Annotated in this window: 58 protein-coding genes, 11 tRNA genes and 1 pseudogene (1 of these 70 cut by a window edge); 52 read left to right on the top strand and 18 right to left on the bottom strand. The window is 42.0% G+C overall.

Annotated elements, in window-relative coordinates; all coding sequences use genetic code 11:
- From ruvB to N482_RS14645, 19 genes are all read left to right on the top strand, one after another.
- On the top strand, positions 1-326 hold the 3' portion of the coding sequence (gene ruvB, locus N482_RS14735; protein ID WP_063377750.1) for a Holliday junction branch migration DNA helicase RuvB. It extends 679 nt beyond the left edge of the window; only the last 326 of its 1,005 coding nucleotides appear in the window; its start codon lies off the left edge, out of view; the stop codon is at positions 324-326.
- Positions 327-1,162: 836 nt separating this feature from the next.
- Positions 1,163-1,867, top strand: a complete 705-nt coding sequence (gene tolQ / locus N482_RS14730; RefSeq protein WP_063372973.1) for a protein TolQ — start codon at positions 1,163-1,165, stop codon at positions 1,865-1,867.
- Complete coding sequence (tolR, locus tag N482_RS14725; RefSeq protein WP_063377749.1) at positions 1,854-2,282, top strand: protein TolR; 429 nt, start codon at positions 1,854-1,856, stop codon at positions 2,280-2,282. Before tolQ ends, tolR begins: the two co-directional genes overlap by 14 nt.
- Positions 2,282-3,223: a cell envelope integrity protein TolA gene (gene tolA / locus N482_RS14720; RefSeq protein ID WP_063377748.1), complete on the top strand. Its 942-nt coding sequence runs from the start codon at positions 2,282-2,284 to the stop codon at positions 3,221-3,223. Before tolR ends, tolA begins: the two co-directional genes overlap by 1 nt.
- Positions 3,224-3,232: 9 nt before the next feature.
- Entirely contained in the window at positions 3,233-4,591 is a 1,359-nt protein-coding gene (gene tolB / locus N482_RS14715; protein WP_063377747.1) for a Tol-Pal system beta propeller repeat protein TolB, read from the top strand.
- A 41-nt stretch (positions 4,592-4,632) separates the two neighbouring features.
- Positions 4,633-5,166: a peptidoglycan-associated lipoprotein Pal gene (pal, locus tag N482_RS14710; RefSeq protein WP_063377746.1), complete on the top strand. Its 534-nt coding sequence runs from the start codon at positions 4,633-4,635 to the stop codon at positions 5,164-5,166.
- A 17-nt stretch (positions 5,167-5,183) separates the two neighbouring features.
- Positions 5,184-5,939, top strand: coding sequence for a tol-pal system protein YbgF (gene ybgF / locus N482_RS14705; protein ID WP_063377745.1), 756 nt, complete (start codon positions 5,184-5,186; stop codon positions 5,937-5,939).
- A gap of 151 nt (positions 5,940-6,090) precedes the next feature.
- Positions 6,091-6,166, top strand: a tRNA-Lys gene (locus N482_RS14700).
- 24 nt (positions 6,167-6,190) lie between these two features.
- A tRNA-Lys gene (locus N482_RS14695) sits at positions 6,191-6,266 on the top strand.
- A 21-nt stretch (positions 6,267-6,287) separates the two neighbouring features.
- A tRNA-Lys gene (locus N482_RS14690) sits at positions 6,288-6,363 on the top strand.
- 27 nt (positions 6,364-6,390) lie between these two features.
- Positions 6,391-6,466, top strand: a tRNA-Lys gene (locus N482_RS14685).
- A gap of 23 nt (positions 6,467-6,489) precedes the next feature.
- Positions 6,490-6,565, top strand: a tRNA-Lys gene (locus tag N482_RS14680).
- 25 nt (positions 6,566-6,590) lie between these two features.
- Positions 6,591-6,666 (top strand) — tRNA-Lys (locus N482_RS14675).
- A 22-nt stretch (positions 6,667-6,688) separates the two neighbouring features.
- Positions 6,689-6,764, top strand: a tRNA-Lys gene (locus N482_RS14670).
- 26 nt (positions 6,765-6,790) lie between these two features.
- Positions 6,791-6,866, top strand: a tRNA-Lys gene (locus N482_RS14665).
- A gap of 24 nt (positions 6,867-6,890) precedes the next feature.
- Positions 6,891-6,966 (top strand) — tRNA-Lys (locus N482_RS14660).
- Positions 6,967-6,989: 23 nt separating this feature from the next.
- A tRNA-Lys gene (locus tag N482_RS14655) sits at positions 6,990-7,065 on the top strand.
- 122 nt (positions 7,066-7,187) lie between these two features.
- Entirely contained in the window at positions 7,188-8,231 is a 1,044-nt protein-coding gene (gene nadA / locus N482_RS14650; protein WP_063377744.1) for a quinolinate synthase NadA, read from the top strand.
- A 98-nt stretch (positions 8,232-8,329) separates the two neighbouring features.
- Positions 8,330-8,420: transfer RNA gene (locus N482_RS14645), tRNA-Ser, on the top strand.
- Positions 8,421-8,452: 32 nt separating this feature from the next.
- Here the strand turns inward: N482_RS14645 and N482_RS14640 are convergent.
- Both N482_RS14640 and N482_RS14635 read right to left on the bottom strand, forming a co-directional pair.
- Positions 8,453-9,712, bottom strand: coding sequence for a site-specific integrase (locus N482_RS14640; RefSeq protein WP_063377743.1), 1,260 nt, complete (start codon positions 9,710-9,712; stop codon positions 8,453-8,455).
- Positions 9,712-9,906: a hypothetical protein gene (locus N482_RS14635; protein WP_063377742.1), complete on the bottom strand. Its 195-nt coding sequence runs from the start codon at positions 9,904-9,906 to the stop codon at positions 9,712-9,714. The genes N482_RS14640 and N482_RS14635 overlap by 1 nt, the downstream gene beginning before the upstream one ends.
- 160 nt (positions 9,907-10,066) lie before the next feature.
- Between N482_RS14635 and N482_RS14630 the strand changes: the two genes are divergently transcribed.
- A complete protein-coding gene (locus N482_RS14630) occupies positions 10,067-10,252 on the top strand; it encodes a hypothetical protein (protein ID WP_155730599.1) in 186 nt (61 codons plus the stop codon).
- Between the two features lie 39 nt (positions 10,253-10,291).
- A complete protein-coding gene (locus N482_RS14625; RefSeq protein WP_063377740.1) occupies positions 10,292-10,795 on the top strand; it encodes a hypothetical protein in 504 nt (167 codons plus the stop codon).
- Between the two features lie 289 nt (positions 10,796-11,084).
- Here N482_RS14625 and N482_RS14615 read toward each other — a convergent pair whose 3' ends face one another.
- Entirely contained in the window at positions 11,085-11,516 is a 432-nt protein-coding gene (locus tag N482_RS14615) for a helix-turn-helix domain-containing protein (RefSeq protein ID WP_063377738.1), read from the bottom strand.
- A 239-nt stretch (positions 11,517-11,755) separates the two neighbouring features.
- Between N482_RS14615 and N482_RS14610 the strand changes: the two genes are divergently transcribed.
- The 19 genes from N482_RS14610 (at position 11,756) to N482_RS14525 (ending at position 24,806) form a co-directional block, all read left to right on the top strand.
- The gene (locus tag N482_RS14610; protein WP_063377737.1) at positions 11,756-11,971 is read left to right on the top strand and encodes a hypothetical protein; all 216 of its coding nucleotides are present in this window, start codon (positions 11,756-11,758) and stop codon (positions 11,969-11,971) included.
- The gene (locus N482_RS14605; protein WP_063377736.1) at positions 11,959-12,162 is read left to right on the top strand and encodes a hypothetical protein; all 204 of its coding nucleotides are present in this window, start codon (positions 11,959-11,961) and stop codon (positions 12,160-12,162) included. Before N482_RS14610 ends, N482_RS14605 begins: the two co-directional genes overlap by 13 nt.
- On the top strand, positions 12,159-12,392 hold the full coding sequence (locus N482_RS14600; RefSeq protein ID WP_063377735.1) for a hypothetical protein: 234 nt from the start codon (positions 12,159-12,161) through the stop codon (positions 12,390-12,392). The genes N482_RS14605 and N482_RS14600 overlap by 4 nt, the downstream gene beginning before the upstream one ends.
- Complete coding sequence (locus tag N482_RS14595) at positions 12,389-14,428, top strand: replication endonuclease (protein WP_063377734.1); 2,040 nt, start codon at positions 12,389-12,391, stop codon at positions 14,426-14,428. The genes N482_RS14600 and N482_RS14595 overlap by 4 nt, the downstream gene beginning before the upstream one ends.
- Positions 14,421-14,735: a hypothetical protein gene (locus tag N482_RS14590; RefSeq protein ID WP_063377733.1), complete on the top strand. Its 315-nt coding sequence runs from the start codon at positions 14,421-14,423 to the stop codon at positions 14,733-14,735. Before N482_RS14595 ends, N482_RS14590 begins: the two co-directional genes overlap by 8 nt.
- A complete protein-coding gene (locus N482_RS14585) occupies positions 14,735-14,935 on the top strand; it encodes a hypothetical protein (protein WP_063377732.1) in 201 nt (66 codons plus the stop codon). The genes N482_RS14590 and N482_RS14585 overlap by 1 nt, the downstream gene beginning before the upstream one ends.
- Positions 14,919-15,392, top strand: coding sequence for a hypothetical protein (locus tag N482_RS25275; RefSeq protein ID WP_063377731.1), 474 nt, complete (start codon positions 14,919-14,921; stop codon positions 15,390-15,392). Before N482_RS14585 ends, N482_RS25275 begins: the two co-directional genes overlap by 17 nt.
- Positions 15,289-15,777: a hypothetical protein gene (locus N482_RS24890; RefSeq protein ID WP_196765342.1), complete on the top strand. Its 489-nt coding sequence runs from the start codon at positions 15,289-15,291 to the stop codon at positions 15,775-15,777. The genes N482_RS25275 and N482_RS24890 overlap by 104 nt, the downstream gene beginning before the upstream one ends.
- Positions 15,767-16,555 carry a hypothetical protein gene (locus N482_RS14570; protein WP_063377729.1) on the top strand — a complete coding sequence of 263 codons (789 nt, stop codon included), beginning with the start codon at positions 15,767-15,769 and terminating at the stop codon, positions 16,553-16,555. The genes N482_RS24890 and N482_RS14570 overlap by 11 nt, the downstream gene beginning before the upstream one ends.
- Before the next feature lie 245 nt (positions 16,556-16,800).
- Positions 16,801-17,646 carry a major capsid protein P2 gene (locus N482_RS14565; RefSeq protein ID WP_063377728.1) on the top strand — a complete coding sequence of 282 codons (846 nt, stop codon included), beginning with the start codon at positions 16,801-16,803 and terminating at the stop codon, positions 17,644-17,646.
- Between the two features lie 9 nt (positions 17,647-17,655).
- Entirely contained in the window at positions 17,656-17,997 is a 342-nt protein-coding gene (locus N482_RS14560) for a hypothetical protein (RefSeq protein ID WP_063377727.1), read from the top strand.
- Positions 17,998-18,133: 136 nt separating this feature from the next.
- Positions 18,134-18,349: a hypothetical protein gene (locus N482_RS14555; protein ID WP_063377771.1), complete on the top strand. Its 216-nt coding sequence runs from the start codon at positions 18,134-18,136 to the stop codon at positions 18,347-18,349.
- Positions 18,346-18,714, top strand: a complete 369-nt coding sequence (locus tag N482_RS14550) for a hypothetical protein (RefSeq protein WP_063377726.1) — start codon at positions 18,346-18,348, stop codon at positions 18,712-18,714. The genes N482_RS14555 and N482_RS14550 overlap by 4 nt, the downstream gene beginning before the upstream one ends.
- Positions 18,704-19,729 (top strand): hypothetical protein, encoded by a 1,026-nt coding sequence (locus tag N482_RS14545; RefSeq protein WP_063377725.1) that lies wholly within the window; start codon positions 18,704-18,706, stop codon positions 19,727-19,729. The genes N482_RS14550 and N482_RS14545 overlap by 11 nt, the downstream gene beginning before the upstream one ends.
- Positions 19,730-19,731: 2 nt before the next feature.
- Entirely contained in the window at positions 19,732-20,748 is a 1,017-nt protein-coding gene (locus N482_RS14540; RefSeq protein ID WP_063377724.1) for a hypothetical protein, read from the top strand.
- Between the two features lie 59 nt (positions 20,749-20,807).
- Positions 20,808-21,209: a virion protein gene (locus N482_RS14535; RefSeq protein WP_231100871.1), complete on the top strand. Its 402-nt coding sequence runs from the start codon at positions 20,808-20,810 to the stop codon at positions 21,207-21,209.
- The gene (locus tag N482_RS14530; RefSeq protein WP_063377722.1) at positions 21,202-21,594 is read left to right on the top strand and encodes a hypothetical protein; all 393 of its coding nucleotides are present in this window, start codon (positions 21,202-21,204) and stop codon (positions 21,592-21,594) included. The genes N482_RS14535 and N482_RS14530 overlap by 8 nt, the downstream gene beginning before the upstream one ends.
- Positions 21,595-21,596: 2 nt before the next feature.
- Entirely contained in the window at positions 21,597-21,731 is a 135-nt protein-coding gene (locus N482_RS25940; protein WP_269202114.1) for a hypothetical protein, read from the top strand.
- Between the two features lie 501 nt (positions 21,732-22,232).
- A complete protein-coding gene (locus N482_RS14525; RefSeq protein ID WP_063377721.1) occupies positions 22,233-24,806 on the top strand; it encodes a serine/threonine-protein kinase in 2,574 nt (857 codons plus the stop codon).
- 40 nt (positions 24,807-24,846) lie between these two features.
- Here N482_RS14525 and N482_RS14520 read toward each other — a convergent pair whose 3' ends face one another.
- Positions 24,847-25,332 (bottom strand): hypothetical protein, encoded by a 486-nt coding sequence (locus tag N482_RS14520; RefSeq protein ID WP_063377720.1) that lies wholly within the window; start codon positions 25,330-25,332, stop codon positions 24,847-24,849.
- Between the two features lie 165 nt (positions 25,333-25,497).
- On the opposite strand from N482_RS14520, the gene N482_RS14515 reads away from it, so the two are divergent.
- From N482_RS14515 to N482_RS14485, 7 genes are all read left to right on the top strand, one after another.
- Positions 25,498-26,580 (top strand): 5-methyltetrahydropteroyltriglutamate--homocysteine methyltransferase, encoded by a 1,083-nt coding sequence (locus N482_RS14515; RefSeq protein WP_063377770.1) that lies wholly within the window; start codon positions 25,498-25,500, stop codon positions 26,578-26,580.
- Positions 26,581-26,677: 97 nt separating this feature from the next.
- Positions 26,678-27,658, top strand: coding sequence for a sensor domain-containing diguanylate cyclase (locus tag N482_RS14510; protein WP_063377719.1), 981 nt, complete (start codon positions 26,678-26,680; stop codon positions 27,656-27,658).
- Positions 27,659-27,886: 228 nt separating this feature from the next.
- On the top strand, positions 27,887-28,915 hold the full coding sequence (locus N482_RS14505) for a GGDEF domain-containing protein (RefSeq protein ID WP_063377718.1): 1,029 nt from the start codon (positions 27,887-27,889) through the stop codon (positions 28,913-28,915).
- Positions 28,916-29,022: 107 nt separating this feature from the next.
- On the top strand, positions 29,023-32,319 hold the full coding sequence (gene recC, locus N482_RS14500) for an exodeoxyribonuclease V subunit gamma (protein WP_063377717.1): 3,297 nt from the start codon (positions 29,023-29,025) through the stop codon (positions 32,317-32,319).
- A complete protein-coding gene (recB, locus tag N482_RS14495; protein WP_063377716.1) occupies positions 32,306-35,839 on the top strand; it encodes an exodeoxyribonuclease V subunit beta in 3,534 nt (1,177 codons plus the stop codon). Before recC ends, recB begins: the two co-directional genes overlap by 14 nt.
- Positions 35,839-37,722 carry an exodeoxyribonuclease V subunit alpha gene (gene recD / locus N482_RS14490; protein WP_063377715.1) on the top strand — a complete coding sequence of 628 codons (1,884 nt, stop codon included), beginning with the start codon at positions 35,839-35,841 and terminating at the stop codon, positions 37,720-37,722. The genes recB and recD overlap by 1 nt, the downstream gene beginning before the upstream one ends.
- Before the next feature lie 288 nt (positions 37,723-38,010).
- Positions 38,011-38,532, top strand: coding sequence for a DUF962 domain-containing protein (locus N482_RS14485; protein ID WP_063377714.1), 522 nt, complete (start codon positions 38,011-38,013; stop codon positions 38,530-38,532).
- 26 nt (positions 38,533-38,558) lie between these two features.
- On the opposite strand, the gene N482_RS14480 is transcribed toward N482_RS14485, so the two are convergent.
- Entirely contained in the window at positions 38,559-39,515 is a 957-nt protein-coding gene (locus N482_RS14480) for an FHA domain-containing protein (protein ID WP_063377713.1), read from the bottom strand.
- Positions 39,516-39,985: 470 nt separating this feature from the next.
- On the opposite strand from N482_RS14480, the gene N482_RS14475 reads away from it, so the two are divergent.
- Positions 39,986-40,576, top strand: a complete 591-nt coding sequence (locus N482_RS14475; protein WP_063377712.1) for a CBS domain-containing protein — start codon at positions 39,986-39,988, stop codon at positions 40,574-40,576.
- Positions 40,577-40,598: 22 nt separating this feature from the next.
- Here the strand turns inward: N482_RS14475 and N482_RS14470 are convergent, their stop codons facing one another.
- The 3 genes from N482_RS14470 to N482_RS14460 form a co-directional block, all read right to left on the bottom strand.
- Entirely contained in the window at positions 40,599-41,513 is a 915-nt protein-coding gene (locus N482_RS14470; RefSeq protein ID WP_063377711.1) for a M14 family metallopeptidase, read from the bottom strand.
- Between the two features lie 67 nt (positions 41,514-41,580).
- Entirely contained in the window at positions 41,581-41,991 is a 411-nt protein-coding gene (locus tag N482_RS14465; RefSeq protein ID WP_063377710.1) for a hypothetical protein, read from the bottom strand.
- 108 nt (positions 41,992-42,099) lie between these two features.
- Positions 42,100-42,963 carry a hypothetical protein gene (locus N482_RS14460; RefSeq protein ID WP_081227963.1) on the bottom strand — a complete coding sequence of 288 codons (864 nt, stop codon included), beginning with the start codon at positions 42,961-42,963 and terminating at the stop codon, positions 42,100-42,102.
- 144 nt (positions 42,964-43,107) lie between these two features.
- Between N482_RS14460 and N482_RS14455 the strand changes: the two genes are divergently transcribed.
- Positions 43,108-43,470, top strand: a complete 363-nt coding sequence (locus tag N482_RS14455; protein ID WP_063377709.1) for a hypothetical protein — start codon at positions 43,108-43,110, stop codon at positions 43,468-43,470.
- A gap of 45 nt (positions 43,471-43,515) precedes the next feature.
- Here the strand turns inward: N482_RS14455 and N482_RS14450 are convergent, their stop codons facing one another.
- The 6 genes from N482_RS14450 to N482_RS14425 form a co-directional block, all read right to left on the bottom strand.
- Positions 43,516-44,988, bottom strand: a complete 1,473-nt coding sequence (locus N482_RS14450) for a carboxypeptidase M32 (protein ID WP_063377708.1) — start codon at positions 44,986-44,988, stop codon at positions 43,516-43,518.
- Positions 44,989-44,993: 5 nt separating this feature from the next.
- Positions 44,994-45,932 carry a LysR family transcriptional regulator gene (locus tag N482_RS14445; protein ID WP_063377707.1) on the bottom strand — a complete coding sequence of 313 codons (939 nt, stop codon included), beginning with the start codon at positions 45,930-45,932 and terminating at the stop codon, positions 44,994-44,996.
- Positions 45,929-47,662 (bottom strand): bifunctional isocitrate dehydrogenase kinase/phosphatase, encoded by a 1,734-nt coding sequence (gene aceK, locus N482_RS14440; RefSeq protein WP_063377706.1) that lies wholly within the window; start codon positions 47,660-47,662, stop codon positions 45,929-45,931. Before aceK ends, N482_RS14445 begins: the two co-directional genes overlap by 4 nt.
- Positions 47,663-47,887: 225 nt before the next feature.
- A complete protein-coding gene (locus N482_RS14435) occupies positions 47,888-48,361 on the bottom strand; it encodes a hypothetical protein (RefSeq protein WP_063377705.1) in 474 nt (157 codons plus the stop codon).
- A gap of 135 nt (positions 48,362-48,496) precedes the next feature.
- On the bottom strand, positions 48,497-49,993 hold the full coding sequence (locus N482_RS14430; RefSeq protein WP_063377704.1) for a DUF3413 domain-containing protein: 1,497 nt from the start codon (positions 49,991-49,993) through the stop codon (positions 48,497-48,499).
- 4 nt (positions 49,994-49,997) lie between these two features.
- Complete coding sequence (locus N482_RS14425; RefSeq protein ID WP_063371978.1) at positions 49,998-50,210, bottom strand: DUF1414 domain-containing protein; 213 nt, start codon at positions 50,208-50,210, stop codon at positions 49,998-50,000.
- A 66-nt stretch (positions 50,211-50,276) separates the two neighbouring features.
- Between N482_RS14425 and yejK the strand changes: the two genes are divergently transcribed.
- On the top strand, positions 50,277-51,287 hold the full coding sequence (gene yejK, locus N482_RS14420; RefSeq protein WP_063377703.1) for a nucleoid-associated protein YejK: 1,011 nt from the start codon (positions 50,277-50,279) through the stop codon (positions 51,285-51,287).
- A gap of 27 nt (positions 51,288-51,314) precedes the next feature.
- On the opposite strand, the gene N482_RS14415 is transcribed toward yejK, so the two are convergent.
- From N482_RS14415 to N482_RS14405, 3 genes are read right to left on the bottom strand one after another with little or no spacing between them, the layout of a single operon-like run.
- A complete protein-coding gene (locus N482_RS14415; RefSeq protein WP_063377702.1) occupies positions 51,315-52,310 on the bottom strand; it encodes an LPP20 family lipoprotein in 996 nt (331 codons plus the stop codon).
- A complete protein-coding gene (locus N482_RS14410; protein ID WP_063377701.1) occupies positions 52,300-52,914 on the bottom strand; it encodes a penicillin-binding protein activator LpoB in 615 nt (204 codons plus the stop codon). Before N482_RS14410 ends, N482_RS14415 begins: the two co-directional genes overlap by 11 nt.
- Positions 52,915-52,926: 12 nt before the next feature.
- Positions 52,927-54,636, bottom strand: a complete 1,710-nt coding sequence (locus N482_RS14405) for a hypothetical protein (protein ID WP_231100870.1) — start codon at positions 54,634-54,636, stop codon at positions 52,927-52,929.
- A 205-nt stretch (positions 54,637-54,841) separates the two neighbouring features.
- Here N482_RS14405 and N482_RS14400 point away from each other — a divergent pair, with 205 nt between their 5' ends.
- Positions 54,842-55,420 (top strand): LPP20 family lipoprotein, encoded by a 579-nt coding sequence (locus tag N482_RS14400; RefSeq protein WP_063358336.1) that lies wholly within the window; start codon positions 54,842-54,844, stop codon positions 55,418-55,420.
- 45 nt (positions 55,421-55,465) lie between these two features.
- Positions 55,466-56,794 (top strand): murein transglycosylase domain-containing protein, encoded by a 1,329-nt coding sequence (locus N482_RS14395; protein WP_063377699.1) that lies wholly within the window; start codon positions 55,466-55,468, stop codon positions 56,792-56,794.
- A 319-nt stretch (positions 56,795-57,113) separates the two neighbouring features.
- Here the strand turns inward: N482_RS14395 and N482_RS25270 are convergent.
- Positions 57,114-57,487: pseudogene (locus tag N482_RS25270) on the bottom strand (ribonuclease E); the annotation flags it as partial.

Raw genomic sequence — 57,487 nt, 5'->3', positions numbered from 1 at the left:
TACGTCGTGTAAGAGATTTTACCGATGTAAAAGGTGATGGCAGTGTAGATGCAAATATTGCATGCCAAGCGCTGGATATGATCGATGTCGATAAATGTGGTTTTGATTATATGGATAGAAAGTATTTATTGGCCATTATTGAAAAGTTCACTGGTGGCCCTGTAGGCCTTGATAACCTCGCCGCCGCCATCGGTGAGGAAAAAGAAACTATTGAAGACGTCATCGAGCCTTTCCTAATCCAGCAAGGGTTTATTCAACGTACTCCAAGGGGACGTATTGTCTCTGATCGAGCCTATATGCACTTTAACCTAAGCAAAGAAGATTAACCCCTCATTGCCATAGCAATCACTGCTGTGGCTTTTCTATTCCTTTTTTCCCTTCTCCTTTAACTTTCCTAGTGTCTCTAAGTGTTGTGTGGCTGCTGAATTACAGGCAAAAAAAAGCCCGCACATATGTGCGGGCGAAAACAACAAGTTGAAGGAAGTAATCCAGGGAACTGATGAGTCTGTTAAGGTTTTATCCAAAAGTTTCTCATCAAAGTAATAGAACAATCAGACATCTATTACTTAGGTAACTGGCTTTTGCATTACGTTAAGCAGTGCGCTCAGTACAGGGTGCATATTAAAGACATTCGTGAGTTTTATCAAACTAGAAAAATTACATCTATCGGATAAGAAAAAATAATGTCAAAATTTATTGGTTATTTTTTAATGGTTAATTAATGACTCTATTTATGTTTCTATATTACTGTTTTTATTAGGTTTGTATCAATTATGCGCAAATTGTAAATATTAGATAAATTGTTGTTAATTGGTATTACCAATGGGTTTTTGAGCATTTATTCGTGCAAAGTGAATAAATTCGGTCTTTTATGCATGTTGAGTAAATATTTAGGCTGCAACTGAAGTTGTGGAATAAAAATGTTAATTGCATAGGAACACTATAAATAAAATGATTCAATTATTGATATATCCTTAAAGGTCAATAAATAAAGTGCATACTGGTGATTGTGTCATTTATCGACATTTAAGCTAATTTTATAGCTTTGACGTTGTAAGCCACTATTTGTGTGGTTAAACTACCTGAACCTTTTGTCGTGCTTGAAGTCTATCAGTTGAAAGGCGCCATGCCGGGTACACAATATTATTAGGAGTGTTAAAACGTGGAATCGGGTCTAAATTTCATTGATCTAATCTTAGAAGCCAGTGTGCTTGTTCAACTTGTTATGTTGACTTTAGTCGGCATGTCAATCGCATCTTGGGCGATCATTTTCCAGCGTCGCGCAGTAATAGCTGAAGCACAAAGCGATGCAAGAAAGTTTGAACAGCAATTTTGGTCAGGAATGGATCTTGGAAAGTTATATAACGAAATCACTGCGCGTTCAGGCAGCTCAAAAGGTCTAGAAGCTTTATTTGTGGCTGGCTTTAAAGAATTCGCCAGACATAAAAAGAACAATACCGGCTCTGCAAACATGATTTTAGATGGTACGCACCGTTCAATGCGTGTTGCGCTATCACGTGAAGTAGAAAAATTAGAGTCGAGCCTCTCATTTTTAGCAACGGTTGGCTCAATTAGTCCATACATTGGTCTATTTGGTACGGTTTGGGGGATCATGACGGCATTTATTGCGCTTGGAAATGTTAAGCAAGCAACACTACAAATGGTAGCGCCTGGTATCGCTGAAGCATTGATTGCAACAGCAATGGGTCTTTTTGCTGCTATCCCTGCTGTTATGGCATATAACCGATTTGCCAAGCATGTTGAAAAGCTGGAAGTGAACTATGCCAATTTTATGGAAGAGTTCGCCAATATTTTACATCGTCAAGCTGCCACGTTAGTAGAGGCGAAGAATAATGTATCAGCCTAAGAAAAGACGTCCCGTTGCCGAGATTAACGTTGTGCCATACATTGATGTAATGTTGGTGCTATTGATCATCTTTATGGCAACCGCACCGTTAATTACTCATGGAGTGAAAGTTGACCTGCCTCAGATGCAAGAGTCTGATTTGGTAGAGACGAAAGATGCACCACCTATTATTGCAAGTATAGATGCTGAAGGTCGTTACTTTGTCTCTGTGGGTACGAACCCTGAAGCGCCCATGGATGCCATTGAAGTAGCTGCGATCATAAAGCTCAAGTTGCAACAGAACCCGGACACCCCCGTTTTAATTAAGGGGTCAGGTCGCGTGTCATATCAAGAAGTGTTGCTCCTAATGGATTTCTTGAAAAACGCAGGCGTTCCATCTGTTGGATTGATGACTAAATCGTTTGAGGATAACTAATGGATGCGTTAACAAGCGGAATTATCAAGTCGTTTCTGCTTCATTTCGCGTTAGCTGGTATGTTGTTTGCCTCTGCTAATTTGCAGATGTCAAAGCCAACCGTGATGCAAGTGCAGCTCAATCCAATCAGTGAATCCGTCGAAGAAGAAAAAGTGGTCTCTGCTATTTCTGTTGATCAACAGGCGGTTGAGCGCAAAGTGGGAGAGTTAAAAAGGCAAGAAGATGCTAAAAAGCGTGCGGAGGAAAAGCGCATTCGCGATTTGGAACGCAGAGCACTTCAAGCGCGCAAAGATCGAGAAGCAGAAGCAAGGCGCATTAAAAAGCTAGAACAGCAGCGACAAGCAAAACTGGCAGAGAAGCGTAAAGCCGAAGCGCAAGCCAAGAAGGCCCGTGAAGTTGAGAAAAAACAACGAGCGGACGCTGAAAAAGCACGAAAAGAAAAGTTACAAGCTGAGCGAGCTGCAAAAGCAGCAGCTGATAAGCGTAAATCTGAAGAAGAACGCTTAAAACAAGCAGAAGCCAAGCGTAAGCGTCAAGAAGAAGAGGCTAAGCGTAAAGCAGAAGCAGCTGAGCAAGCGCGTCAAAAGGCTTTGCAAGAACAACTGTTACAAGAGCAGCTCGCGCAAGAGCACGCAGCACGAGCCAAAGTTCGTCAGCAACAAGTGTTGGGTGAAGTAGACAAATACAGAGCGCTTATTATGCAACGCATTCAATCTAACTTATTAATCGATGAAAAGATGAAAGGTAAACAATGTCGTGTAAATATTCGTCTAGGATTCAATGGTCTAGTGACGCAAGCTAAGTCTCTAGGCGGTGATAAGTTGGTATGTGAAGCCGCGTTAAGAGCCGTGCGTATGGCTGATACATTACCTGTCTCAAAAGATAAAGATGTCTTTGAGCAGCTTAAAAATATTAATTTAACGATTAAACCAAATCTTTAAAGGAAAACCATGTTAAAGCATTTTAAAAACATATTGTTGGTTTTTGCTTTCGGTATGACTACGCTTGCCAACGCGGCGCTTGAAATTGTTATTACCGAAGGGGTAGACAGCGCAAGGCCAATTGGGGTTGTGCCATTTAAATACATTGGTAATGGAGAAGTGCCTTCAGAAATTAACTCTGTGATTGCAGCTGATTTGATGAGAAGCGGTAAATTTAAACCTGTTTCAGAAGAACAAATGCCGCAATTGCCTACAACCGACGAAGAAGTTGATTATGACGCTTGGGTGAGCCTCGGCGTAGAAGCCATTGTCATCGGTACTGTGACACAGCAGCCTGCCAATCGCTATTTAGTAAAATATGAACTTATTGATGTGCTGCGCGCGCAGATCACTGGCGGTGAAACACGTATGATGACTAATGGCCAGCTGATGAAGAGCCAGGATCACATTTTGGAAAGTCGTCAGAGTGTGATTGACAGTGACTCATTCCGTTACTATTCACATCAAATAAGTGATGTTGTATACGAGGCACTTACGGGCGAGCGTGGCGCGTTTAGAACCAAGATTGCTTACGTGATTGTTCGTGAAGAGCAAGATAAGCCATATCAGCTAGTGGTCGCTGACTATGATGGATTTAATGAGCAGGTGCTTCTGCGCTCTAAAGAGCCTTTGATGTCGCCAGCATGGTCTCCAGATGGTAACAAATTAGCATATGTGACTTTTGAGAATCGTCAATCACAGATCTATGTACAAGACATCTACACAGGCAAAAGAGAAAAGATCACCAGCTATAAAGGCATCAACGGTGCACCGCAGTTTTCGCCTGATGGCACTCAAATGTTAGTGGTATTGTCAAAAGACAAAGGCGGGGCGACAGAAGTGTACGTTATTGACTTGGAAACACGCACCGAAAAGCGCTTAACTAAGCATAGAAGTATCGATACTGAGCCAAGTTGGCACCCAAATGGCAGAGAAATTGTTTATACGTCTGAAAGGGGTGGTAATGCCCAGATATATAAGTTAAATTTAGATACTGGTAGATCTAGACGTGTGACTTTTGATGGCGATATGAACTTAGCGGGTTCAATTACGCCTGATGGTAAGCAATTAGTAATGGTAAATCGCACGTTAGGTCAGTACCATATTGCGAAGAAAGAATTTGATTCAGGGCTGTTTCAGGTGCTAACTCGTACAAGACTCGATGAATCCCCGAGTATTGCGCCGAACGGCTCTATGATTATTTACAGTACCCTGCATAATAATAAGCAGGTTTTGGCCCTGGTGTCGATGGACGGTCGCTTTAAAGCGAGATTGCCAGTACTTGACGGGCAAGTGAAGGCACCGGCCTGGTCGCCGTTTTTACAGTAATTTTTACTGGTTAGACTTATAAAGATATAGGAATATACTCGATGCAACTTAACAAAACTTTAAAGGCTTTATTGGTAGCGTTGCCTGTAATGACTTTAGCTGCATGTAGCTCATCATCTGGTGATGTTGATGGTGGTGATAGCCAGCAAACAAATGCTTCTTCTAACAGCAATGATAAGGTTGATGTAGGTACAGTAAAGCCTCAAATGACTGCAGAAGAGAAGTTACAGAAGAAATATGCAGATTTGCGTCAAGAGCAGATCGTATACTTCGATTTTGACCGCTCTACTGTTCGTAGCGAGTACGTTGAGTTACTACAAGCACACGCTGACTTCCTAGTTAAAAACCCAAGCGTTAAAGTACTAATCGAAGGTCACGCAGATGAGCGCGGTACACCTGAGTACAACATCGCACTTGGTGAAAGCCGTGGTAAATCAGTTGCTAAGTACCTTGAGAGCCTAGGTGTTTCTGATAGCCAAATCTCTGTAGTGAGCTACGGTGAAGAAAAGCCAATGGTTAAGTCGCGCACTGAAGAGGCTTTTGCTAAGAACCGTCGCGCGGTATTGGTATACTAATTTAGACAAGAGATGTTATGAAGCCGAAAACTATTTTGGCAGCCATCATCTTTCTTAGCGGGAGCTCCCAAGTTTGGGCAGCTCCCGCTACTGTTTATGATGCTGCAAACTCACAAAAAACGCTTGAACAGCGTGTTGCTGAACTTGAAAAGATGATGAACAATCGAAATCGTGTTCAGGCAGACTTACAATTACAATTGCAGCAATTGCAAGACGAAGTGAGCCAAGTTCGTGGTTTTACCGACGAACAAAGCTATAAGCTTGAAAAGGTCTTACAGCGTCAACGTGAGTTATATCAAGAGATTGAAAATCGCGTTACACAAGTTTATGAGCAAACCAAGTCAGATATTGCCGCGACGACTATCCCAAGTGTGGGAGAACAAGCAGTAAGTAGTAACTTATCTGAAAATGAGGCATATGACCGTGCTGTGGCGCTTATCATGAAAGATAAGCGATATGATGCGGCTATCCCAGAGTTTCAAAACTTTTTGCAGCAGTTCCCTGAATCTGTATATATTCCGAATGCGCATTATTGGTTAGGCCAGCTACAATCAATTAAAAGTCAGCCAGCAGAGGCAATAAAGCATTTCTCAGTGGTTGTTGATCAATTCCCAGATTCTAACAAGCGTCCAGATGCCATGCTCAAGTTGGGTACATTGGCTGCAAATGCAGGTGACAAAGAAAAAGCGAAGCAGTTGTTTAACGACTTGATTAAAGAGTATCCAAGTACGACTGCTGCAAAATTGGCAACAGAGCGCTTATCTAAGCTGTAGTTAGCTGCTTTGTGTACACTGTGGTCTAAAAATAGGCGCTTAGACATAAAATTTAAAAAAAACAGCGTAATTCAGTTGCACTAGAATTTTAAATAAGTATTATAAGCGCCCGCAGCAGGCGATACGGTATAGACCTCTTGCTGCAATGAGTGGGTCATTAGCTCAGTTGGTAGAGCAGTGGACTTTTAATCCATTGGTCGATGGTTCGAGTCCATCATGACCCACCACTTTTGCTTAATTTTGATATGAGCGGGTCATTAGCTCAGTTGGTAGAGCAGTGGACTTTTAATCCATTGGTCGATGGTTCGAGTCCATCATGACCCACCATTAAACTTAAAATTCCCGAGCGGGTCATTAGCTCAGTTGGTAGAGCAGTGGACTTTTAATCCATTGGTCGATGGTTCGAGTCCATCATGACCCACCATTTTAAGTTGCTTTCATATCCTCGAGCGGGTCATTAGCTCAGTTGGTAGAGCAGTGGACTTTTAATCCATTGGTCGATGGTTCGAGTCCATCATGACCCACCATTAAGCATTTCAATATCCAGAGCGGGTCATTAGCTCAGTTGGTAGAGCAGTGGACTTTTAATCCATTGGTCGATGGTTCGAGTCCATCATGACCCACCATTAGCTTAAATCTGGATATCCGAGCGGGTCATTAGCTCAGTTGGTAGAGCAGTGGACTTTTAATCCATTGGTCGATGGTTCGAGCCCATCATGACCCACCATTAAGCTTAAAAATTCCCGAGCGGGTCATTAGCTCAGTTGGTAGAGCAGTGGACTTTTAATCCATTGGTCGATGGTTCGAGTCCATCATGACCCACCATTTAAGCTTTAAAAAATTCCTTGAGCGGGTCATTAGCTCAGTTGGTAGAGCAGTGGACTTTTAATCCATTGGTCGATGGTTCGAATCCATCATGACCCACCATTCAAGCGTAAAACATTCCCGAGCGGGTCATTAGCTCAGTTGGTAGAGCAGTGGACTTTTAATCCATTGGTCGATGGTTCGAGTCCATCATGACCCACCATTAAGCTTAAAACATTCCCGAGCGGGTCATTAGCTCAGTTGGTAGAGCAGTGGACTTTTAATCCATTGGTCGATGGTTCGAGTCCATCATGACCCACCATTTCTCAGCCTATTCTTTTATTCTTAAATATTCTTTCCTAATCTTGTCATTTACTAGGATTATCTCTGTATTTTTCGTATAATTCGCCTCAATTATGCAATGTGGACTATGTGGTCGAGAGAATGAGTCTAGCAGAACAAATCATGCCCGAGGATTATATATTTCCTCCAAAACCAGCACCGTTAAACGATGAAGAAAAAGCGCAGTATAAAGTGCGCATTAAATCATTGTTAAAAGAGAAAAATGCGGTATTGGTTGCCCATTACTACACGGATCCAGAGATCCAAGCGCTAGCCGAAGAGACTGGTGGTTGTGTTGCGGATTCACTTGAAATGGCGCGTTTTGGTGCCAAACAAGAAAACACGGATATTATCATTGTTGCTGGTGTACGCTTCATGGGCGAAACAGCTAAGATCTTAACACCAGAAAAAACAGTTGTAATGCCTACGCTGGCAGCGACTTGCTCACTGGATGTTGGTTGCCCAATCGATGAGTTTTCTAAATTCTGTGATCAGCACCCTGAAAGAAAAGTGGTTGTATACGCAAATACGTCTACCGCAGTTAAAGCCCGCGCAGATTGGATTGTTACGTCTTCATGTGCACTTGAAATCGTTGAGCACTTAGACTCTGAAGGCGAAACGATTATTTGGGGTCCAGACAAACACCTAGGGTCATACATCCAGAAGAAGACTGGTGCGGATATGATCATGTGGAATGGCGCGTGTATCGTTCATGACGAATTCAAGACGAAAGCGTTGAAAGACATGAAAACGTTGCATCCAGATGCTGCGGTACTGGTTCACCCAGAGTCGCCAGCTGAGATTGTTGACCTTGCAGATGCTGTGGGTTCTACGAGTCAGCTGATCAAAGCTGCACAAGAGATGGACAATCAAAAATTCATCGTGGCAACTGATCGTGGTATTTTCTACAAAATGCAACAGCTTTGTCCTGAAAAAGAATTCTTTGAGGCGCCGACGGCAGGTGAAGGGGCAACCTGTCGCAGCTGTGCACATTGTCCTTGGATGGCTATGAATGGCTTGCAAGCGATTGAAGAAGCGCTTATCAGCCCAGAAGGTAAAGAAGTCTTTGTCGATATGGAGTTACGTGAAGGCGCTCTGCGTTCACTAAATCGCATGTTGGACTTTTCAGCAAGTTTAAAAGGTTAATTCTAGATTGACTACATTCTAGTCAGTTAAACTAGATTACAAAAAAAGTACTTGCTAAAAGGCGGGGGTTTTCATAGTATTAGCCCCGCATTCAGTGCGGAGAGATGGCTGAGTGGCTTAAGGCGCACGACTGGAACTCGTGTATACGTTTATAGCGTATCGAGGGTTCGACTCCCTCTCTCTCCGCCATTTCTTCCCCTTTAAAATCAATCATTTATAAATCACTTGCTCAATTTTGGGACCATTTTGGGACTATTCTGACTAAATCCAAGTTGTTCACTTACGCGTTTTGACATGTCTGGCACTTCGTTGTGCATCCATTTTCCATAATGTTGTTCAAGCATTTTTGTAGATGTGTGGCCTAACTGATTTGCTATCCATCGCTCGTTGACACCTGCCGTTAAAAGTTGGCTTGCGAATGTATGCCTTGCTTGGCTTGGGCCTCTATATCTGATTTTGCACTTTTTAAGATGCGTTTTGAAAAATCGATCTCGGTACGGCGCTTCACCCTTTAGCTCTTCATTTGATAGCGAATTAACGAACACAAAGCGCAGAGATTCAGTTTTAACGGTTTTATTGTCTTGTTGCATCACATTGATAGTATGAGGCTTTAACATCGCGCTCAGTGCCATTTGTGACCGCAATATTTCAATTGCTGGTTCAAGCAGGTGAACTGTGCGAATGCTTCCTGCAGTTTTTGGGACTTTGTATTGCTTGAGGACAATTGCTCGTTGCACTTTGATGGTGCCGCTATTTAGGTCAACGTCCTCCCAAGCTAGTGCAAGCAATTCAGACAATCGTAAGCCTGTCCAACAACAGAAGATAAATGCGTTCACTTCTTGGGGGCGTTTGGTTGGTGTGGTTGCAAAAATGGCTAACTCTTCGCGCGTGAAGGGGTCGGGTTCATCCCTGACAATTTTTAGATTGTCGATATATTCTAGCGGGCTGTAGTCAATAATTCGGTCTGCGCGCGCGTCATCAAAAATACCTCTGAACGGAATGAGCACTTCGTTAATCGTTTTATTGCTTAACGATGACAGGTCGACACTAATCCACTTTTTGATGTGGCTCTGTCGCACCTCATTTAATTTGAAATGACCCCATACAGGTAATACATGATTTTCAACTTTGCTTTTGTATGACCGAATTGTACTAAATGCTACCTGAGTCTCTTTGATGCTAAGCCAAATATCCATTGCTTGTGCGACGGTTGGAATCTCTTCGCGTTTAGGTTTTGCGCTCCACAAAAGAGCGCGTTCAGAGTTGGGGAAGTGTTCTGCGTAATCAAATGTGCCTGTGGCAATCTCATGTAAAATAACTGCTCGTTTGTTACTGGCAAACTTAATGTTCGACTTTGTGAGTGATAAACCTTTGAGTGCTTCACGACAGCGCACAGTCTTAAAGTAAAAATCAATCCTGATACTCTTGCCGTGAATGTTTACGCCTTCAAACTGGTTGCAATACTCCTTTAAATCACTCATTACTGGCCGTTCTCTACAAAGTTATCCCAATTCTCAAAGTGGTAGTAAATACGGTTGTCGCCAGCCTTTTTCCACAGCACCCCCTCTTCAAGTTGTCCCTTCTTCCTGCGGTTATCAAGCTTATCTTTGTCGAGCCCTTTTAGTTGCTCCATTATGATAGGTAATACCCACCCCAATTTGATATATGCATTCATGTTCAAATCTCCTTCTATTTGATAATATCGAACTTACGCCGCTTCTTTTATTTTACTTTATAATTAACTTTACGGATTTGTAAAGTTTATATGTGGTTTTATTTGTAATGAAGTGGTTATGGTGGTAATTTGGATTCATCAAAAGATTAAAGAGGATTTTATGAAAGATGTAATATGTGAAGTTAAGAACAACAAACTCGGCCGTGCAATTGAAGATGTTAGAGTGTTAAAGTTTGTCTCTGGCGGAACGAGCGGAAATGGTTTGGACCCAAAAGCGGCGAAGAGTTCCCGAGCACATACTGGGGGGAGTGGGTTAGACCCAGTTGCAGAAATGTTCGGGGGATAAATCACTTAACCCTTTACAGTACAAATCTAAGGTAAGGAAATGTTAGAACAACAATTAAACTCGCTAGGTGACCACATAATTTTAGTTTATGTCGCTATGTGGTTGATATATTTGTTTGTTTACAGGAGGTTAGACAGTAATAGCATTGCGCTTACTTGTCTTGTGCTATTTTCTTTGTTGATGAACTACTTAACACCATATGTTTATTCATTTGCAGTGAATAATGAAGGTGTTCTTCCTAAGGCGATTTTTCATTTATCGTTCTGCGCTATTCAGTTGGTTGCAATGTACGTTATTAGGGTAACTCACTCTTATTTTAAGTTGAGAATGAGTAAAGAATCTCTAGCAATCGTATACCTCTATGCGCTTCAGGTTGTAGTGCACTTGGTGAGGTTGACCGAGAAGGCTGTATTTGGAACTGCATATTTGTCTTCATTTTATATGCACGCCATCCCCATTGTTAATATATTGTTGTCTTTTGTGTGTGTATTGTGTATCGTTCGCTCAAAGGCATACAAAAATGCTGAAAATGAATATTTGTAATAATGGTGAGTTAGATGGAACTTCTATGCAGCTTAATTGTAATTTGCGCAGTGGCACTGACATTTCGCATTGTATATAAAGAGCTTTTTTGCTCCCATATGCAATACAGGGCCTCTAAGTCTAAGGAGAGCTATAGAAATGTTATTGATATTAACTACTTAGCAGAGTGTAGGGCGTTAGAAATATCCCCTAAAGTACATGGTGTAAACAGTCTTGCAAGTCAGACCATTTTGTTAAGGCGGCGGGATAGGCTGCTTGATAAAGCTGGCGACAAATAAAAAAAGGCCTCTTATGGGGCCTTTTTTAATGTATGTATCGTAGTTGATAGCTGCTCTTGTTTACTTTTATTTATTTTGTATAAAACGTCGTAAACTTCGGCAATTCTATCCGGCCCCATCTTTTCGTAAACATTAAAAAAACTAGTTATTTCACCATCGCTCAATTCGTCAAGTCTGGCGAGAGTTTGAAAAGCTTCAGTTAAAGAGTTGGTGTCTAACTGGTGCTCATCTTTAGGTTCATCTTGAAAGAAAGTGCTTTTGCTGATCCCTAAGAAGTCTGCAAATTCAGTCATTTGCTTGTCTGATAATTTGTTTCTGCCGCTGAAGTAGTGGCTGACCGCTCCTTGACTATTCACATTAAAGACGCTCATTAGGTCGCGTTGTTTAACACCTTTCTTCTTCATAACAGCTTGAATTGGTTGTACCCACGCTGGCTGCTTCATATTTAGTGGCCTTTGAAAAACTTACAAATGATATTACAGCCCCTTGTAATTTTAATCAAACCCATTAGTTCACCCTGAATATAGTTTCAAAGTAAAAGTTGACAGTTAAAGTAAATAGATCATAAAGTATTACTGTAATGTTTATTGTTAGTATACTTTTGAGTTCTCCTTGTTGGGAGGTCACGTGCGCACGTGGCTTCCCTGCTTTACAAGGGAATTTATTATTCAAGGAGAAGGAAATGCAAAAAGACCAAATGTACACATCATTGCCGCTATCGCTTGACGAAGCGTTTGAAATGGAGCGCGCGCTTGAAGCTCGCATTCGTGAGCTTCGAGAAAGAAAAGAAACTGTAGTGAAGTCCCGAGACAAAGAATTTTGGGTTTTTCTCATAGAAGCTATCGCAGACTGCAACTCGACATTAAAGAAAATGCGAGGTGCAACATGGAACAGCTAATCACAGACCCTAACCATTGGCAGAGCCAAATTCAAAAGCTACGTGCCGCGTACAATAAAGCGCTGGAAAAAGCTAAGCCACAAGTAAAACCCAAACAAAATCCAAATCTCAATCATGTCCAAAGCGACTCCCTTCGTCGCAGGGCGCTTCATCTTGCTGCGCAGAATACGCGTAGGAGGGTTGTGCTATGAATCTGGGTAATCAACATTTGAAAGTGGTTCAACTAGTAGCTACTGGAATAGTGGTAAAAGTTGTTGCTACTAAAACCATTGATAGGGGCATAGCCCCAACTCCAAACCAAATAGACATCATATGCGAACTGGTTGATATGCTTCATGAGTCAGGACGCCACAGTTTAGCGCATGAGTATGATGACCTTACGTGTCAGTGGTCTGAGTTATTGTTAGACAAACCAGCATGAACAGTCGCTCTATCCCATTAGCGTATGAGCCCACTAAAAGTGGCTCACTTCGCCCAATTTGCATCACTGCCGAGGCCCCGTTTTGCTGGGGTAAGTTCGGCTTTGATGAGCTGGCAGAATATGTAAAAGAGCAGCTTAGAAAAATCCCCACAACGCGCTTACGCCGTATTGCTGCTCGCCAATATGTTAAACGCTTTCAAAGTAAATCCGCAAAAAGGCCTATGCGCTCAGCAAATATCTACATCCGTGAATTGGTAGAACGGGTTGGCCAGGTTATTGAACGAGCTCCATTAAACATTGGTGAATTGAATAACAGCAAAAAACGCAAAAGCAAAGCGGGTGATTTGGCTCAAATCTGTGAGCGAATGGCTATCGTCGATTTGCCTTGTGATATTGAAGAAATGACCGAAGGTCAAGCCATAGAAATTTTGTATAACACCTATGATGAAATGGCTGAATTTGTTCGTGGCCAAGGCGTTAGTCCTCACGCTTGGACAGTGTATGAGGCTTTGCTTTCAGGTAAGTGTAAAAACCGTGAAAAAGGGTATTTGAAGCTTGAGCGCGCAATCCTGCGTATGTCTTGCCCAAAATGGTGGTTGCGAAAACTAAACCGTTTACGTGATATGACTCTAGAGCATTTAAATATCACAATGGGTATGGTTAAAAAGAAAGTTTCACCATACGCCAGCAAAGACGCAATAGCAGAGTTTCGCGGTGATAGACGTAAGCAACGCGAGTGGCTTAGTTCGATGGTTGTCGAATCGGAAGACGGCGACCAAATTGACTTGATGAAAGTTTACAAAGGCTCCATTGCGAATCCTGAGTTACGCCGTATTGAATTAATGGTTCGCTTAAGGGGGTGTGAAGTGTGGGCGAATGAACAGGGCCTAAAGGCTATGTTTTACACTATTACAGCCCCGTCAAAATATCACGCTGTCAGTGATAAATACGACAATTCTTCTCCAAGAGAAACTCAGGAGTATCTAGTTAATCAATGGGCAAAAGTGCGTGCAACTTTAGCCAAATTTGAAATTAAACTTTTCGGTATCCGTGTGGCAGAACCCCACCACGATGCAACACCACATTGGCATTTGCTTCTATTCATGCGACCCAATGAAGAGCGATACATTACTAGTGTAATTAGACATTTCGCCATGCAAGTTGATGGCGATGAAAGTGGTGCAGAAGAAAATCGCTTTGATGTGGAGCCCATAGACCCAAACAAGGGCTCTGCGGTTGGCTACATAGCAAAATACATATCAAAAAATATCAACGCTAGTCATATCGAGGGCGAAATTGACTACGAAACAGATCTTCCATTTAACCGTGAAATTATCAAGACGCAAGCAGAGCAAGACGCTGACAAAAAAGAGGCGGAGAAAGCAACGGCCAGAGGCGAGCAAGTAAAGGAAAAACCCCGTACAGACGAAAACTGGATGGCAGTTAATGTCGGAGCTTGGGCTAACCGCTGGCGTATTCGCCAGTTTCAGTTTATCGGCGGTGCACCTGTGGGGGTGTGGCGTGAGTTAAGGCGCATTGACGACGAACAAGCAAAAAAGCTGGATGCCCAAACAAACGACATTCGTAGCGCTGCTGACAATTCTCGATTTGCTGATTTTATCGAGCGAATGGGTGGTGCGTTTGCCAAGCGATGCGAGCGACCTTTCCAGCTTCTAAAAGGAAAAACCTCCAAAAATGATTACGGCGAATCAAATGTTCGGACCAGCGGCATATTCGCAGCTTTCTCAGACATAGATTATGTCACAAGAACTATTCAATGGCGCTTAACTAAGCGCCCTAAGGCTCGCGGCAGCGAGTCTCCTTGGAGCACTGGAAATAATTGTAACCCTGAGCCTAATGACTGGCAGGTCAGGCACGGGGATAAATTGAATCCCATCAATTTAATACCCCCAGAGATTCGCAGTAGCGTGCGGCTGGGGGCTACATATATCGAAACAGATGAATTTAATAAAACAGTGACCGAGTATCGAGTTAGCTGCGGTCAATTAATGCAGGAGAGTGTCTTTTATGATTAATCAAACGATGGAAAATGCAGTTAGTCAGGTTGCGGAGCATGACCTTAGTGAAATATTGGATTATTTAATTGATAAGGCGAAGCGTGGGGATTTTGGGGAGTTGGCTGCTTTCTTAAGTTCAGCAGTTATTTGTGTCAATGAGGTACTTAAAAAGAAAGGTGAAGAACCTATTACATTCTTTGTCGGCAGTGGTGGGTTTGAAGTTTTTAACCATATTGACTTTACCCCTATTCTAGAGCCTCTTAATGAAGCGAGAGAACAGCAGTTGCGAGACTTTACCTGCCATATTTGTGAGGTTAGCAACTAATGCATGAAAAGTTACAAAAAATGAATGAGTTAATTGAAAAAGCTCAAAGTACATCAAAGTTTAATGCTGCGAAAAAAGAGAGGTACGCAGTAGGGGCGTTGACTGAGGCCGTATCTATTCAAAGCGAAATCTTGTATCGGCTAGATTCAATAGAGCTCGCACTTGGGCTGGGCGGGGAGGCTTATGGCGAAATCGGATAAGAAGGATTTAGGCGCAATTGATTGCGAGGGGTGCGGCGGTATTGCTTCAATTCGCCGTCGCAGCAATGGCAAGCAATTGCTTTATCTTCACTGCCCAAACTGCGGTCTTGACCAACGAAGCGGCGCGCAACTGCAAGCGAAATGGGCGAAAGCAATAGCGAAAAATTCGCAATCAGAATCACTTGCTGTGGTGGATGAAATCACACCTCAACAATCTACAGCGGACCAAAAAACTGCGGGCGAATGGTCGCCTGCGCTAATGCAAAATAGCGGAGATTTACCGAATGACAACACCGACACCAACACCGAATCAGAGCGAATTGAACACGAACAAAAATCCGATAGCGGCAGCGATGGAAGGTCTGGAAATGGGCTCGCAGTCTGGCTCCCCTTCGTGCTCTTCGGAATCGCCACAGTCGTCGGAATTAAAATATCAACACCTAAGCCAGTTCAGTGACGACGTAAAAACGGAGTCGCCCGAGCCTGTCGAAATGGAAGAAATGTCCAAAGAGGATATTAACGCCCTTGCGGGCTATGGTGTGTCAACCGCCGCTGATTTTATTGAGTCGATGTGTGACGCGCCTGTCACGATTGATAACGAGACGCGTGAGGTTATTGCAGAAAAAGCGGCCCCTGTTGTAGCGAAATATTGCAAAGGCGGTCAAATGCCTGCTTGGTTTGCGAGATTTCAGGAGGAAATTGAGCTCGGCATTGTCTTGGCGTCTGTCGGATTTTCAATGTACAAGCAAATCAAGCTGCATGAGCGAACTGAGAGTAAAGCAGAACCGAATAAGGCTAAATCAAGTGATGGTTACGTGAAGGTGGCAGCAAATGGCAATTAACGAAAATAATGCACTAAAAGCAACGCATATTTGCTATCTGGCGGGCACTGGTGGGGGTAAAACGACCGCAGTTAAATTAATGGGGTTGGTCGGTAAGTGTGTTGCCATTTTTGACTTGTATGGTGATTACAAGTATGACGGACGGAAAGCAGGGCCTTTTAATGGTTTGGGTGGGCGTCCAGTATACCATTATTCAAATCGTAACTCGTTTGCTCAGGCGTTTATATCTGCATGGAGTTCGGGGTTGGCGTTCGCTGTTGCATACAGGCCAGAGTTTCCAAAGAACATTTCCGCCGAAAAGCTTAAGCGAGCAAAGCAAGCGGAGTTGCATTGGTTTGCTTCATTAGTATGGGAGGCATCTGACGGAAACAGGCAGTTAGATGTAATCATTGAAGAATTGGCAAAGTTGAGTGACACAATTGGGAAAGATGATTCGATAGTGGGTGAGCTTGCAACTGGTGGTCGAAAATATGGCATTGCATTACACACTATTTTTCAGCGCTCGCAAGAAGTGCCCAAAACAATTTGGTCAAACTCACCAAGAAAGGTGCTTGGTTCTCAAGAATCACAAGCGGATGCAAAGCGAATTTCAATAGAATTAGATGCAGAGTTAAGTGATGTTTATCAACTAAGTAAGATGAACTCAAAATACGAGGATGAGCGATTGCACTACATCGTGAAATCCAAAGGGGGGATAGGGAATATTGAGCCTGTTGTTATACATCTAAAATCTGGAAAGTCTGAAAAGTTGACGTTCGAGGACTTAAGGGCGACCTAACGTCCCACCAAGTAGAGCGAAAATTTCGCTCTTTTCGCTATAGGGGGAGCGAAAAGGGTTTCCCTCAATAGCGAATCGACTGATTTATTAATTGACGGTTTCGATTAACAAATCAGGAAAACGCATGTTCAAACTAAATAAATCCATGGTTACAACCGTCGCACTTACTTTGGGTACTTTGGCGTTAATTAACAACGTTCGCGCACTTCGTTCAGTTAAACGTATGATAGGTTAAGGGGCGCTCAATGTTAGAGATTACTAAATTAAATAACATTACTGGCGTTTCCGAAGGTGGCAGCGTCTCGCTGTCGCTTCCAATTGGCCGAACGTATGAAAAGGTCCACTTTCAAATTGAAAATGTCGCATCGACTGAAATCAAAAATATCCGCGTTGAGCTAAATGGCCGTTTGCTTACTGAGTGGAGCACGCTGGCTGATATGCTGGAAGAGAACGCATATTTTAAACGTAAGCAGTTAGATGGCTATGCCACGATGTACTTCACGCGTCCAGAGGTGGAAGGCATTGTTAATCCTTCACTTGTCGCGCAGCGATTCTTCGCCCTTGGTACACAAGGTCTGTCTATCGTACAAATTAAGTTTGATATCGGTGTTGCAGAAAAAGACCAGCAACAAAACCCAAAGACACCCGTCGTTGCTGCGTTCGCGGAAAAGACCCGAGGGAGTGCTCCCGGTTGGCTCTTTAAGCGTCGAGTTTTCAGATATAACCTCAATACTGGCATCAATGAAATCGAGAATTTGCCGCGTCCGAGTGGCTCTCAAATTGCGCTTATTGAGATTAAGAAAACGGGCAATAGTTCGGTGCTTATCAAAGATGCTGAATTCCTCGTAAACAATGTTAAATGGCGTGAAGCCATCCCTAAATCATTACATAACCACATCATCGACCAGCGCGGCCGTGCGCCACAAGGTGAAACGTTCGCTATCGATTTGTCTCTTTCCGGTGACGTATTTAGTTCGCTGGTTCTAGACCCATCTATTTCGGATATGCGATTGCGCGTAAATTGCGAGGGTTCGGGCGGCGCAGAGGTCATTGTTCACTACTTTGACGATTATAAAAAGTCCACGTTCTAAGGGGGCGTTATGTCAGCAATGATTGCGGAGGGTGCTCCGCAACAAACCGCATGGGGAAACATCGTCGGCGGAACAAATCAGGCGTTAACTAGCGCATTGAATATATGGCAGCAAGTAGAAACCGTAAAAGCAGCACGTAATAGCACTGGTCAAGGACAAGCCGAGCATGCTGCAACCACTGAATTGGACAACGGCGCAGCGGTGCTAGTTGAAGCGCCCAAGCCCACACCAGCAGAGGTTGCACAACAGCAGGCAAAGGCAGAAGAAAAGCTGCTTGGATTGCCCAAAAATACGGTGTTAGCTGGCGGCGGTGTGCTACTTGTGATTCTGTTAATTAAGGCGGTGAAGTGATGCAAAACCCTAAATCTTGGAAATATTTTGCCTATGGCGTTGCTATCTCTGCATGCGGTGCTGTTGTGGCGGAAGTGGTTCGTGACCTCTATCGCAAGTATGCCGTTCGGGGGGCTAAGTAATGCTTGGGGCGGGAATGGCTGCTTTAGGTGGCATGGGCGGCGGTGGTATGCCTGATATGGGAGGAATGATGGGTGGTCTACCCAGTTCTAGCGCTACATCAGGTACGGGTGACCAAACTCAAAATATCGGGTTCACTGGGCAAGGTGTAACGTTCGGCGGCGGTGGTAACACTCAACTGCTTATTGTTGGCGGTGTTGCACTTGCCTTATTCTTTATTTTTAAAAAATGAGAATAGCCCATTTCAATGAGCTGACAAATGTACGTTCTGCGGCGGGCTCTGACGCAGACTATGATGCAATATCGCATCAAGTTGCGCGGGGCGTGGCGCTGCTTGTAGAGTCCAACGGGTGTTACTGTGTTTTACGGTTGGACCCTGATGGCTTATGTGTTGTGTGTGCAGCGGGTAAGCATTTGCTTAAAATTGCCCCCTGTATTGTGAAATTGGCGGTGCATCATAATGCGCCGTCAATCATCTTCCACACGCGCCGCCCTGCGCTCGCTCGGCATCTTTCAGCTTACAATTTTAAATACGAGATGACTGACAAAAATGGTTATCTCGTTTTTCGCATGAGGAGCGACGACTATGGGCTCTAAATCGAGTTCAGACAGCCGTCAGACTACCAATAACACCAACACGTCGTTAGGGGTGAATGGTGATAACAATGGTTACATGACTGTCGGCAACGGCAATACATATAACATTCAGCAAACGGACCATGGCCTAGTTGATGGCATGGTAAGTATCTGGGGGGATATGGCTGGCATTCAGCACTCAATGATGGGTGTGGTCGGTGATATGGCTTATGACAATGCACAAATGACTCAGAATGTTATGAGTGATGGTTTTGCATTTGCAGGCGGTGTATCTCGTGATGCAATCGACGCGATGCGTGATACCAATCGTGACTCATTGGATTTTGCTGAATCCACGCAAGGTGCGGCGTATGACCTTGTTGCACAAGGGGCAGGCGCGGCTTTTGACTTTGGTCGTGATGCGCTTGATGTGGGGCGAGATGGTCTGGAAATCGGGGGTAATCTAGCACGAGACGCACAGCAGCAGGCTTTTGCATTTGGTGCTGATGCACTTTTTGCAGCGCAAACCGCACAAAATAACGCGTTTGAGCATAGCATAGCGTCATCACAATCTGCTTTGGATTTTGGCGCCGGTGCTGTAGATGCAATGTCAAATCTGGCTGGCGACAGCATGCAGTACAACGCGGCACTGAGCGAAACGGCAATCTCTGAAAACAGTTCGTTGGCTGCGGGTATTGCATCGCTGACAGCGGATATGCAGCAATCTAATAATGATTTTGCGGCGGGTGCACTCAATACAACTGTTCAAGCAGTATCAAGTGCAACGGGCGAAATGAGTAATCTTGCTCGTGATGCTATGTCAATGAATGCGCAGCTTAGCGCAAGTGCGATGGAAGCTTATGACCGCGCAGGCGACCAAACGCTATTGGCTCACAAACAAGCGCTTCAATTCGCTGACCACGCTTCACGTTCAGATGGTCAACAACTAGCCATATCGACCAATAAAACAATGACCTATGTCATGTTAGGGGTAGGCGGCTTGGCGCTGGCAATGGTCTTTTTAGGGAGGAAATAGTCATGATGATGATAAACCATATGGTCAAAGGTGGGATTTGGGATATCAATCGTGCTGGGCGTTCGCTTGCTGTTATACGTGCTCAGCCGGGTTTGCTATTCACTGTCTTTGATTTAAAAGGCGAAAAGATAATTGACTCTGAATTGCCACAGGGCACCAATTTATCAGATATGCCGTTTGAACGTATGCAACTTGTTGCACAGCGAGAAATGGATGTGACTGTGTGGGTGAGTAATTATCAATACAGCTACACAGAGCAGCCAACGCGCCCTGATAGGATTGCAGCGCGTAAAATACCGCTGTTGTCAGGGAAAAACCTATTGCTTGATTATGACCCGCCACGCCAGCGAGCAACGGTGTCATTTCCTATGCCTGCTTGGGTGGGTGGCAAAGATATGTATATCCAGAGCGGGATTGTGTACAACGCGCGACAGTACGCCGCCAATCAGGAAATCGAAATTACTAATTACGGTGAAATGTACTACTACGTACAGGACCCCAGAGGGCAGTACTTTTTCCAGCAAGAGAATGTGGACCCGACGCCGACTACCGCGCTTGCGCTTGTCCCATCTTATACGCAAGTCACACGTTCGCAGCTAGATGAAAAGAATGTGCCTTATTTCGACATTCTTATACCGCCTGAATTGGATAACGTACCAATACGATTCGACCATGAAATCAAGCATCGTTATGTCATTGGGAGCGATACTCCCCATCTTTCTACGACGTCGAGATTGCTTTATACCGTCGGTGGTGTTGAGTCCGAAGAGTTGGCAGAGATGTACTTAATGTCGCCGAGCGGCGGGCATGATGGGCGTAATATATATCGAAATTACGGGCATGTCAGTCTATCTGCTGGAGCGCACAGGTTTTACATGGTTGAGCGGTATCACGGCGGATATCCCCAGTTTGGGATGGAGGCATGGGGGCCGTCAGGCTCATATTTACTGTCATTTAAAACTGACCAGCCCGTATTTAGAGTGGAAGGCTATGCCGACATTCTAGAGGAGCGCACATAATGCGCTTCTCACAGCAGCATATAGTTCTAGGGCTTGTATTAATTGGAGTAATTCTATTTATGAAAGATGCGAAACCGCGTGGTATTAGAAACAACAACCCGCTGAATATAGAAACAGGTGAAGACTGGCTTGGCCTTACAGGTAGTGACGGCCGCTTTGTGATATTTGAGACGCCAGAACATGGTATTCGTGCTGCGGCTCGTATCTTACGAACATACTCAAGTAAATATGGCATTAATACCGTAAATACCATCATAAGTAGGTGGGCGCCACCAGTTGAAAATGATACTGAGGGCTACATCGAGTTTGTGGCAGACAAAGCAAATGTGAATGCAAATGAAGTGCTGTCACCGGAAGAGTATCCGAGGGTGATAGCAGCAATGATTCATATGGAAAACGGACAACAGCCGTACAACTTGGAAACTATTAAATCTGGTTTCGAATGGGGGTTCTATGGATAAAAATTTGATTAAGTGGGGGCCATGGGTTATTGGCTTGGGTGTGGCTTATTATGTTTTCTCAAAAGCCCGAAATACAGTAGAGGAAGCAGTCGATACCGTTGGTAAGCCAATCGGAGGCGCACTGGCAGAACTTCAATTTTTAATCAATGGCTCTCATGCTGTGACTAGTTCTTATGTCGGTTTTGTGCTTGATAGTGAAAAGCTAGACGAAAATTACAAAGTAAAAGACATGCTTTGGTATGAAGGAATATCAAAACTCAATGAAGGTAATGACGCGATGCTCAGGGAAATTTTTGATAGAAACAAGGTGTTGAAGCCTCAGTATATAGTGCTGTTAGACGGTGAGGTCAATCCTGAGATTTTGTTCACAATCAATAAGGCGTAATTATGGATATTAGCCTTGATACTGTTGTAATCGTGATATCTCAATGTGGTACTTTGTACGCCGCAGTTACAGCAAATAAAACAGATATTGCATGGTTGAAAGATGCTGTAAAAGAGTTAAAAGAAAAGATAAATTAGCTTGAAGCTTGGGACCAAGTTGGGACTAAAAGCCAAACCAATATAACCTACTTATACCCCGTTTATTTTCTGCAACCGCAGTAATAACGGGGTATATAGGGTTATTCAGTTTTTTTATGTGGGTTCGACTCCCTCTCTCTCCGCCATTTCTTCCCCTTTAAAATCAATCATTTATAAATCACTTGCTCAATTTTGGGGCGGTTTTGGGGCGGTCTTCGCCAAATCCTAATTGTTCACTAACGCGTTTTGACATGTCAGGCACTTCGTTGTGCATCCATTTTCCAGAGTGTTATTCAAGCATTTTTGTAGATGTATGACCAAGTTGATTTACAATCCTGCGTCCTTATTTCTAACAGCCTCATAAACATCATCGATATTCACCTTAACTGACCTTTAAACCAGTATACTCTTTGTTCAGCGACTGTGCTTACTATTCAATTTATAAATAGGTTAGACTATCTATAGTTTGCATCTCTTTTATATCCAAGGCAGGTAGATTAAATGCATGATGACCAATGCTTTTCTAACACTTATTTAGAGCCCTTAAAGCATATTGCTTCAGGTGGAATGGGAGAGGTGTTCCTAGCTCGCGATACCAGATTAGATAGAGAAGTTGCGGTAAAGGTCCTTAAAAAACGGCTTAGTAAATCGGATGAGTCAGATCTAGAAAGTGCACTGAGTGAAGCTCGGCTGATGGCAAGGGTGAATCATCCAAATATCGTTCAGCTGTATGATGTTATCGATAGCGCTAGCGGTATTTTATTGGTAATGGAGTTTGTAAATGGACGTACGTTAGCGCAGTACCAAAAACAATCCCTAATGTCTTTATCTGAAAAGCTTGAATTGCTTAGGCAGATATCATTGGCGATTAGCTATTCTCATGAACGCTCAGTTTTACATTGTGATATTAAAGCCACAAATATTTTGATAACTGACAACCAAGTCGTCAAGGTGACAGATTTCGGTATTGCAAGTATTTCAGACCGAAAGCATTTTATTACGAACAATGATAAGGGCTATGGCAGCTATGGCGCGATGTCACCCGAACAAGTCGAAGGGAAAAGCCTCACCCAAGCAAGTGATATTTTTTCGTTTGGCATTCTTGCTTATGAGTTAGTTTATCAAAGGCACCCTTTTGGAACGGATAAAGGGGAATTATTGGCTAAGAGTATAGTCAACAATGAGCCTTTATCTGGATATGCGATTGAGTCAGTCGTTTCTCACCAGCTTGAAGAGTTTTGTCGTTGCTTATTACAAAAGTCGCCTCAGGATAGACCAAAAAGTATGGTCCAAGTCGTGTCCGAATTAGAAAATATCTTGTTAATAGAGGAGCAGGGTAATTCAGAAGACACCGTCGAAATCGGCCATATTGCAAACACCTTAACTTCTGCAGATATCAAGGATAATCATACCTCTACACATCGTGGCTTGCGTCATAGAGCGATTCTGCCCTTAGTAGGGGTCATTTTTTCAATCGTAGCAGCGCTATTGTTTGTTTCTAACCAAAGCGATGACATTCAATATGCCATTGTTTTAGAACCTGAAATGCAAATGACAGAGGGGTTTGCACAAGATGGATATTTGACGAAGTCCGCGATTGATAACGCTGTAAGGCAAGCTGTAATAAATACTGACTTATTAGAGTTGGTGGCTTACTCATCTAACCAAGGCAGCGAAAGTTTAGCAAGCCTAGTAAAGTCCACTGGTGCGGATATTGTACTAGTTCCCAAAGCGAAATGTGACATTCAAAGATGCCATGCTCGGTTGTCTCTTCTTAGTAGTGATAAGTTGGTCGTTGAAAAAGAAATGAGCGGCAGTGTTCAAAGTAGGGACTTTATGGAAGTTGATACAATGTTTCGTTCTTTGTCCGCTCAAGTTCTCGGTAATAGCCCCAGCGGCATGAGTTCCAATAAGCGTGTTAATCCTATCGCATATCGCCACTTCGCCTATTTGTATAATGAGGTTAACTTTAAGGGGCAGTATACGAGGGCCCACTTTGATCAAGCGATAGCATTACTTGAGCAAAACCCAAACTTTTATTCTTTATACTCGTTGATTAGAGAGATAGGTCTTGAGCTGTATTACATTGATGCGGATAAACGTATTTTAGAGCGACTGAAAAGTGTTTTTCAATCTGTACCAAGGGAGTACAGCGAATCAAAGGCATACTTAGTAGATAAGTTGTACATTGCCATTGAAAGTGGCCAGCATCACCTAGTTGAGGACTTATTTGATAGATTAGCCTTATATGGTGAGTCTGCATTGGTTTATCACCTTAGAGGGAATTTGGCTCAGGGAAATTACGACTTGCCACTTGCTATCGCAAACTTTAAAAAGTCTTTGCAGCTTAATCCAAACCTAAAGACCTACTTTAATCTAGCTAATGCGCTATATGACAACTCTCAAATAACAGAATCACGAGAGACGCTTGAGTATATCAGGAGCGAATATCCGTGGTATAAGGAAGCTAACAAACTGCTTGCTGATATACACTTTTTAGAAGGCAACATATTACTTGGAATTACCTTATACAACGAAGTTGGTACTGGAAATATGAATGCAATTGATCATAATAACTTGGCACTTGGGTATATGGTGACTGGCAATGGACTAGAAGCGCTAAAAAACGCGCAAAAAGCGGTTTCAATGAGTCCTGACAATACCGCTTTTATACTCAATTTAGCTGATATCAATATATTGCTTGAGGATATCGAACAAGCACATAATCACTATAGAAAAGTGATAGAACTGAATAATGGCAAACAAGACTTCAATAGTTATTTGGAAATTGGCCAGGCATACGCACAAACTGGGCAACATAAAAACGCGCTAGAAGCCTTGTACAACGCAATAAAGCTATCTACGGATAAAATTCTCTACGCTTACAGTGCCGCAATAATCTATACATTATCTGGAGAAACAAAGTCAGGTTTTTTACACTTTAAAGAATCAATTGCTGGCGGTTACGAAGCAAGCTGGTTCGACTTTCCATGGTTTCGTCCACTTTGTCATTACGACGAATTTAAAATGGTACTGTCTCAGCTGAAAGCTTCCAAAGTGTGTAAGGGGCAGTGAACATATCTGTGGGCCTAAATTTATAGGCCCATCCTATAATTTATTTTGGTCTTCGGATAACTATCACTGGGTCGATGGGTGCTGTGTGTTGCAATTCAAGGTTGCTGTCGTCAGTGACTATGTCTATCTGTGTTAACAAAAAGTTAAATCTGGCTTCAGCTGCGGTCGTCACTAACTCTTTCTTCGATACGTTCACTGTACATGTTGTCTTATCAGTGGAAAGTTCATATGAAAACTTTTGCGTAGCCGGGTTGATGATAAGGTCAAACAATGGCAGTGAGTCAGAAAATCTAAAGCCTTTCTCATGTATAGTAAATACCAATGTGTACTCTTGAAGTTCCGCCTCTTGTTCTATGATGATAGGCTTTTCTACATAATTCACTGCTCCTGCATTTCCACCGACTTGTCTATAGATAACCCAGGTGGAAGTAGTCTCTAATTTATCCTTGTCTTGGCCTGGTATTATTACTTCTTGCTCTGACTTTTCTTGTAAAATATCGAAATAGAATGTATTTGGCGCATCCATTTTAACTCCTTTTCAAATTTGCATTGTATGGTTTAACTACGTTGAGACATTGAAGGTAAAGTTAGCACAAGAATGTATTACAGCGTATTACACTGCAACGCCGCAAAGTCCATATTGTTTTGTGCTGCTATACTTACATTAGACTCCGTTGTGATTATTTCAAGAATGAAACTAGACAAAATCCCATCTGAACAAATTGGTTCTATTCCTCGCACTGATGAGTTGATTAAAGCGTATCTAAACTATTGTGAGGGCAGGTTAACCTATAGTGAACTGAATAAAATGGCAGAAAAAGAAACTTCACAGGTAATGCATGAATTAGAAGCATTAGGCTGTGAAGTACTTAGTGATGGTGAACAACGAAAGTTTGATGGGTTTGCGCACTATTGTCTTCATCACTCGCCGCGTTTTGGTCCAGAGGGGCTGGTAGTTGATTTTTCGGATGGGCATAAGCGATTATTTGCTCCTCACCTATGTAAAGCACCATTTAAGTATGAGCACACAGCAGATGAATTTCTGGCGTTTGCAATTAAGCAAACGTCCAAGCCAGTCAAACAAGCTGTGATTTCGCCGTCAATGCTAAGCTTGGTTTATCCTCCCAATGGGCTGGAGGGATATAGCCATCAACAGTTCATAAATGACTTAATTAAGGAACATGTTTCTGAAGTAAAAAGGTGTTTGGCACTCGGGGCGCATAAAGTGCAAATTGACTTTACAGAAGCAAGGTTATCTTTAAAGCTTGACCCTTCAGGTGGTATGTTACAATCATTTGTTGACCTAATTAACACATGTTTAGCGGAGTTTAGTAGATCAGAGCGACAGCGCATTGGCGTGCACACGTGCCCTGGCGCTGATATCGATGCGACACACAGTGCAGAGATAGATTACAAACATTTATTGCCAACATTATTCAATATCAAAGCGGGCTGTTTTTATGTTGCTTTGAGAGGGGAGCAAGAGCCTAAAAAAGTGTTGCGATTATTAGGCAGTATTATTAAACCCTCACAAAAAGTTTTTATAGGCGTTACTAACCCCATAGATCCCAATATAGAAACCGCAGAAGACATTCGAGATCTTATTTTAATGGCTGCAAACTTTATTCCCGTGTCTCAGCTTGGCACGACGGATGATTGTGGTTTTTCTCCATTTGCTGACGATATTTCGACTGCCAGAGGTATTGCATATCAAAAAATCAGTGCGAGGTTGGCTGGTACTAAATTGGCTGAACAGGTTCTTTCGGGTAGGTAGTGGGGTTGTTTATGGCCAGATGTTATACACGTAAGTCAGTTATGCTGTGCTGGATAGATAAATGTCAGGTTTTATCGTTTAGCCATATGTGGTGTCTATGAGCGACGAGTCATTGAAGCAGCAAATTGAATTGCTGGAGCAACAAATTCTTGATTTGGAGATGGAGAATCATCAGCTATCTCAAATGGTATCGGCCTCAAAGCTGGAAAATCATAAACTGAGAGAAATCCAGAAGTTAGCGAAAGTCGGTACATGGAGCTTAAATCACTTGAGCTATAAACTTACATTGTCTGAAGAGCTTCAAATTCTGTTATTAGGTGGAGATACCAAAACCAAGGTGCTTAGCTGGGATGTTTTTCTTGATTTGATTATCAGTGAACACAATAACAATATCGCACGGTCTATCACTGAGGACGTTATTCTCGGCGGACAAAAAAAAGTGTTTGAGCATAGTATTAAAACACCAGATGGCCAAACTCGATATATCAAACATTTCTGTGAGACTTTTTACAATTCGATTGGGCAACCGCTTAATTCAGTTGGCCTAATGCAAGACGTTACGGATGAAAAAAGTAATGCAATGCAATTGGAGTTGTTATCTGTCACGGATGATTTGACTGGCCTTTATAACAGACGAAAAATGAATGAAGTGCTCGTTAGCCAACATGATATCGTGCAGCGTTATCAAAGTGATTGTTCTGCAATCTTGTTGGATTTGGATAGTTTTAAACAATTTAACGATCTATTTGGCCACCAGACCGGAGATATCGTGCTGACCTCTGTTGCAAATATGATGAGTAGCCATATGCGTAGCGCAGATATTTGTGGTAGATGGGGAGGTGAAGAGTTTTTAATTGTGTGTCAAAACACAGCATGTGAACAAGCTGCTGTTGCTGCCGAAAAGCTAAGAAGTGTATTGGCAGCCATTGAGCTCTCGTGTGCTAAACAAGTGACAGGAAGCTTTGGTGTTGCACAAATTGTTAAAGGAGAAGAGCTAGTGGCGTTCTTGCAAAGGTTGGACAAAGCGTTATACCGGTCAAAAAATAGTGGTCGCAATAAAGTAACTGTGTGTAATTAATCTTTTCTGCATAAAGGCGCTCTGCTGGGGTATTTAAGGCAATATGGAATTTTCAATTGCTGAACATAGAAAAGTGGCTAATAATTAAACATAATGCGTTGAGCGTGAAATTTCACTGAACCCAGGAAGGCTGGGCCGATACGCCTTACTTCTGGTTTCATATAGAGTGCAGACTAGTGGTTTTAAAACTCTGGTTGCGTAAGACAACAAGTACCTTATGGGCGTGTGATGCAAGAAGAGTTGTTAAATTCAGTAATTAGAATTACCAAAACGAGAGATATCGACTCATTAGAATATAGCTTACTGTCCACGATACAGGAATTTATAGTGTGTCAAAGTATCTCGGTATACAAGACTATCAGTGGCAATGAGCCATGTAATGTCGAACGCAGTTTATCATTAAATGTACGAGACGTTGGAGAGTACGAGTGGCTAGACCGAGAAGTCATTGATATGCCACATAGAGAGCTTAGTTCGTGTTTACAGTCCGCGTGCAGCATCACGATGCAAGATCCCTCCGGAACAGAAAGGCGCTGGTTACCGATTGTTATCCATGACACCCCCGTTGGTGCCATCGAAGTGGAATGTGAAGGGTTGGATAGCGCGCAGCAAGTAATGTTGAATGCGTTTGTGCGTATTTATGAAAACTACTTAACTATCCTGCGTGAAAATGAAAGGGACAAATTAACAGGTCTGCTGAATCGGCAAACATTCGATAAAAAGCTTAAGCAGCTGCTAGAAAAGCAGATGATTGAGCAAAATAGATCGATTAGAGACGGTAAAGATCTTCGCTCCCAACATCAAGGTGCAACGTCTTGGTTAGCGATGATTGACATTGATCACTTCAAAAATGTGAACGACACATATGGACATGTTTGCGGTGACGAAGTGCTGCTGATCTTAGCACAGCGTATGCAGGACTTTTTTCGCTCTACGGATCTGTTGTTTCGGTTTGGTGGCGAGGAGTTCGTTATTGTGTTTGAACCGGTAGATTACAACTCCATCAAGGATAAAATGAGTAAATTTCTCAATTTGGTGCACCAAACACAGTTCCCTTTTGTTAAGCAGTTAACTGTCAGCGTGGGATTAGCCCGAATAAGCCCATATGACTTTCCAATTAACGTGCTAGAAAATGCCGACAAGGCACTTTATTTTGCGAAAGAGCATGGTAGGGATCAAGTGAGTTTTTATGAGGAGCTGGTTTCTCGTAAACAGGTTACAAACCATATTGAGAGCAGTGATATCGATTTGTTCTAATGAGTCGATATTACGCCATCAATACGACGTTATTTGATTATTTTACTGTTCTATCTTGGACATTTTTTTTAAACTGTTGATCCTTGTCTATTTCCAGCTAAATTCTTATGTTGCATATAATTCAGTCTAACCGTATGGAAGCGCTGCAAAGCCAATTTAATACGGTGATGAAAACAGCGCCGCTCGATGATCCATTTCAACAAGAAATTGTGCTGGTGCAATCACCTGGGATGTCTCAATGGCTTAAAAATGGCTTGAGTACAAGTGTGGGAGTTGCTGCACAGATAGATTTTCCGCTACCGCTCAGTTTTATATGGCGCCTATATCAGCAGTTTTTACCTGATGTGCCAGCTGAGTCGCCTTACAACAAAGCCAATATGACGTGGAAGTTATTCAACATTCTGCCCACGAAACTTCTTAAATCAGAATACTCAGCTTTGGCCAATTATTTGGGGCTAGACGCAAATGATGTGTCTGAGTTAGATACTGATGAGCTAGATGGACTAAAGCTGTTTTCACTGTGTGAGAAAATTGCCGACGTCTATGACCAATATTTGATGTATAGGCCGGATTGGTTGGCTATATGGGGATCTGGAGAAGATAAGTTAACTGATGTTGATGTAACGATCGCAAATTGGCAGCCTGATTTATGGCGCGCGCTGCTTTCTCATACGCAACAGCTGGGGCAAAGTGCCTACAATCGCGCAAACATGCACGAGCAATTAATTACAGCACTGACAAATGCGCGAGCTGAAGAGTTGCCAGAGCGAATTTCTATTTTTGGTTTGTCGGCTATGCCTACAAGTCAGCTTGAGGTTTTTCAGGCATTGGGCAGCAAAACCGAAGTATTACTGTTCTTTTTTAACCCCAGTGAGCATTACTGGGGAGATTTGGTAGATGAAAAAACACAGGCGAAGATTAATGCAAAATTTGCCAAGCGCCCATCTATTGATGCTCAAAATGACCAAGAGCAAGACTACTATAATGTCGGTAACCCTTTGTTGTCCTCTTGGGGGAAATTAGGGCGAGATTATCTTGAGCAATTACTACAACTAGATGCACGATGGCTTGATGGATTTGTAGAGGACTTTACAGACAGTCTATTGTCTAAAATACAGGAAGAAGTTTATCAACTGGCATTTAAAGGCGAATCGCTGCAGGCAGATCCAAACTGGTTTGTAAATGATGAAGGTAAAATTGCTATCAATTTAGATGACAATAGCATTAGGTTACAAGATTGCCATACTCCTTTAAGAGAAGTTGAATGTTTGCACGATCATTTGTTGGGGCTATTCAATCAGCATCCTGATTTAACACCCAAAGATGTGATTGTGATGATGCCAGATGTAGGACGTTACAGCCCTTACATTGAGGCGGTTTTTGGCAGTGCACAAGAAACACGCAAAATTCCTTTTGCGTTGGCTGATATGGCGATTGAACAAGAAAAGCCTGTATTAACCTCTTTTGTCACCTTAGTTAATTTGCCTTTCAGCCGATTTGGGGTATCGGATATTTTGGATTTATTAGGTGTGGAGGCCATTGCAAATCGCTTCGAAGTTGAAGAGCGGGAGTTTGAGCAGATTAAATATTGGTTGGAGCAGGTGGCGATTAAGTGGGGTTTGGATGCAAGTAATAAAGCAGAGCATGGCTTACCTGAAATCCCTCTAAATACCTGGTTGCATGGTCTTAATCGCCTGTTATTAGGTATCGCAAGTGCACGTGAGGATATTGCTTTTGGAGATGTATATCCAGCTGATTTAGTTGAAGGAATGGCAATTAACACTTTGAGTAAGTTAGTTGCATTTACTGAGGCGCTCAATGTAGCAAAAACAAATCTTAATCGTCCTGCGAACTTGGCTCAAAAAGCTGAGTTGTTAAAGCAGTTAATTGGTGAATTTTACCATCAAGAGGCTGAACAAAGTTGGGACTTGATGTTGCTTACTAAACTAACTGACACTTTACAAAAACATTTTGAAAATGGGGATATGTCAGGGGTTGTTGAACCGCGCGTTTTGGCATATTTAATAAAGCAAGGAATTCAGGAAAAAGGTGTCGGACAGCGTTTTCTATCAGGGGCCGTTAATTTTTGTACACTGATGCCAATGCGCGCCGTACCGTTTAAGGTAGTGTGCTTGCTAGGTATGAATGATGCGGATTATCCTCGGCAAGTGCAGCCAATTGGGTTTGATTTAGTCCCCAACTCGACACGCCGAAAAGGTGACCGTTCACGAAAATTGGATGATAGGTATTTGTTTCTGGAAGCACTATTGAGTGCTCGACAACACTTTTATATCAGTTTTATTGGTCGATCATGTTTCAACAACGAGGTACAAGTACCTTCAGTGTTAGTGAGTGAGCTGTTTGAGTATATTGACCGAAGCTTTTACTACCCAGATAGTGCGATTAAACCAAGCATAAATCTGAAACTGTATGCGCCGCTCCAACCGTTTAATCCTATTCACTACACAAAAGGCTTGCAGCACAGTTATAACCCAAACTGGCTGTTATCATTTGAAGCGCAAGCATCGACACCCGCTTCGCCTATTGAGTGCCTATTACCAGATGAGTTAGAAATCAATCAATTGATGCGAGCTTGTATTGCGCCACAAAACTATTTTTATCTATATTGTCTGGGGGTAAAAATAAACCCCGTGGCTGAATATCAAGACGACTCAGAACCTTTTGCATTAGACCCACTAACCAGATACCAGTATTTACAAGAAATTGTCGAGTGTAGCTTGAATAATTCACCGATTAAGGCTGCACAAGTCTTGCAAAGGGGTGAACTTGGACAAGCGTTTATCGGTGAAATCCAGTTAGAGTCTCTTCAGCAACGTGTTTTACCTATGGTAGGAATATTAAAGTCACACTTAACGGACTTGCGTGCACCGGTTGAAGTTTCATTAGAAATTAATGATGTAAAACTGGTCGGCTGGCTAGATAAACTGACGGCTACTAAACAAGTGTTCTATCGTCCGGCCAGCATTAAAGCAAAAGATAAAATAAGGGCGTTTTTATGTCATTTGCTGGCGAACTTAACAGTTTCAGCAATGCCAACGGTGGTTATTGGGTTAGATGAACAAGTGACTTTTGAGCCAATTGACAGCAAGAGTGCTGAGCGGCTACTTTACGAATGGGTTGATTTTTATAAACAAATAATAACTCGGCCAGTTCCATTCTTTCCTGCCACGAGTTATGCGTTTGCCAGCAGCGATGATTTGAGTAAAGCACAAAGTAAATTTGCTGGTGGGCAGTATGTTGGTATTGGTGAGTCAGAAGACCCGTATGTGGCGCTTAATTTTAGCGCGCTTGAACCTTGCCTTGAAGAGTTTATGTTATTAAGTAAATCTATTTTAGGCCCCATGATAGCACTTGAACAGGAGGCTCACCATGGAGATGCTTAATCCGCTTTCCATGCCGTTGCATGGCCATAATTTAATCGAAGCGAGTGCCGGTACGGGCAAAACATACACGATTACGGCTTTGTATTTACGTTATTTATTAGGGCTTACTGGTAAGGACCAAGAAGCGGTGCTTGGGGTTGAGCAAATCTTGGTTGTTACCTTTACCGAGGCGGCAACGCAAGAAATCAAAGACCGAGTTAGGGCGAGAATTATTGACGCGAGAGACGCCTTGTTAGGCGCCCCTTGCGAAGATCCGATAATTACAGCGTTGTTATCGCGGGTAGAAGACAAGCAAAAAGCGTTTACGTTACTTGATGCTGCTGCAAAGTCTATGGATGAGGCAGCGATTTTTACTATTCACGGCTTTTGTCAAAGGATGTTAAAGCAACATGCCTTTGAGTCTAGGTTGAGTTTTAACTTGGAATTTATTCTAGACGAAACCGAACTAATAAAAACGGCCATCGAGGATTATTGGCGCAGGTTTTTATACGCATTAGATAAGGAACAAACGGCGCTTGTATTGGAGCAGTTTGCTCATCCACAAAGTTTAATGAAAAAGTTGTTGCCACTTTTGAGCAAATCGAGTGCAGTATTAACGCCACAAGTAAAATTGGAGGATGTGTTAACTGCGAGAACACAGTATCAGCAACGCGCTATGCAGTTTAAAATCGCACTGCGAGAGTCTGACTTTATCGGGTGTTTAGAGAGCTCCGCACTTGCTAAAAATAAAGCGCCAGGACGAAAAGGAAATATTCAGGCATTGGCCGAATATAGTGAGTCGGATCATTGGTACTTTGAATTTGGTAGTAGTGGGCATTCATTTTCTTTGTGGGGCAGTGCTCAGCTAAGTGACCCGAAAAACTACAAAAAGAACGCAGAACTAATCAGCCATTCAATAGTTGCCCAATTTGATGAAATGGCGACTTTACATCACAAAGTTAAGCATTTGTTTCCCATCGCATTGTTGCAGCATGCCCTAGAGCATGTAAAAGTCATTTTAATGCAACATAAACAAATGCAGAGTACGATTTCTCCTGATGATTTGTTGAGTAACTTATTCCAAGCGTTGCGATCAGACGTAGGCGAAGACTTAGCGAACAAAATTGTTCAGCAATACCCAGTTGCACTCATTGACGAGTTTCAGGATACAGATCCGGTTCAATACGGAATTTTTAGCACTATTTACCGAAATAGTGAAAGCAGTGGGTTAACAATGATAGGTGACCCTAAACAGGCGATTTATGGCTTTAGAGGGGCTGATATATTCACATATATTGGTGCTAAGCACGCTGTTGAGCAAAGCCGGCACTTTACATTAGCTAAGAACTATCGCTCAGCCAAAACGGTTGTAGAAAGCGTAAATACTATTTTTACCCAGCATGACAATAGTTTTATATTTAATGATGCCATCCCATTTTATTCAGTAGATGCGCAGGACAAACCCGCCGATAAAAGTTTATCAATAGAAAGCGATTCACAGAGTGTATTGCGATTTTGCGTCTATGACAACGCGGGGGAAATTGCAAGCAAAGCACATGCATATCCGATGTTGGCAAAAATTTTTGCGACAAAAATAGCGGCCTTGCTCGCCAAAGCAAAAGATGGCCAAGCACATATTGGTGGTGAACCTGTAAAAGCCGCTGACATTTGTGTCTTGGTACGGGACAGAAACGAAGCCCGTGTAATGAAGCAGGCTTTAAAAACGACTGGTGTGAGCGCTGTATATCTTGCACGGGATAGTGTTTTTGGACAACCAATCGCAAATGCCCTGAGTCAGTTTTTACATGTGCTACATGGCTCCTATGATGAAGCTGCATTACGAGGTGTGCTTGCAGCACCGCTTTTCTCGCTAGATTACGATCAAATATTCACTCTGTCTCAAAATGAACAGCAATGGCAAAGCTACTTGGAACTGTTCGCAGAGCTTAAACAGGTTTGGTATCGCAGTGGTGCTATGGCGATGTTAGAGAAGTTACTAGTGCACAATCAATTGGCAGACACCTGGCAGCGCTGTGGTCATGAAGTTGAGCGTTGGTTAACCGACTACCGACATCTCGCCGAGTTATTACAGCATAAGCAAATAGAGTTAGAAGGTACGCAACGCGTGCTTAGGTGGTTAAGCATTCAGTGCTCAGAGTTGACGCTAGATGGTGCGCAGCTGCGATTAGAAAGCGACGCAAATTTAGTGAAAATTGTCACCATGCACGCATCTAAAGGCCTGGAGTACCCGATTGTTTACATGCCTTTTGCGACAGGATATCGAGAGCCTAATGAAGTTGTATATCATCAGGACAACACGTTGGTGGTTGATTTAGAAGCAGACTCAGCTGCGCAAGAAAAAGCAGCCAAGGAACGCCTAGCAGAAGACATTCGCTTACTGTATGTTGCGCTCACACGTGCTGTGCATTTCTGTGAACTTGGTATGTACAATTTGCCGCTAGGAAGAAGCAAAAAAGTCGGGATTAATCAAACAGCACTTGGCTTTGCATTATTTGCCAACACCCAGTTTAAAGGCGCGCAAGATTGGCACAGTGCATTGGACGCAATTTGCGAATCGAATGTTGCCATGTCATTAGAAATCTGCTGTGATGCTGAGCAACACGATTTTGAGCCTGATGAACATGAGCATGTTGAAAAATTATCAGTTAAAGCACAAACTGCGCAGATTGAATGTGATTGGCGTACAACGAGCTTTAGTCAACTGAGTTATTTGTCGCACCATGACGAACGTCCATCTGGTGCGCTAGATGAGCATCATGAGCTTGACCTACCGACACTAAAAAAGACGCCGATAAAGTCACCTTATACGTTTGTGAAGGGAGCAAAAGCGGGTAGCTGTCTGCATGAAATATATGAGCAAATTGACTTTACCAGTGCTCATTCCCCTATCAACTCAGACAAATTACCGCTTCAAGAAGCTGCGGCAGCGTGTTTAGATAAATATCAAATAGATACAGAGTGGTTAGAGTCAGTGTGCAGTTGGGTTGAACACAGCCTTAGTACTCCACTCTCGCCCTGTGGTGAGCTTTCACTGAGTGTATTAAAGCCTCAAGATTGTCTGGTAGAAATGGAGTTTTTCTTACCACTTAAAAAACTTCAATCGAGCAGACTCAACAAAGTCGTGAGTGAGATTACAGGGCAGCCCAGTTTTTTGAGATTTGAGGACGTGCAAGGCATGCTCAAAGGCTTCATTGACCTTATTTTCAGATGGCAGGATAGGTACTACATTCTCGATTATAAGTCGAATTATTTAGGGGACAAAGTAGAAGACTATAACGATGAAAATTTGCACTCAGCGATGTCATCACATCAGTATCACTTGCAGTATTTAATCTACACAGTTGCGTTGCACAGACTGCTCAAATATCGCTTAAAAAATTACAAACCGCATACTCACCTTGGAGGAGTGTATTACCTTTTCCTTAGAGCGCTGCCCGATGGTGGCGGAATTTACTTTAATCAGTTAAAAGAGTCGCAGTTACTTATGCTAGATACCTTGTTTGAGCAGGAGGAAGTGTAATGTCTCAATTTTCTCTGGACTTTAGCCAAAACACTTTCAATGACACACTGTTTCAAGACATCTTATTGGAACAAAACAAAACTAGAGAGGTCGACATTGCATTGGCAAAATTGCTCTGTCAGGGCAATACGGGTGATGTCTTCTATTTGATCTTGCTGTTATTACAAGCTGAGCAGAGTCAAAATAGCTGCTTGGTTTTAGCTGAAGTTGACTGGTTTAACCCCTTTTCATTGCAAAGCGAACTAATTACAGACAACCTAGAACTAACGCCATTTATAGAGCAGGGCAAGGCAATCGCGGCACTTGAGCAACATTCTGCTGTTGGAGAAGGTAAGCCCCTAGTGTTATTTGAAGGTCGGCTATATCTAGCCCGTTTAGCAAACTATGAAACTTATTTAGCTCGGCGATTTACCGCGTTAGCAAATAGGCCCATTTCCATTGAAAAAGATAGGCTGCGTGACCTGCTTAACCATTATTTTCCAGAACAAGACTTGGAATATGTAGATTGGCAAAAGGTTGCGTGTGCAATAGCCGCTTTAAGTGCATTTTGTGTCATTACAGGTGGCCCTGGGACTGGCAAAACGACAACAGTGACAAAACTCTTGGCCATTTTGCAGTCTTTGTACCAAAGTGCTCCTTTGACAATAAAATTAGTAGCACCTACGGGAAAAGCAGCCGCACGATTGGGTGAATCTATTATTGGAGCAAAAGGGCGCTTGTCATTGGGTTCTGAACTTGCCGCGAGAATTCCCGAGCAAGCACAAACCATTCACCGTTTGCTTGGTGTGATCCCAAACAGTAATAAGTACAAACACGATGCTACAAATCCACTACACCTTGATTTGCTCATTGTGGACGAAGCATCGATGGTGGATCTCTCTTTAATGACAAAGCTGGTTGAAGCGTTGCCTGAAGGTGCTCGACTGTACTTGTTGGGTGATAAGGATCAGCTCGCGTCTGTTGATACAGGGTGTATCCTCAATGATTTGTGTGCGGACTTGATACTCGGTAAAAATCCCGCCTATTCTCAAACACGCGCACAACTACTCAATGAACTCTGTTTTCATGGAAGTGCGCAGCTCAGTGGCGCTAAAAGTGCCTATAAGCTTCAAGATGCGATGGCATTCTTACAAAAAAGTCACCGATTCAAAAGTGATAGTGGTATTGGCCAATTGGCTTCGGCAGTGAACAATAATGATCAGCAACATTTAGATTGGGTGTTGCAGCAGGGGTTTAGTGAACTCAGTTTGTTTAACCTGACTAACGATTCTTATTTACACATGATAGAACGTGCCGTGTCTCGCTACAGTGAATATATACAGGCTATGCAGGCGCAACAAAACCCCGAGGTGATTCACGGCCTATTTTCACAGTACCAATTATTAGCTGCGGTTAGAGAAGGCCCTTACGGCGTTAACGAGCTTAATAAGCGTGTGGAGCGTAAATTGGCAGAACGCGGTGTAATATCCCCTTACAGTCGTTATTATGCTGGAATGCCTATTATGATCACGAAAAATGATTACCAACTTAAGCTTTTTAACGGAGATATAGGCATTATATTGCCTGTTGAAGGTGGTCAATTACAGGCAACTTTTATCGATGAACAGGGCTTTTTACGAGTCTTTAACCCAGCACGTTTACCGAGTCATGAATTGGTCTATGTGATGACAATACATAAGTCTCAGGGATCTGAGTTTGATCACACCGCAATGATATTGCCGCCGATACAACGGGCCAGACAAGGGGTTAACAGGCAACTGGTTTATACTGGCGTTACTCGAGCCAAAAGTCATTTTGAGCTTGTTTGCCAGCCACAGGTATTAAGGCTTGCCATGAAAAAGTCCGTGGGAAGAAATTCTGGACTCAGGATGAGGCTAAATTAACGTAAATAACATGTTTTTTATTTGTTTCGTTTTGATATTAGGCTATTGTTATGTGTGAAGCAGACGGACGACAAAATAACTGCTTTAATATTGCCCAGTGAATGTGCCGCCTCATGCAGTATGGCGGCCTTTTTTGTTGATATTACTATATAGTGTACTGCTGAATAATGTAATTATTACTTCAGGGTCTGTCACCTTATTCACTCCTTCCCCCATTGTTCATTATTTGACAATTGGCACTGATTATCGCTAGATTAAGTTTAAAGTAAATACTCTGGATTGAGTGACATGAGAAACCTAGAGCAACATCTCGTTCAATATGCAATGTATCACAGGGATAAGCGAAACATTAAAACACACCTTATTGGCGTTCCACTTATAGTGTTTGCAGTTATTATGATGGCCTATGTTCCCATATTTGAACTGTCAGGTTTGACAGTAACATTGGCAATGCTTCTGATCACCTTAGCTGGTGGGTATTACTTTTTCTTGTCTCCTACAATTGGCCTCATGATGGTTGCGATACTTATACTGGGCTACGCAGGTGTTTTATTGATACATCAAGGTATGTCATCCGGTATGTCTACTAACTGGATGTTTTATGGTTTTGGTGGTGGGTTGTTTATTATTGGTTGGATAATTCAATTTATAGGTCATTACTTTGAAGGTAAGAAGCCCGCTTTTGTTGATGACTTGATCGGGCTTTTAATCGGACCACTGTTCGTATTGACTGAAATACTCTTTAAGTTTGGCTTTTTGAAGAGCTTAGAAGATAAAATTATTGGTCAAGCTGGGGCATGTAGAAATTAGTCTTTATGCCCCACGCGACTTGCCCTTTAGAGGCTAATTCTGGTTTCTAGCTGTGCGCCTTTTAGAATCGTGATGTCCTGACAGTTCATTCTAATTTGGCCATTGTTAGTTTCTAGAATGTAACCTGCTTCTGGGGCTTTTTCTGGCGCAGCTTCACTTAACTGTTTACGGGCCCTGTGGACCATGATGTTCATATGGTTCATTTGTACACCAAGCTGTTTCGCCAAATCTTCACGGTAAACCCACCCCTGTAATTCAGGATCGAGCCCAGCCTGTTTGTCTTCGATACGGGTTCTGGCTAGGAGAAGGAGTAAGTAATGGTGACTGCGACTACCCAGATCAATTTCTTCACCTTCAACAATGAGAGATAGGTCTGTTTTCTCTTCGTCTAAGCTGACGGAAAAGTTAAGAGACAATGGTTTCACAGCGGGTTGTTGCTCTAGGTGCTTAGTCATTGTTGAGATACCAGCGCAGTAGAAGAGCCATTGCTCTCCAAATAAACTTGTTATCCCACCATCGATTAATGCTTGTCTATCAGAAGTATTTAAATCTTCTAAAAACCAATAATTTAATAATGCATCGTAGTAAACAATGTGAGATGGGTCTTGCTCGTTAGGAAGTAGCATTTGGTTTTGTATCTCAATAACGTTTCTAGGGTTATTTTGAGATACGAAATACTGACAGTTAGCATTTAAACTAGATACGACAAATGAATTTTGTCCTGGTGCCGCAAAGTCTATTTTATCATTCTCAGACAGTTGATAAGGTAAGTTTTTATCAATTTTTCGGTCATTGATCCAAATGCCATTGGTGCTTACATCTCGGATTAGCCAAGTTTCATTTGTGTACTCGATGATAGCGTGGTGCCGAGAAATACCGGGTTTGTCTAAAAAGGTGTCGACATTAAATTTAAAACGACCAAAGGTGTGGTAACTTTTCAGGTATATTTTTTCGAGCTTTTGCTCATCAATCAAGTAAGCCATAGATTTTCCTAGATTTCCGTATTATTGCTAAAGGTTAGCATCACGTATCAATTGCAGAAATTTTACCTGATAAAAGAAGTAGACTACTAGTGAAATGCTTCGTATTCCTTGATTATTTCGCGAGCAGCTACCTTTACTTCAGTGCTTGTTGCGTGCGAATAGCTCACTAGGAGAGGTTGTCCTAGTCAAAACTTTGCATTCTGTAACTTAAAAAATAGGCCCACCTTGGTGGGCACATATAAAGGGAAATCTGCAAGGTCTTCAATTGTAAGTAGCCAGTTGAATATCTTTTGGTAATGTTTACTAACCTATGTTTGTATTCTACGAGGGATTATTAATTTTATCTATTACAGGAGATTACAGTACTTTAATATCATGTTTGTAGTACCCTTTATTTTCCTTGCGATTACTCAAACAATGAACCATCCTTTTTAAATAGCTGCAATTTTTAACTCCACAAGAGGTGGTTTATGAGTGAGTTTAAACTTTTGAACACAACTAAGCTGGAAGGAATATATCAGTTTTGTGAGCACTATGAAGGGAATCCATTATCCATTTTTAGCCCTGCCGAGCAAGTGGTCACTGATTTCACTCGCCGTCACCCGCAAGTGATACTCAAAGATGTAGACATAGACCATGCTCTGTACATGATGGTAAATGGCCATGTGCGTTGTAAACTTGTTATTGATCATGATGATACATTTATCGGTGTTGTGAATTCGAAAGATCTCACCGGCAGAAAAGTGCTTACAACAGCGCAAAAACGGAATGTTTCCCGCGCAGATTTAACAGTTGAAGATGTGATGACTAAAAAGAACGATCTACATGCCATGTTTTATGAGTGCGTTGAAAATGCCAGAATTGGAGATATTTTGGAGACGTTAAGAGAACTTGGTCATCAGCATGTACTTTTGATGGATACAAATCAAAATCTCCGGGGGATGATTTCAGCATCGGATATCGCGAGAGCGCTTCACATTCCAGTCAATATTTTACAAAAAGCACATTCATTCAAAGAGATTTTTGAAATTATTTATGAGCATGGAGAGGTTACGGCCTAGGTAGTAAGGCCGCAACTAGGGATTAATTTCGGTTTGATAAGTACGCAAGTACACCCAATATAGATGCAACTTGACCATTATTACACTCTTCTGAAGTGGTATTCTGGCTGTCAGGGTACACTTCGGTTGTGGTGACAAAAGGTGCGTCTGTCATGCCCATGCAAAGACCAAGCTCTGTTCCGTCGTAGTTGATAACACCAAATTGCTCCATATCTACCCCAATCAGCTGGCCATTTTCGTCTGCATCGGCAATATGCGTGACTTTTTGTACTTTTTCAATAATGGTTCTCTGAAAGTCCGGAACAGGTTTTTGAGTGTGCCCGACAAGGTAAAAGCCATCAGGGATATTCCAATTATGATTTACTTTACCGTCTCTTGCTGCAAGTGCAGGCCTAAACTCACTGTTATCTGTATTAGTTGTTTCATGTAAATCAATATGTGCAACGATATCTCCGTCATAAGCTGCTATGTATTCCATTGCTAACCTAGACTCTGCCGCCGGGCTATTTGCATAAAATGAGCGATTTGGGTCAATGGCCTCTGGGTTCCATCTATTAATGGTTTCAAATCCCCAAGGGCTTATACAAGGTAAAATTACAAAATTATACTGGTTACTAAACTGCTCTATATAACGCTCGGCAAAGGCGAGCGCACCCATAACACCACTCGTTTCGTAGCCATGCACACCACCCGTCACTACGATTGTGGGGCGTTGCGGGTCAAACTGTTTGTTTTTGAGTGCGAAAAGGCGGTAATTCCCCGCTTCATATGCCAAAACACCATACTCCTCGACTGTGCATATGCCGCGTAAACCTTCAATCTTGCTAACGACGTTTGTCTGATAAGAGCGTTGTATCTTTTGTTGTTGATACCAAGCTTGTTTTTCGTCGGTGCACCAAGGAGTACCTAGCTTGCCAATTGGGTATTGTTTTGACATGAATCTTCTCTATGTTATATGTTTTTCCTGCTGCATCCTAAGCAGTTTAAAATCATATCTCAACCTTTTACGCTAAGTAGCCTAATTGCTGTAATGTCTTCTTTTGTTTTTTCGTGATCTTAAATGCTAGTAGGGTGATACGTTTTTCCTGAGTGTGAATTTGAATCGCTTTCAACCCCAAAACACTTTTCGTATCCAAGCGAATAATCTCTTCTGAAGGTATAAATCTTCTGCGACCAAAAACATTAAAGTGTGACAAACCTTGATTACATATTGTGACGCACTTTTGGCCTGATAACGCAAAAATAAAATGCACAGACGCGGCTAAAGTTGCAACGATTGAAATTAAAAATTGAACCGCAGCTATCTGTGATAATTGCAAATCAAAGAACAGTTTAGCAAGGCTTAACAGCACTACAGATAGCGTAGCTAGCACGAAGTAAAATAAAGTATTAATCTGAAGTCTCAGCTCTTTCATTAAGGATTCCTATTATCTATCAAGTATTTTTTCTAATTTGGGGAAAGATATTGGAATAAAATGGATCAAATATGAATGTAGATATGAATATACAAAAATACGATTTTTCTAGGGTATTTCGCGCCATTTATCAACCAAATTGGTTAGAAATCCGCAGTTCATATATGATTTTTCGATAAATTTTGAGTTTCTGAGTTGTTTTATTCCCAATTCAAGTTCACGAAAAGTTTGTTGACTACGCGGGTGTTTTTTACTTACAACAAAATGTCTACTATCTTGTAACGCAACTTTAATTCCTTTTATTGCCTCGATTACATAGCCCTCACCAATGTATCTAAAATGGGGAGAATTATTGAAGGAGACTAGCATAATGTCCACCCATCCACGACTAACTAGTTTGGCCATAATTGTCCATTCGGACTCATTAAAGATAGTCTTGGGCTTTAATTGCTGTAATGTTTGCCAGTCTACCGACCAGTTTTCATTACTAACCACCGTAACTTGAGAGAGATCCCCCCCAATTTTTTCTGCGAGTTGTTGGGTGCTATCGGGAGCTGCATATAAGCCAGCGTAATATTCACCTTTACGAATAATGGGTGAAGATATATGTACACTGTGAACAATAGCTTGTACTTGACTGAGCCACATAGTATCAACACTCACTAATAGCAGACCTGATTTAAGCAAGTTATCTTCTTGTTCCTCATGGTCAATTAAAACGAACTGAAACGTGAGTTTAGAGTTGCCTAATATGAGTGCTTTTTGAATGAGTACTAAATCTACAATATCTCTTTGACACAGTGGGTGGTCGAATATTTCTGGGGTAATACTCTGTAAGTTTTGACCATTTATTATTTGCTTCGTGTATTGATAGATATCCCTGTCTACAGGTACTGATATGACGTCTTTCCCAAAGACTGCACTGGATAAAACTAAACAGAGAGTGGCCACAATGACAGAGTGTTTGTACATGACAGAGGCTCTTGCTGACTTAGTTTAAGGGTAGTGTATGTCTGTCAACATGTATATTTTTTGAGTGACATTGGTAGTGAGGTTTTATATGGTCGGAGATAGCATTGGAATACTGCAAATACCGTCAATTTGAAGGAGCTACCGATGAAGTTTGAACAACTACTATCTCACCTCGACAGTGGAGTTTGTGTCGAGCAGTTACAAAAAGAGTCTCTGCTGGATATTGCCCTGATGGCACAGTGCGTTTGTGGTGAGTTAAAACCCGGCGAATTAAGTCATATATTACAATGGGCAAATTCTTTGGAATGGAGCACATCTGTTTCTCTTCATGCGTACATTGAAGAATCTTTAGAAAAATGTCTTAGTGCGTTGACGAGCGATCGTTTAGAGAGCTTTTTGGAACATAGAATGCAACAAATTGAAGATCAGCCACTAAAGGAGACCGCACAATTTTTGCTGAATAAGATTCGAACAGCTAAAGGTGCAAATATTGTAGCGAGTGTATAAAGGGCATATTTAGTGACCCTTTACAAACCCATGGCTCAGTTTGGCTTAGTTATGGCAATAACGCGCCAAAAGATGATTTTTAAAAAATGCTGTATTCAAAGGCTCTTTCGTTACCTTTATAAGTAATTCTTCAGTGGTGTAAATACTTGCGTTTTTCCAAATATGCGCTTTTAACCAGCCATATATAGGTGAAAAGTCTTCACTTAAAACAAGCTGTTCGATATCGAGTGATTGCGCCATCGCGGCTCTAAATTGAGCTGCATACATTGCTCCTAGCGTATAGCTTGGAAAGTAGCCAAAACTGCCATCAGTCCAGTGAATGTCTTGCATACATCCGTCTTTGTAATTTCCTTTGGTTGATATACCTAGTAATTGAGTCATTTTAGCATCCCAAAGTTCAGGGATATCATTACTTTGGATATCACCATTTATCAATGCTTTTTCAATGTCGTATCGCAAAATAATGTGAGCAGGATATGTAACTTCATCTGCATCTACCCTGATAAGACTAGGCTTGACTTGTTGAAGTTGTGCCTTTAACTGGTCGACGGAAGCAAGCTTTGCATGCTCGGGGAAGTATGTTTGTACTTTGCAGCTCAATAGCTCGATAAATGCGTCACCGCGACCAATTTGCATCTCGTAAAATAGCGACTGAGATTCATGGATAGCCATTGAGCGGGCTTTTCCTACAGGTAACCCTTGGTAACTCTGAGGTAAATTCTGCTCATAACAGGCATGTCCAGTTTCATGAATGACACCCATTATGGCGTTTAAATACTCAGACTCATCGTAACGAGTAGTGATGCGAGTATCTTGGCTTGTGCCGCCACAAAAAGGGTGCACACTGGTATCTAAGCGACCATGATTAAAATCGAAGCCCAAAAAAGCCATCAATTCATTTGCGAGCTTTTCTTGGGTTTGCACAGGGTAGCTTCCCGATGCTGGCAATTTATCCGGTGTTTTGGCGCGCTGTATTATCTCGGGGAGCCAAGAGGCTATCTCACCAAACAAGACATCAAGTTGGGTCGATGTCATACCTGGCTCGTATTTATCTAGCATTGCGTCATAGGGTGTCGAGCCAATCTGCGCTGCGCGGATATTGGCTTCTTCTTGACTCAAGGATACAACTTGCGCAAAGTTCTTACTGAAACCTTGCCAATCGTTTTGTTCCCTTTGAGTGCGCCATTGGTGTTCACACTTTGCACCAGCAAGGCTTTTTGCTTTGACCAAATCAGAAGGAAGCGCTGTTGCATTCTGCCACGTACGTTTCATTTCACGTACGCTTGCTTTTTGTTGTGCACAAAGCTGCTCAGTGCTTGCATTATCGATTAATTCGGCTAATTCCTCAGTAGTGTGTAACGTGTGAAGGTGGACGGCGAGTTCTGCCATAGCTTGTGCTCGACTATCCACTCCTCCTGACGGCATATTGGTTGCCTGATCCCAGCCACATATTGCCCTGAGGTGCTCAAAATTATTGATAGATTGGTAATGCGCTATCAGTTTTTGATAATTTTTCATAGATGTTATTTAATCTCTTCGGCAACTTCTGCAATTTTTTGGCGCAGCCAAATATGACTAGCGTCGCGATGCAGTAGCGGGCTCCAAATCATATCAAGTTCAAATGGTGGTATTGGAAACGGAGGCTCTAATATTGCGAGTGAAGGATCGTCTTTGTATATATTGGCGGCCTTGGAAGGGAGTGTCGCAACCAAGTTTTGCTCTTTAGCCAAATGTATTGCAACGTGGTAGTTGCGTGTAAATGTTGCGATATTTCGGTGCTTACCAAAGTGAGCCAAAGCTTCATCAACCCAACCTAACTTCTGGACATCTTCAGGATCCATGCCAACGCCGACACCAAAACCTGTTTTACTTACCCAAATATGCCGAGCTTTTAAATAGGCATCTAGTGTAAAATTGCCTTTGATGGGGTTGTTTGATTTTACTAGACAGCAAAAGCTATCTTTCCAGATCTGTTTATGGTGAAAAGATTGAGGCAAATTTTCGAATCTGTTAATGGCCATATCAACTTTGCCATTTTCTACATCATGAAAGGTCACATCGCTAGGTGTTAAAATATCAAGTGTTGTATCTGGAGCCTCGTTGTGTAACTTAGCAAGTAGCTTCGGTGCAAGCGTACTTGCCGCGTAATCACTGGCCATAATTCTAAACACGCGCCTACTTTGATTGGCTTCAAATTCACGATTTGGAGCTAATGTCTCCTCAAGGGTCATTAGGATCCCGCGAATAACGGGCTGCAACTCCAAGGCACGCTCTGTGGGCACCATTCCTTCGCTGGTACGCACCAATATTGGGTCATTGAAAAGGTTTCTCAGCCGCTTGAGGCCATTACTCATCGCAGGCTGAGTAATACTAAGCTGATTGGCTGCTCGCGTTACATTGCACTCTCGTAAAAGAGTGTCCAAATAAACAAGTAGGTTTAGGTCGATTTTACTGATATTCACAGTGTTCCTTTATTCTTATTGTGTTGTCCAAACCTCTGATCTTGGGGATACGGAAATACATGTTTCGTTGTGTGCTGCTTAATGTCGCGCTGCGCTTGCTGCCAATAATCAGGTGTCAATAATTCTGGGTGGAGGCGTTCAAATATAGATTTGAGTTTAGGATTAGTTAGAACAAAAGTACATAGCTGTTCCGGAAATACGTCATTTGGCGCAAAAGATAGTGTACTTTCCCCGCAATACAGGTCATTTAATGACGTTTTTGGCAGTGCTTTGAAGTTCATTTCAGTGAGGTATTGTACTTCGTCGTAGTCATAAAAAATGACGCGTTTGTGACGGCTAACGCCAAAATTTTTTAGTAGCATGTCACCTGGAAAAATATTGACATGTAGCATTTCTTTAATGGCATGACCATAGTCATCAATCGCATACTCGATTTCTTCGTCAGAAGCGTCTTGTAAGTATAAATTAAGTGGTGTGATCCGGCGTTCAATATACAAGTGTTTGATAACGATAAACTCATCATCTTCAATGATACTATCACCCAGCTTATCTCTCATTAGTACAAGGAGTTGGGAGTCTATTTGACTCTTTTTAATGACGACGTTTGAGTACTCTAGCGTATCAGCCATTCTGCCAACTCGGTCATGATTTTTGACCAGTTGGTAGCGTTCTAAGACGGTGTTTCTGCCAAAAGGTTTGCTCTCAGCAAAGTGGTCTTTTATGACTTTAAATACATATGGAAAAGTTGGCAGTGTAAAGACTAACATAACCATACCGGGCGTGCCTGGAGCGATACAGAATTGTTCTGCATTACGTTTTTGGTGGTTCAGAAATGCTCTGTAGAATTCTGTTTTTCCGTGCTTGTGGAATCCGATAGAGTTATATAGCTCGGCTTGAGTTTTGCTCGGCATGAGTTGGTTCAAAAATCCCACCATAGCAGAAGGTGCATGTGTCTCCACCATAAAATAAGCGCGAGCAAACCCAAATATGAGGCTCATTTGCGTGCTATTGGTGACAAGCGCATCAATTTTTAATTTGCCATTAGAGTGATGCAGAACCGCTATAATAAATGGTTGTGTACCTGAGCTCGAGATAACTCTGCCCACTATATATGCACTCTTGTTTCTGTAAAATGGCGACTTTAGGATGTCAAAGCGCATTTTGAAGTGCTGATGGTGAGTATCGGGGGCTTGTTTTATAAACGCTTTTTGTAACAAGCGAATATCACCTTCTAAATCATTAAATTCACATGAAAAATTTATATTAGAAATTATTTTATGAATTGTTGGTTTTAAGCCATCAACAACTGGAAAGTAGCTTCTATACTCAGCTTCTACGGGCAGGGGAGCTGTATCCTCCAGTGAACTTGTTACAAAAATAAAGTTGTTATTGAAATAGCTGTGATGGAACAATTGGCAAAATACGGAGTTATAAAAGGTTTCGGCTAGTTCTGCTTGAGGGTGGAATGTAAGTAACTCAATATATGCCTGTTTTACTTTAAACCAAAGCGCCGTATTGACCTGAGATGAATTAAAATGCAATCGCAATATCTTGACGGTATCTGTTACTCGTTCATCGTAGTGGCATATTCTTGATTTATTTACTTTCTCAATCACGTGCCACTGCTGTGTTGCAAATGCGTGAGGCACTTGAGCGGTGATATTTTGAAATAGCGAGTAGTGTTTTCGGAACCCGGCAATAATCAAAAAAGCAATTTCTTGAGGGTCCATGTAGCCTCCTAGTAAGCCATTTTGCATACTATCTCAATTGACGATTACGCAAACTATACGTTTACTGTCTGATTCAATTAAACTTTTGACTACTCTAGCTTGAAAGTTCGCCGAATGGCAATCTTTAATACCAATTTAACACAACTATAGTGAGCAATTATTGCAGCCTTTCATGCTCTCAATAGTTGTTGGATAGAAAAAGGTGAGATTCGGGCAAAGGAGGGGTCATTCCATCCTTTTGAGTTTCTTTTCAATCTGGGCAATTTGTTTATTTAGAACCTTAACTTGTTTCAAATAATCTTTATTAATTGACTTAAGCTGCTGTTTTACGTCTTTGACTGTTGCTTTGCGCTTCTCGTCGTCCATTAACCTCGTGACTCTGCGTTGTTGCTCTCTTGCCGCTTCGTCTCGTTTTCTTCCTAGAATGGCTGCATGCTGCTTTTTAGCGCGTAGTGCATTTTTTAAGTTGCGGACAATTTGGCGTCTTTCGAGCTCATTGAGTGTTTTAAAGTGTTGCTCTGACGGCACTTTTGCTTGAGGGTCTGAGTGCGTTAGTGTTAGCTGTTGTGCTGAACTAGAGCAAGGGTGCTGGCTAAATACCGTACTTTTATCGGTAACACATTTATAATAGGTAACGGTAGACTTGGCACTACAAAAAAGTGGTAAGAATAATAGGAAAAATAATCGAAGTAATGTCATTGCAAAAGCATCCTTGTTGTTACCTGTTTTCTAAATATAGACGACAAAGAAAAAAATGGCAGCATTGATGAAAGACAGAAAGTTAGGCCCTTTATAATAGCCGTCTTTTAGGAATATATTAATAAAGCACTCAACCTATAGGTTGGGTGCTTTACCGGTAAATTGCTTAAGTCGCTTGATACTCTGTACAAGGAAAGGGGTATCTAGCTTTTGTTCAATGTGGAACCCTTCTTTTGCAGATATTTGCTTGTGACTGCCATCATGATTTACCAGAATAATTCGGTCTTTTTTGTAAGCGATTAACACTCCCTGAGAGTAGTTAACCCCTTGGTTTACCGACTCTGAGCCAATGACGTTTCCGAGCATTGTCTGCTGTGCTAATTGGCCACAGCCAAAATGCTTATCTAGCAAAGTCATAATAATATCATTACCTTGCATCAGACCACTGTGTTCTGAAAAGTAAGGCAAATTAGTGTGTAAGTTCGTTTGGGTTACAATTGATTTTTCATTACTTTGCTCAATAACAATGTAGTTTTTATTGTCATCAAATTCCGGTAACTTGTCACTAAACAAAAAGCGTACTTGACCATCGTTTTCGTCTCGTTTGAGGTAATCAAACGGAACTTCACCAACGAGAGAAAGTGTATCTGACGTATTCCATACAGGGGTTAAACGCCGCTCTGTGACTGTTGTACGATAATAAGCTGGGAGACCATACACTAGATTAAAGTACCGGTCCAAATGATTGGTAGGTACTAAGAGTTGTGCATGCGTAAACCACTGCGGGTCCTGAAATAGACCATCATCACTATTGAGCTGCTCTGTCATAACGACTATTTCTACTGGTGCTGCATCAAACTTACATGCTGGTAGGTTTGCCGGCAACTGGTAGTTGGAAGTCGCATTTTCCAAGCGAACGGTTCTTGCTTGCTGATATTCATTCAAATCGAGAAGTTCGTGTCTTGCGAGCAAGGTTTTGGCTGTCGTTGGGTAAGACAGAGGCAGTACATTATCTTGCTTTGTAATATCAAAGTAGTTATTAGCATCAGCCCAAACGTGCATAAGATGGCTAATGGCAAAGCTGCTAACTAATACAGCCGTTGCATATTTTGGAAACCGGTATGACTTTAATTTGTCTAAATGTCGCCAAGCATGGTTACCAACTACCAGCTCAAACGTCAGTATGATCACCACTAAAAAGGTGATAAACAAGGCGGTTGTGATAGATAAACCATTTATCATGCCCACTAACAGCGATACTATCTCTGGCAGCGATTGAACGCTAATATGATAACCCTGTTGATAATACACAAAGGCATCTAGGCATAAAGTTAATATACCTACAGTAGCGATAACCGCAGCCATCCCCCGAATATGCCTGGGGTAAGGAAACACGAGGCTTAAAGGGAATACTGTGAGCACAAATGCGCAAAAAGTAATGAAGCTGGTATGACTTAGCCAAGTGACAATCATGTAAACCCAGCCACCAAAACTATTTGGTGCAGAATCCGCTGCCAAGTAGGTCAGCGCTATGACGAGCACTAACCCTATATTGGCAAAGGTAAACCAGTGCCCCCAACTAAGTAGTTGACTCGCTTTTGACGAAAAAGGACTGTGTGGTGTGAGATTCATTCCGTTATTTTACCGATTGAATAAGCGCCTTGGCGAAGTTTTCAGCAACTTCCTGTCTTTTAGCTTCTGGCACATGTTCTTTTAAAATGTGCGTGATAGAATTTCCTAAACACATTAGACTCAAATCGACAGGTGTTTTGTGCTCTTGGAGTACATTGATTAAACTATCAACAATTTGTTCTACTTGTTCATTGGAATATTTAGACTGAATTGGCATCGGTTGGTTCAAATTAATAGAGTTACAATTCTTCATATTCTAACACCAGAGGCGTTAAAAACAAAGATGAGCATTGAGGTGAAAAAGCTTGTTGTACATTATGTAGACAAGCGTGACGAAGAAACAGAGATCCATTTACGTGAAGACGAAATGGTGATTAACGACCGTGTAAATGTTTTTATTGAGCAGTTGCATCATGCATATAATGGTAAACCTGGTAAAGGTTATTGTGCATTTGACGGTGATAAAAATAGTACGGTAGCTTCTACGATGCAAAGCTATCGTAATAGTGAGCTTGGGTTTTGGCACATGACCCAGCAGGCAACTGAAGTCCTAAAAGAAGAGCTAAATAAATATGCGTTTCATGAAACAGGATATTTAGTATTTTGCCACTATCAGTATGTTGGATGCGATTATATGTTAATTGCTCAAATCAGTATTAAAGAGCATTACTCTATTACTTCTGAGCTAGATTTAGCGAGCTCAAGGCACCTCGACATTTCTCGCATGCAATTGGCGGCGCGTATTGATCTGACTGCTTGGGATACTCAGGCTGATGAGAACCGTTACATCTCATTTATTAAAGGGCGAGCAGGACGCAAAGTTGCAGATTTCTTTTTAGACTTTTTAGGTTGTGCTGAAGGTGTGGATCCAAAGCAACAGTCGCAGACGATGCTACATGCAGTAGAAGACTACTTGTCAGAGCAACAGTTTGAAAAATCAGAGAAAGATGTAATACGTAAAGAAGTTTTCGACTATTGCAACGACTGTATTAATAGCGGTGAAGATGCGGATATAGAAGGGTTGTCAGATACGCTATCAAAGTCGTCAGAAGTCCAATTTGAAGACTTTTATAAGGAGCAAGGTTACGAGCTTGAAGAGTCATTTCCGCTGGATAAAAAGACCGTTACTGCAATGGTGAAATTCTCTGGTATGGGTGGTGGTGTGAGTGTTGGGTTTGAACGTAAGCACTTAGGAGAGCGAGTAATATATGATCCTGTGAGTGACACACTTACAATTAAAGGCGTTCCACCGAATTTAAAAGATCAGTTAGAAAAATACTCACAAGAGAATTAAAAAAGGCCTTAACGGCCTTTTTTAATTTTAAGATTTGCCTGAAACGACAAACTCGGCTAATTGTTGCCCAAGCTTGTCGGCGAGTTTACCCATCGCATTGCTTTTGGCAGTGTCTTTGAAACTAGAAGCCGCTTTTACCTTTGCATTAAAATGGGCTTTTTCTTCGCCAGCTTCTGTAATCACTAAAAAGCTCTCTGCGAGACTATAATAGGTGCCCGACTTCTTCATGTCTTGCCAGTCCACGCGAAATTGTAGTGCAAAGTCAGCGCCTTGGTCGGTAATTTTAATACCTTGGCTAGTGAGGGCACGAGCAAGCAGGTCCCTCACTTTGTCATGTCCACCATGGTCAGCTGTGATACTAAAGCTAATATTATTGAGTATTTCGTCGGCTAAAGCTTGTTTAGTGCGAACTGAGGTTGGCATTGTTACATGCGGTGCTTGTAACATTTGCAGGTATTGATTCAGTTTGTCACGCTTAACAACTAACTCTTTTAATGTGACTGCGCGCTTTAAAGTCAGTGTTTTATTTCCCGCATTCTCTAAATTAAATTGTGAGATTTCGTCATCTAACCCACTGATTGAAAGCTCGGTTTGCATAACTGCTTCAGTGCGATTGAAAGCGGCCAATGCATAAGCAGTCTGTTGCTGAATGTTAAAGTACTCATCTTCAATTTTTACACCCTGAAGCTGAATGTTTGGTACTTTTGACTGAATTAGCTCATCAATATGAAAAGTCATCGACTTATCATCAGCCTGTTGCTTAATGGTCGTATTTGCCGAAATGGTGACATTCAGTTGCTTGGCGAGTGCCAAACGTGCAGATTCTTGTGCTGCAAGTTTTGCTTGCTGCTCATCTCCGGTGTTTTGAGCCGTCCCAACACCATAAATTAGGTAATTAGACGTTGGTGTGACAGAGGTCCACTGAGGCGCTGCGTTTACTTGCGTTTGACTAACTGAGTTTGATTTACACCCAGTTAGTACGGCGACACTCACCAGTGCGGCCAATAGGCATTTAGAAGCCAAAACGTGAACGTTCCTGCAATTTTTGAATTTTCTTTTGTCCATTCCATACCTCACGGTTTGTTGTCATGTCAATAAGGCGTAGGTCAACTTGATAAAAAGTTACGCGGCTGCCGCCTTGCTCATCAACAAATGAATTGATGGTGCCAGAAAGCGCGTAGTCAGCTCCTTGCTCTTGACCCATCTCATTTTGCGTTTCTAGGCTTGAGTTAAGTTCTTGGTCTTTTCGTTCATCACGGATCTCGCGTCTAACGTTTTTATTGGCAACGAAATCAGCTTGGCCACTACGTAAAATTGAACGCTTTAGATCGTTTAAAAACGTGTCTACTGCAATATGTTGGTGTGACTTATTGCGTACTGACTGAATGATGATAGCAGGTCTTTGACCTTCTTTTTGTAAGTGATCGTTAACCCAAGGGAAGCTTAGCATGTCATTAATCATGGCTTCTGCAACGAGTTGAGAATCCTTTCCATTCCATTTGTCAGACAATGCAACCTCTTGATTTGCATCTACTCGTTGCACTTTGGTTGACGAACAACCTGATACAGCAAGCGTACATGCGATAACGAGTGGTGTGATTTTTAACAAGGTTTTATTACATTCCATAACATTTTTCCATTATAAAAAAGTTGAATCTGGAGCAGTGACTCGTGACTGCTGCAAAAATGTGCGAGTGTGCCAAAGAGTGATATTGTCCGACACATCTACAGCTGCTGATTGTTCGATCACTCTTCCTGTAGTGAGGTGAGTTTTTAAAGTGATCTCATAAGTACCTTTATCTAGCGGTATTTGCGCATAATAGATTTGCGCAGGAAGCGATTGCCACTGCCTTAAGTCAGCTGACGCGGTGACCGCGTTTACAACAGAGGTGGCAAACTTAGCAAAGCCTGTAAATGACTGATCTAAGCCTGTCGCATTAATGGTTTTCTGCGCCGTAATGGCTTTAATGATTTCTCTTGTAAGCGCGACCTGTATTTCTGAGTTTGCATTCCTTAGCGCGTCTTGAAGGGTCAACAGGCTGACCGAGTATATTTTGTCTAACTCTGCTGCTTTTTGACCGTTAACCCATACCTCTGCGCTTTTTATTTTTTGCTGCAAAGGTTCTAAGTAAGTTACTGAAATACGACTGCCGTATTCTAAAGCCTGGATTAAGCCAATGTCTTCAGCGTCATCCCAAAGCGGACCCAAAGGAATTCTCTTTGTCAGAGCTCCCATAGCGACGTCTCCAATATCTCCCATTGCGTAATTTTGTACCATGTCAAAAATACTGGTATCGGCAAATAACATTTGAAACCATCTCATTTGCGCTTTACGTTCTTTGTCTGTGCCCCACAAAATGGGAGTCATGACGAGTGCCTTTGCGTCATGATCTGCTTTAAGAAGTAAATTAAACTCTTTTCGTTGTGGTCCAATACCTACATTTTGAATGACATTGAGTAAAGGCTTTTTGTCTGCCTTCACTGCTTTTCCAATTTTTTTGTTTATTTGGCGAATTTCGCTTTTATATCCGCCCGCATCAGTCATGACTCGAATTAAGTCCGCATAAACTTGAGCAATAATTCTCTTGTTATCTAAATTGTATTGCTCTGCGAAACCGTTATCAAAAGCATTAGCTGCTCTTTGGTATTGTATTCGAGCTGAGTCTAGCTCTCTGCTGCGTTCAAACAACATGCCACTAATATAATGTGCAAAGGCATCATCTTTGTAGTCGATGTTGACCAATAAGTCGTTGGGGGCAAATACTGGCTGGAGCAACTTAAATATTTGGTTCGTCAAATTATCTGAAGTAGGCTCAACATCAGATGTTTCGTCATAACCCCCAGTGTCGTTTTTTAACTTAACTAGATATGTATCAAGCTGTCTCATTTCGACCATTGCAGAATCGAGGTATTGTTGCTTTTTTGGCCCAGCTCGATTTGCCAATGCGTTATAGTTGAGTGCTTTGTATAAGTTTATTAAGGGCCGATGGTAGACCTTACCAGCATACGTTGTGTACGTGGGACCGCTGACCAATGCCACAGCCGACTCAACAACACTTATGGTATATTGTGCCTCAATGATTTCTTGAGCTTGAGATAAAAGCGCGTTACTGCGCTCATAGTTCCCTTGTAGGTGATTAAGCATACCCAATTCTAGGTAATGCAACAGCTTACTTTTTCCTGCCGCTGAGTAATCATTTCTAATCGCTTGTTTTGCAGACTCGAAGTTCCCTTGCTGTGCTAAAAGAATTGCACTTTTGTTCGCAGGTGTAGATTGGCAGCCTGTTAGCAGCGTAAGTAGTACGATGCTACTCGCGAGGAAAAAATGAGAAATAACACTAGATTGCACGTTGACATCCATGACTTGTTAAAAACATATCGGTGACTATACCAAGTAATTCAGTTATATTGTCTCCAAGTTTAAGATTTTTTTAGTTTTTTTAAAGAACAAAGTTGTAAAAAATCGTTCTTACAATTTATTACTGTAATTGGCCCAGCCTTTTGATAAATTTAAATCATCGCTTTAGGCAATTAATCTGACGAAGGAAACCACCATGAAACTTAAATCGCTACTTACAACAGTGCTTGTTACAGGGATATTGGCAGGATGTAGCTCAACCAAAGAACAGTCTGCCTCTCAGTCAAAAGTGAATATTCCTGACTGGGTGTTAAACCCGACAATAGAAAACGGGATCGCAGCAGCGGATTGTGTAAAATTTTCTGGTAACATATCTATTGACCAAAAGAGCTCAGTTGCAAATGCGCGTTTGGCACTAGCGCAACAAATTGAAACACGTATTGAAGGTTTAGATAAAACTTTTGCAAACCGCACAGATGCGAATGATGAAACGACTGTTGGTTCAACATTTAGCTCAGTATCAAAGCAGCTTACAAAGCAAACGCTTCGAGGCTCTCGCGTAAATAAAGCAGACGTTGTAGAGATTGCTGGCAAAGATTACTACTGCTCATTGGTTGTGCTATCACCACAATTAACACAATCTTTGTTCAAAGATGTTATCAAAGAGAGTAAAAAAGATATTAATCCACAAGACGAAAAATTCCTTTATCAAGAGTTCAAAGCATATAAAGCAGAGAAAGATCTTGAAAAAGAAATTGCTAGATTGACCAACTAATAAAACGCGCCTTTGGGTGCGTTTTTTGCTTGTAAGGATTAAAAAGTGAAAAAAGTACTAGCATTAACAGTGTTGTCTCAGCTTGTAATTGGGGCTTCTTATGCTAATAGCTCTTCGCCTTTTGATGAACTATCAAAAGAAATGGAAGGTTATGATAGCAAGGCTCAAACTTCACCTGAGAATGCTGAGACGAGAAGTGAATTTGAACAGTTCAAAGCAGCACACTTGGGAGAATACGAGCAATTTGTAGAGCAACACTTAGCGGAATATGATGCCTTCAGAGATGAGCTAATCAAGCACTGGGGTGAGGCTAAGGTTGCGTCTCGCAATGAGTATGTCTCCTATTCTGAAGATAATTTGTCTAGACTTGAAATTGACTTCGAAAATAATGAGTTAACTTTAAGTATTCGTCATGATGGCGATGGCGCCCCTTCGGAGTCGAACATTAAACGCGAGTTCGAGCGATTTAGGCAATCAGAAAACGCGGTACTACAAAGCTTTTTAAATGGTGAGCCTGCAAAGATCAGCGAAGCTTCCCAAGATGCGTATAAAATAGACCGAAATCTCAAAGTTAATGCAATTATTGATGCCAAGGCAAAAATAAAGCAGCAGACAGTTGAGCAAAAGCAATTGTTAGACAAAAAAGCGGATGAGAAGCTCGCACTCGCGCAAAGCGATGCAAGTGAAGTGGTTGAAAAGCTAAACGCAGACAAGGCAAAGCTTGAACAGTTGGAAGTTAAACGCATCCAAAATTTGGCACAATCAGTCAGACAAATTGCCGGTCAAAATGACGAAAAAGTAACTAAGGTAACAATTAAACTGCCACAAGGCAGTTTAGCTAAAAAGCGTGCATCTCACTACACAGAGCATATTTCGAAGCAGAGCGAGCGCTTTGATATTGATTCGAGCTTGGTACTTGCTGTGATGCACACTGAAAGCCACTTTAATCCGCTCGCCAAATCTCACATACCAGCGTATGGACTAATGCAAGTGGTGCCTACGAGTGCTGGCGTCGACGTAAATCGGTTTTTATTTAAGATTGATGCACCAATGAGTGCTCCCTACCTATTTGTCGTAAATAATAACATTGAGGCGGGTACTGCATATTTGCATTTACTCAATGACAGGTATTTACGTAATATCAAAGATCCAGTTAGCAGGAAATACTGCATGATAGCGGCATATAACACCGGTGCTGGTAATGTAGCTCGTGTGTTTAATAGCGATGGTTCGAGAAATATTAATAGTGCATCTAAAGTTATCAACTCAATGTCGTCAGAGCGGGTTTTAGAAGCGCTACAAAGCGGTTTACCCTATGACGAGACTAAGCATTATTTGAAAAAAGTATTGAAAGCCGAAAAGTTGTATATTTAGCAAAACAATCCCACCTTACGTTTATGTCAGACTGTACTTACTTATTTCCAAGTATAGTCTGACAATACCTCTCAAAATTCTTTGATCTTTTCATCATATGGTGCACAAGGCAAAGGGCGCTGTTTGTTGCTTTCATTTCACATACTAGAAGTCAGTTATTCGCTTCATATTGTGAAAACAAAATAGTGATGTTGTAACTAGCAACTACTTTTGCAAGTTGGATAAACCTATTGCGAAGTGATGGCTTGTGGCAGAGATATTAAAAATAAAAAACCGACCACATTGTGGTCGGTTTTTTCATAAGCATTCTGAATGCTTATTATTCGACAGGTGCTGGAGATGCCATTTTTGCGCTTGCACATGCTGTAGGCGCTTTGGAACCTGCTCCTAGGCTGCTAGAGCGGATTATCGTACGTAATTCGTCTGGCATTGCGTTAGGTGTGATTACATTTTCAGGTTCTTTGCTTGGGCTCGCTTTGGTCATTGGTGATGCTGCACTTCTATTGAAGCGCACGCGCTCAGTAGTCTGGCTACTTGTTCCTACATTTACAACTTCTACTAGAGGTTGTTCTAAAGGTTGTACAACTTCAATTGACTTATTCGAGCTAACCGTCTCAACACTCACTTTTTCAACAGGAGCTTCTAGTTGCTCAACTACAACGGGCTCAGCAGCAGGTGCTTCCACTTGTTCAA

The sequence above is a fragment of the Pseudoalteromonas luteoviolacea NCIMB 1942 genome (genome assembly GCF_001625595.1).
Lineage (GTDB): Bacteria > Pseudomonadota > Gammaproteobacteria > Enterobacterales > Alteromonadaceae > Pseudoalteromonas > Pseudoalteromonas luteoviolacea_A.
This window is presented reverse-complemented; position numbering and strand designations above follow the sequence as displayed.

Coding starts and splice junctions, on each gene's coding strand:
- tolR (WP_063377749.1), top strand. CDS start 1,854: ATGTATCAGCCTAAGAAAAGACGTCCCGTTGCCGAGATTAACGTTGTG.
- tolA (WP_063377748.1), top strand. CDS start 2,282: ATGGATGCGTTAACAAGCGGAATTATCAAGTCGTTTCTGCTTCATTTC.
- tolB (WP_063377747.1), top strand. CDS start 3,233: ATGTTAAAGCATTTTAAAAACATATTGTTGGTTTTTGCTTTCGGTATG.
- pal (WP_063377746.1), top strand. CDS start 4,633: ATGCAACTTAACAAAACTTTAAAGGCTTTATTGGTAGCGTTGCCTGTA.
- ybgF (WP_063377745.1), top strand. CDS start 5,184: ATGAAGCCGAAAACTATTTTGGCAGCCATCATCTTTCTTAGCGGGAGC.
- nadA (WP_063377744.1), top strand. CDS start 7,188: ATGAGTCTAGCAGAACAAATCATGCCCGAGGATTATATATTTCCTCCA.
- N482_RS14640 (WP_063377743.1), bottom strand. CDS start 9,712: ATGAGTGATTTAAAGGAGTATTGCAACCAGTTTGAAGGCGTAAACATT.
- N482_RS14635 (WP_063377742.1), bottom strand. CDS start 9,906: ATGAATGCATATATCAAATTGGGGTGGGTATTACCTATCATAATGGAG.
- N482_RS14630 (WP_155730599.1), top strand. CDS start 10,067: ATGAAAGATGTAATATGTGAAGTTAAGAACAACAAACTCGGCCGTGCA.
- N482_RS14625 (WP_063377740.1), top strand. CDS start 10,292: ATGTTAGAACAACAATTAAACTCGCTAGGTGACCACATAATTTTAGTT.
- N482_RS14615 (WP_063377738.1), bottom strand. CDS start 11,516: ATGAAGCAGCCAGCGTGGGTACAACCAATTCAAGCTGTTATGAAGAAG.
- N482_RS14610 (WP_063377737.1), top strand. CDS start 11,756: ATGCAAAAAGACCAAATGTACACATCATTGCCGCTATCGCTTGACGAA.
- N482_RS14605 (WP_063377736.1), top strand. CDS start 11,959: ATGGAACAGCTAATCACAGACCCTAACCATTGGCAGAGCCAAATTCAA.
- N482_RS14600 (WP_063377735.1), top strand. CDS start 12,159: ATGAATCTGGGTAATCAACATTTGAAAGTGGTTCAACTAGTAGCTACT.
- N482_RS14595 (WP_063377734.1), top strand. CDS start 12,389: ATGAACAGTCGCTCTATCCCATTAGCGTATGAGCCCACTAAAAGTGGC.
- N482_RS14590 (WP_063377733.1), top strand. CDS start 14,421: ATGATTAATCAAACGATGGAAAATGCAGTTAGTCAGGTTGCGGAGCAT.
- N482_RS14585 (WP_063377732.1), top strand. CDS start 14,735: ATGCATGAAAAGTTACAAAAAATGAATGAGTTAATTGAAAAAGCTCAA.
- N482_RS25275 (WP_063377731.1), top strand. CDS start 14,919: ATGGCGAAATCGGATAAGAAGGATTTAGGCGCAATTGATTGCGAGGGG.
- N482_RS24890 (WP_196765342.1), top strand. CDS start 15,289: ATGGAAGGTCTGGAAATGGGCTCGCAGTCTGGCTCCCCTTCGTGCTCT.
- N482_RS14570 (WP_063377729.1), top strand. CDS start 15,767: ATGGCAATTAACGAAAATAATGCACTAAAAGCAACGCATATTTGCTAT.
- N482_RS14565 (WP_063377728.1), top strand. CDS start 16,801: ATGTTAGAGATTACTAAATTAAATAACATTACTGGCGTTTCCGAAGGT.
- N482_RS14560 (WP_063377727.1), top strand. CDS start 17,656: ATGTCAGCAATGATTGCGGAGGGTGCTCCGCAACAAACCGCATGGGGA.
- N482_RS14555 (WP_063377771.1), top strand. CDS start 18,134: ATGGCTGCTTTAGGTGGCATGGGCGGCGGTGGTATGCCTGATATGGGA.
- N482_RS14550 (WP_063377726.1), top strand. CDS start 18,346: ATGAGAATAGCCCATTTCAATGAGCTGACAAATGTACGTTCTGCGGCG.
- N482_RS14545 (WP_063377725.1), top strand. CDS start 18,704: ATGGGCTCTAAATCGAGTTCAGACAGCCGTCAGACTACCAATAACACC.
- N482_RS14540 (WP_063377724.1), top strand. CDS start 19,732: ATGATGATGATAAACCATATGGTCAAAGGTGGGATTTGGGATATCAAT.
- N482_RS14535 (WP_231100871.1), top strand. CDS start 20,808: ATGAAAGATGCGAAACCGCGTGGTATTAGAAACAACAACCCGCTGAAT.
- N482_RS14530 (WP_063377722.1), top strand. CDS start 21,202: ATGGATAAAAATTTGATTAAGTGGGGGCCATGGGTTATTGGCTTGGGT.
- N482_RS25940 (WP_269202114.1), top strand. CDS start 21,597: ATGGATATTAGCCTTGATACTGTTGTAATCGTGATATCTCAATGTGGT.
- N482_RS14525 (WP_063377721.1), top strand. CDS start 22,233: ATGCATGATGACCAATGCTTTTCTAACACTTATTTAGAGCCCTTAAAG.
- N482_RS14520 (WP_063377720.1), bottom strand. CDS start 25,332: ATGGATGCGCCAAATACATTCTATTTCGATATTTTACAAGAAAAGTCA.
- N482_RS14515 (WP_063377770.1), top strand. CDS start 25,498: ATGAAACTAGACAAAATCCCATCTGAACAAATTGGTTCTATTCCTCGC.
- N482_RS14510 (WP_063377719.1), top strand. CDS start 26,678: ATGAGCGACGAGTCATTGAAGCAGCAAATTGAATTGCTGGAGCAACAA.
- N482_RS14505 (WP_063377718.1), top strand. CDS start 27,887: ATGCAAGAAGAGTTGTTAAATTCAGTAATTAGAATTACCAAAACGAGA.
- recC (WP_063377717.1), top strand. CDS start 29,023: ATGTTGCATATAATTCAGTCTAACCGTATGGAAGCGCTGCAAAGCCAA.
- recB (WP_063377716.1), top strand. CDS start 32,306: ATGGAGATGCTTAATCCGCTTTCCATGCCGTTGCATGGCCATAATTTA.
- recD (WP_063377715.1), top strand. CDS start 35,839: ATGTCTCAATTTTCTCTGGACTTTAGCCAAAACACTTTCAATGACACA.
- N482_RS14485 (WP_063377714.1), top strand. CDS start 38,011: ATGAGAAACCTAGAGCAACATCTCGTTCAATATGCAATGTATCACAGG.
- N482_RS14480 (WP_063377713.1), bottom strand. CDS start 39,515: ATGGCTTACTTGATTGATGAGCAAAAGCTCGAAAAAATATACCTGAAA.
- N482_RS14475 (WP_063377712.1), top strand. CDS start 39,986: ATGAGTGAGTTTAAACTTTTGAACACAACTAAGCTGGAAGGAATATAT.
- N482_RS14470 (WP_063377711.1), bottom strand. CDS start 41,513: ATGTCAAAACAATACCCAATTGGCAAGCTAGGTACTCCTTGGTGCACC.
- N482_RS14465 (WP_063377710.1), bottom strand. CDS start 41,991: ATGAAAGAGCTGAGACTTCAGATTAATACTTTATTTTACTTCGTGCTA.
- N482_RS14460 (WP_081227963.1), bottom strand. CDS start 42,963: ATGTACAAACACTCTGTCATTGTGGCCACTCTCTGTTTAGTTTTATCC.
- N482_RS14455 (WP_063377709.1), top strand. CDS start 43,108: ATGAAGTTTGAACAACTACTATCTCACCTCGACAGTGGAGTTTGTGTC.
- N482_RS14450 (WP_063377708.1), bottom strand. CDS start 44,988: ATGAAAAATTATCAAAAACTGATAGCGCATTACCAATCTATCAATAAT.
- aceK (WP_063377706.1), bottom strand. CDS start 47,662: ATGGACCCTCAAGAAATTGCTTTTTTGATTATTGCCGGGTTCCGAAAA.
- N482_RS14435 (WP_063377705.1), bottom strand. CDS start 48,361: ATGACATTACTTCGATTATTTTTCCTATTATTCTTACCACTTTTTTGT.
- N482_RS14430 (WP_063377704.1), bottom strand. CDS start 49,993: ATGAATCTCACACCACACAGTCCTTTTTCGTCAAAAGCGAGTCAACTA.
- N482_RS14425 (WP_063371978.1), bottom strand. CDS start 50,210: ATGCCAATTCAGTCTAAATATTCCAATGAACAAGTAGAACAAATTGTT.
- yejK (WP_063377703.1), top strand. CDS start 50,277: ATGAGCATTGAGGTGAAAAAGCTTGTTGTACATTATGTAGACAAGCGT.
- N482_RS14410 (WP_063377701.1), bottom strand. CDS start 52,914: ATGGAATGTAATAAAACCTTGTTAAAAATCACACCACTCGTTATCGCA.
- N482_RS14400 (WP_063358336.1), top strand. CDS start 54,842: ATGAAACTTAAATCGCTACTTACAACAGTGCTTGTTACAGGGATATTG.